At 34.7% G+C, this 57671-nt stretch carries 47 protein-coding genes (1 of these 47 running past the window's edge); 30 read left to right on the top strand and 17 right to left on the bottom strand.

Features of this window, described 5'->3' with window-relative positions:
- Positions 1-804: the 5' portion of a hypothetical protein gene (locus HNQ00_RS07420; protein ID WP_173837696.1), read on the bottom strand. The gene continues 261 nt to the left of window position 1, outside the view; the window shows 804 of its 1065 coding nt (coding positions 1-804); it begins with the start codon at positions 802-804; the stop codon falls past the left edge of the window.
- Positions 805-1101: 297 nt separating this feature from the next.
- Here HNQ00_RS07420 and HNQ00_RS07415 point away from each other — a divergent pair, with 297 nt between their 5' ends.
- Positions 1102-2928 carry a PAS domain-containing sensor histidine kinase gene (locus HNQ00_RS07415; protein WP_173837695.1) on the top strand — a complete coding sequence of 609 codons (1827 nt, stop codon included), beginning with the start codon at positions 1102-1104 and terminating at the stop codon, positions 2926-2928.
- 62 nt (positions 2929-2990) lie between these two features.
- On the opposite strand, the gene HNQ00_RS07410 is transcribed toward HNQ00_RS07415, so the two are convergent.
- The 6 genes from HNQ00_RS07410 to ychF form a co-directional block, all read right to left on the bottom strand.
- Positions 2991-5696 carry a DNA gyrase/topoisomerase IV subunit A gene (locus tag HNQ00_RS07410; protein WP_173837694.1) on the bottom strand — a complete coding sequence of 902 codons (2706 nt, stop codon included), beginning with the start codon at positions 5694-5696 and terminating at the stop codon, positions 2991-2993.
- An 85-nt stretch (positions 5697-5781) separates the two neighbouring features.
- A complete protein-coding gene (locus tag HNQ00_RS07405) occupies positions 5782-6156 on the bottom strand; it encodes a DUF1016 N-terminal domain-containing protein (RefSeq protein WP_173837693.1) in 375 nt (124 codons plus the stop codon).
- 28 nt (positions 6157-6184) lie between these two features.
- The gene (locus tag HNQ00_RS07400; protein WP_173837692.1) at positions 6185-8047 is read right to left on the bottom strand and encodes a DNA topoisomerase IV subunit B; all 1863 of its coding nucleotides are present in this window, start codon (positions 8045-8047) and stop codon (positions 6185-6187) included.
- 387 nt (positions 8048-8434) lie between these two features.
- Positions 8435-8962 (bottom strand): NADPH-dependent FMN reductase, encoded by a 528-nt coding sequence (locus HNQ00_RS07395; RefSeq protein WP_173837691.1) that lies wholly within the window; start codon positions 8960-8962, stop codon positions 8435-8437.
- 1009 nt (positions 8963-9971) lie between these two features.
- Positions 9972-11015: an MBL fold metallo-hydrolase gene (locus HNQ00_RS07390; RefSeq protein WP_173837690.1), complete on the bottom strand. Its 1044-nt coding sequence runs from the start codon at positions 11013-11015 to the stop codon at positions 9972-9974.
- 127 nt (positions 11016-11142) lie between these two features.
- Complete coding sequence (gene ychF, locus HNQ00_RS07385) at positions 11143-12237, bottom strand: redox-regulated ATPase YchF (RefSeq protein WP_173837689.1); 1095 nt, start codon at positions 12235-12237, stop codon at positions 11143-11145.
- 307 nt (positions 12238-12544) lie between these two features.
- On the opposite strand from ychF, the gene HNQ00_RS07380 reads away from it, so the two are divergent.
- Together HNQ00_RS07380 and HNQ00_RS07375 are read left to right on the top strand one after the other, a co-directional pair.
- On the top strand, positions 12545-15205 hold the full coding sequence (locus HNQ00_RS07380; protein WP_173837688.1) for a TonB-dependent receptor: 2661 nt from the start codon (positions 12545-12547) through the stop codon (positions 15203-15205).
- A gap of 179 nt (positions 15206-15384) precedes the next feature.
- A complete protein-coding gene (locus tag HNQ00_RS07375) occupies positions 15385-15918 on the top strand; it encodes a hypothetical protein (protein WP_173837687.1) in 534 nt (177 codons plus the stop codon).
- A 179-nt stretch (positions 15919-16097) separates the two neighbouring features.
- On the opposite strand, the gene HNQ00_RS07370 is transcribed toward HNQ00_RS07375, so the two are convergent.
- Positions 16098-16448, bottom strand: coding sequence for a 4Fe-4S dicluster domain-containing protein (locus HNQ00_RS07370; protein WP_173837686.1), 351 nt, complete (start codon positions 16446-16448; stop codon positions 16098-16100).
- A gap of 151 nt (positions 16449-16599) precedes the next feature.
- Here HNQ00_RS07370 and HNQ00_RS07365 point away from each other — a divergent pair, with 151 nt between their 5' ends.
- The 6 genes from HNQ00_RS07365 (at position 16600) to HNQ00_RS07340 (ending at position 21381) form a co-directional block, all read left to right on the top strand.
- Positions 16600-17658, top strand: coding sequence for an acyl-CoA reductase (locus HNQ00_RS07365; RefSeq protein ID WP_173837685.1), 1059 nt, complete (start codon positions 16600-16602; stop codon positions 17656-17658).
- Positions 17659-17751: 93 nt separating this feature from the next.
- Positions 17752-18822, top strand: a complete 1071-nt coding sequence (gene serC, locus HNQ00_RS07360; RefSeq protein ID WP_173837684.1) for a 3-phosphoserine/phosphohydroxythreonine transaminase — start codon at positions 17752-17754, stop codon at positions 18820-18822.
- 73 nt (positions 18823-18895) lie between these two features.
- Positions 18896-19846, top strand: a complete 951-nt coding sequence (locus tag HNQ00_RS07355) for a D-2-hydroxyacid dehydrogenase (RefSeq protein ID WP_173837683.1) — start codon at positions 18896-18898, stop codon at positions 19844-19846.
- Positions 19847-19951: 105 nt separating this feature from the next.
- Complete coding sequence (locus HNQ00_RS07350) at positions 19952-20500, top strand: DUF937 domain-containing protein (RefSeq protein ID WP_173837682.1); 549 nt, start codon at positions 19952-19954, stop codon at positions 20498-20500.
- A gap of 114 nt (positions 20501-20614) precedes the next feature.
- The gene (locus HNQ00_RS07345) at positions 20615-21046 is read left to right on the top strand and encodes a DUF6146 family protein (protein ID WP_173837681.1); all 432 of its coding nucleotides are present in this window, start codon (positions 20615-20617) and stop codon (positions 21044-21046) included.
- 32 nt (positions 21047-21078) lie between these two features.
- Positions 21079-21381, top strand: a complete 303-nt coding sequence (locus tag HNQ00_RS07340) for a DUF6787 family protein (RefSeq protein ID WP_173837680.1) — start codon at positions 21079-21081, stop codon at positions 21379-21381.
- Here the strand turns inward: HNQ00_RS07340 and HNQ00_RS07335 are convergent.
- Positions 21378-21671, bottom strand: a complete 294-nt coding sequence (locus HNQ00_RS07335; RefSeq protein ID WP_173837679.1) for a hypothetical protein — start codon at positions 21669-21671, stop codon at positions 21378-21380. The genes HNQ00_RS07340 and HNQ00_RS07335 overlap by 4 nt on opposite strands.
- 49 nt (positions 21672-21720) lie before the next feature.
- On the bottom strand, positions 21721-22263 hold the full coding sequence (msrA, locus tag HNQ00_RS07330) for a peptide-methionine (S)-S-oxide reductase MsrA (protein WP_173837678.1): 543 nt from the start codon (positions 22261-22263) through the stop codon (positions 21721-21723).
- Positions 22264-22436: 173 nt separating this feature from the next.
- Between msrA and HNQ00_RS07325 the strand changes: the two genes are divergently transcribed.
- From HNQ00_RS07325 to HNQ00_RS07315, 3 genes are all read left to right on the top strand, one after another.
- Positions 22437-23099 carry an ABC transporter ATP-binding protein gene (locus HNQ00_RS07325; RefSeq protein WP_173837677.1) on the top strand — a complete coding sequence of 221 codons (663 nt, stop codon included), beginning with the start codon at positions 22437-22439 and terminating at the stop codon, positions 23097-23099.
- A 147-nt stretch (positions 23100-23246) separates the two neighbouring features.
- Positions 23247-24011 carry a TIGR02757 family protein gene (locus HNQ00_RS07320; RefSeq protein WP_173837676.1) on the top strand — a complete coding sequence of 255 codons (765 nt, stop codon included), beginning with the start codon at positions 23247-23249 and terminating at the stop codon, positions 24009-24011.
- A gap of 68 nt (positions 24012-24079) precedes the next feature.
- A complete protein-coding gene (locus HNQ00_RS07315; protein WP_173837675.1) occupies positions 24080-25432 on the top strand; it encodes a DEAD/DEAH box helicase in 1353 nt (450 codons plus the stop codon).
- 58 nt (positions 25433-25490) lie between these two features.
- Here the strand turns inward: HNQ00_RS07315 and HNQ00_RS07310 are convergent, their stop codons facing one another.
- On the bottom strand, positions 25491-26603 hold the full coding sequence (locus HNQ00_RS07310; RefSeq protein WP_173837674.1) for a lactonase family protein: 1113 nt from the start codon (positions 26601-26603) through the stop codon (positions 25491-25493).
- 180 nt (positions 26604-26783) lie between these two features.
- Here HNQ00_RS07310 and HNQ00_RS07305 point away from each other — a divergent pair, with 180 nt between their 5' ends.
- The 4 genes from HNQ00_RS07305 to HNQ00_RS07290 are packed head-to-tail and all read left to right on the top strand — an operon-like array spanning position 26784 to position 30981.
- Entirely contained in the window at positions 26784-28709 is a 1926-nt protein-coding gene (locus HNQ00_RS07305; protein ID WP_173837673.1) for a vWA domain-containing protein, read from the top strand.
- 36 nt (positions 28710-28745) lie between these two features.
- Positions 28746-29999, top strand: a complete 1254-nt coding sequence (locus HNQ00_RS07300) for a dihydroorotase (RefSeq protein ID WP_173837672.1) — start codon at positions 28746-28748, stop codon at positions 29997-29999.
- Between the two features lie 37 nt (positions 30000-30036).
- Positions 30037-30327 (top strand): hypothetical protein, encoded by a 291-nt coding sequence (locus HNQ00_RS07295; RefSeq protein ID WP_371739013.1) that lies wholly within the window; start codon positions 30037-30039, stop codon positions 30325-30327.
- A 9-nt stretch (positions 30328-30336) separates the two neighbouring features.
- Positions 30337-30981: an alpha/beta hydrolase gene (locus HNQ00_RS07290; protein WP_173837670.1), complete on the top strand. Its 645-nt coding sequence runs from the start codon at positions 30337-30339 to the stop codon at positions 30979-30981.
- A gap of 33 nt (positions 30982-31014) precedes the next feature.
- Here the strand turns inward: HNQ00_RS07290 and HNQ00_RS07285 are convergent, their stop codons facing one another.
- Positions 31015-31515, bottom strand: a complete 501-nt coding sequence (locus tag HNQ00_RS07285) for a hypothetical protein (RefSeq protein WP_173837669.1) — start codon at positions 31513-31515, stop codon at positions 31015-31017.
- Positions 31516-31521: 6 nt separating this feature from the next.
- On the bottom strand, positions 31522-32289 hold the full coding sequence (locus tag HNQ00_RS07280) for an MBL fold metallo-hydrolase (RefSeq protein WP_173837668.1): 768 nt from the start codon (positions 32287-32289) through the stop codon (positions 31522-31524).
- 95 nt (positions 32290-32384) lie between these two features.
- Between HNQ00_RS07280 and HNQ00_RS07275 the strand changes: the two genes are divergently transcribed.
- The gene (locus HNQ00_RS07275) at positions 32385-33845 is read left to right on the top strand and encodes a TonB-dependent receptor (RefSeq protein WP_173837667.1); all 1461 of its coding nucleotides are present in this window, start codon (positions 32385-32387) and stop codon (positions 33843-33845) included.
- A gap of 70 nt (positions 33846-33915) precedes the next feature.
- Here HNQ00_RS07275 and bcp read toward each other — a convergent pair whose 3' ends face one another.
- A complete protein-coding gene (gene bcp, locus HNQ00_RS07270; protein WP_173837666.1) occupies positions 33916-34368 on the bottom strand; it encodes a thioredoxin-dependent thiol peroxidase in 453 nt (150 codons plus the stop codon).
- Between the two features lie 243 nt (positions 34369-34611).
- Between bcp and HNQ00_RS07265 the strand changes: the two genes are divergently transcribed.
- The gene (locus HNQ00_RS07265; protein ID WP_173837665.1) at positions 34612-35262 is read left to right on the top strand and encodes an endonuclease III domain-containing protein; all 651 of its coding nucleotides are present in this window, start codon (positions 34612-34614) and stop codon (positions 35260-35262) included.
- A 23-nt stretch (positions 35263-35285) separates the two neighbouring features.
- Here HNQ00_RS07265 and HNQ00_RS07260 read toward each other — a convergent pair whose 3' ends face one another.
- Complete coding sequence (locus HNQ00_RS07260; protein ID WP_173837664.1) at positions 35286-36341, bottom strand: sialidase family protein; 1056 nt, start codon at positions 36339-36341, stop codon at positions 35286-35288.
- Between the two features lie 115 nt (positions 36342-36456).
- Between HNQ00_RS07260 and HNQ00_RS07255 the strand changes: the two genes are divergently transcribed.
- The 3 genes from HNQ00_RS07255 (at position 36457) to HNQ00_RS07245 (ending at position 41284) form a co-directional block, all read left to right on the top strand.
- Complete coding sequence (locus HNQ00_RS07255; RefSeq protein ID WP_173837663.1) at positions 36457-37788, top strand: hypothetical protein; 1332 nt, start codon at positions 36457-36459, stop codon at positions 37786-37788.
- Between the two features lie 113 nt (positions 37789-37901).
- Entirely contained in the window at positions 37902-39863 is a 1962-nt protein-coding gene (locus HNQ00_RS07250; RefSeq protein ID WP_173837662.1) for a KUP/HAK/KT family potassium transporter, read from the top strand.
- A 152-nt stretch (positions 39864-40015) separates the two neighbouring features.
- On the top strand, positions 40016-41284 hold the full coding sequence (locus HNQ00_RS07245; protein ID WP_173837661.1) for an RsmB/NOP family class I SAM-dependent RNA methyltransferase: 1269 nt from the start codon (positions 40016-40018) through the stop codon (positions 41282-41284).
- A gap of 128 nt (positions 41285-41412) precedes the next feature.
- Here HNQ00_RS07245 and rho read toward each other — a convergent pair whose 3' ends face one another.
- A complete protein-coding gene (gene rho, locus HNQ00_RS07240; protein WP_173837660.1) occupies positions 41413-43170 on the bottom strand; it encodes a transcription termination factor Rho in 1758 nt (585 codons plus the stop codon).
- Between the two features lie 185 nt (positions 43171-43355).
- Here rho and HNQ00_RS07235 point away from each other — a divergent pair, with 185 nt between their 5' ends.
- From HNQ00_RS07235 to HNQ00_RS07225, 3 genes are all read left to right on the top strand, one after another.
- Positions 43356-43769, top strand: coding sequence for a DUF4293 domain-containing protein (locus HNQ00_RS07235; RefSeq protein WP_173837659.1), 414 nt, complete (start codon positions 43356-43358; stop codon positions 43767-43769).
- Positions 43770-43920: 151 nt separating this feature from the next.
- The gene (locus HNQ00_RS07230; RefSeq protein WP_173837658.1) at positions 43921-44583 is read left to right on the top strand and encodes a response regulator; all 663 of its coding nucleotides are present in this window, start codon (positions 43921-43923) and stop codon (positions 44581-44583) included.
- Positions 44584-44616: 33 nt separating this feature from the next.
- On the top strand, positions 44617-46314 hold the full coding sequence (locus HNQ00_RS07225) for a tetratricopeptide repeat-containing sensor histidine kinase (protein ID WP_173837657.1): 1698 nt from the start codon (positions 44617-44619) through the stop codon (positions 46312-46314).
- A gap of 4 nt (positions 46315-46318) precedes the next feature.
- Here HNQ00_RS07225 and HNQ00_RS07220 read toward each other — a convergent pair whose 3' ends face one another.
- Positions 46319-46813, bottom strand: a complete 495-nt coding sequence (locus HNQ00_RS07220; RefSeq protein WP_173837656.1) for a metallophosphoesterase family protein — start codon at positions 46811-46813, stop codon at positions 46319-46321.
- A gap of 157 nt (positions 46814-46970) precedes the next feature.
- Here HNQ00_RS07220 and truA point away from each other — a divergent pair, with 157 nt between their 5' ends.
- From truA to HNQ00_RS07190, 6 genes are all read left to right on the top strand, one after another.
- On the top strand, positions 46971-47711 hold the full coding sequence (gene truA / locus HNQ00_RS07215; RefSeq protein ID WP_173837655.1) for a tRNA pseudouridine(38-40) synthase TruA: 741 nt from the start codon (positions 46971-46973) through the stop codon (positions 47709-47711).
- Between the two features lie 108 nt (positions 47712-47819).
- Entirely contained in the window at positions 47820-49574 is a 1755-nt protein-coding gene (locus tag HNQ00_RS07210; protein ID WP_173837654.1) for an ABC transporter ATP-binding protein, read from the top strand.
- Positions 49575-49783: 209 nt separating this feature from the next.
- Positions 49784-51172, top strand: a complete 1389-nt coding sequence (gene lpdA, locus HNQ00_RS07205) for a dihydrolipoyl dehydrogenase (RefSeq protein WP_173837653.1) — start codon at positions 49784-49786, stop codon at positions 51170-51172.
- 442 nt (positions 51173-51614) lie between these two features.
- Positions 51615-54785 (top strand): PAS domain-containing sensor histidine kinase, encoded by a 3171-nt coding sequence (locus HNQ00_RS07200; protein ID WP_173837652.1) that lies wholly within the window; start codon positions 51615-51617, stop codon positions 54783-54785.
- Between the two features lie 67 nt (positions 54786-54852).
- The gene (locus HNQ00_RS07195; RefSeq protein WP_173837651.1) at positions 54853-56166 is read left to right on the top strand and encodes a M16 family metallopeptidase; all 1314 of its coding nucleotides are present in this window, start codon (positions 54853-54855) and stop codon (positions 56164-56166) included.
- A gap of 2 nt (positions 56167-56168) precedes the next feature.
- Positions 56169-57563 (top strand): M16 family metallopeptidase, encoded by a 1395-nt coding sequence (locus HNQ00_RS07190; protein WP_173837650.1) that lies wholly within the window; start codon positions 56169-56171, stop codon positions 57561-57563.
- Positions 57564-57671: the final 108 nt, after the last annotated feature.

Here is a 57671-nt window from a genome sequence, read left to right as displayed (position 1 = left end):
TTCTATCGAACTTTCTTGTAATTTCTCCTTGACTAAACGTACCATAGGATAGTTTTCCTTGAAAAACTGCGGACGGTAAACCTTGAAATTCCCCTCATAGCACTGCTGGTCAAAATCAATAGGTCTAATTTTGTACACTACCTGATCAAAATCGTGAATAGGTACGATAACATAATTATAGGCACGCATATCCCCTAGCAGTCTAATCATGCAGCGCTCATTAAACTTAACAAACTCTTTAGCTATTTGGGATTTCTCTGTTTCTGTACATTTTTTCAGTAAGGTATCCATGAAAACGTCACCAGGAATACCTATAATATGCTCCTCAATTAATGTATCTTCATATACTAAAAAGTTAATTTTATCTGGAGATAAAATATGCTCTAACTCTAAGCCGTAAATACGAGAAGCATCAGCTTTTTTAATATAAAAATGAACGTAATTATCATTTAAAATATTTCTTACTTTTATTCGAAAGGGCTTCGAATTCCCAAAAGTGCAATAATCTATTGCATCCACATTTAGGAATTTTAAAATATCTGAATTTCCATCAGAATGAAGTAATGAATAGATTTTTTTCAAATTTAAATCTATCTCATTGCGCTCAAATTCATTATAAAAAACACGTGCCCACAGCGTATCATTATCCTCTTTATCATAAACATTTATCGCACCAGAAAAGCGCAAGAGATCATCATAGCATATTGAAACCTTAGAGATTCGGTCAAAACGCTCTAGGTATTCAAACAAAGCTTTATTTATAGGGTACGACGGTTTCTTGAATTGAATAAAAGTATCTTCCATATATGAATTCTTTTTACAAATTTACATTAAATAATAACAAGCAGAAATCAAAAAAAACGCTAATATTGTATAACTAATTCCAACTTCTATAAACTAATAGTTACCAGTTTTTTAGCTGCTGTTAATTTCAACTTTACTTAAGATAAGATTTTAATAGCAAAATAAAAAATTTGCAGCCGTAATTAAGAATAAATTAGTACAAATAAATCTCGTAATAACTCCTAACCACCTACGGTTGAAAGAGATAAGAAATTATGTGGTTTATACTATTTTATAGCACCCCAAAACGACCTATCAATGAATGACACACAAGATATTTATTTAAAAGCAGCAAAATCTGCTAAGATTGGAATATGGCAAATAGATTTAAAAGATAATAAAATCTATTGGGACACAGTAGTGAGGCAAATACTCGAAGTAAAAGATGATTACATTCCTGTTTTAGGAGATGGACTGCGCTTTTATACTGAAGGGCAAAGTCGCGATCGCATACAAAACTATCTTGCAGCTGCATTAAATGACGGAATTTCATTCAACGATAAATTTGAAATATTCACCGAAAGAAATAATTTAAAACATATAGAATGTGTTTGCGAAATCGAATTTGTAAACGGTCTCGCAAGCAAGCTAGTGGGAACTTTTCAAGATATAACAAAGGAGCAGAATCTAATTTTGGAACTTAAAAACAGTGTGGAGAAATTCTCATCTGTTTTTTCAAGTGCAAATGACGCTATCGTAATTATCGATTCAGAAACGGGATTGATTGGAGACTGTAACAATCGTTTCCACGAACTCACACACTACAACAAAGCAGAATTGCTAGACATGCACTACGCCGATCTTTTCCCTTTCGATAAAAAGAAAGAAGTACGCGTGTTCTATAAAAATCAATTGCGAAAAGACAGCTATTCAGTCACAGAAACCTGTATTGTAAATAAATTGAATGAGCGAATCCCTATAGAAATAGCTTCAGGAAAAAAATTCAATGTGCTTTCTAAAACGTATTTAGTCTGTTTTTTTAGAGACATTAGCGAAAGAAAAAAAGCAAACGAAAATATCACAATGCTATCTCTTGTAGCAGAGGAAACAACAGACGCTATTGTGATTACAAATCCTAATGGAGAAATTTTGTGGATCAATAAAGCCTTTTCAAAATTGACTGGTTATTCTTTGATCGAACTTGAAGGTAAAAAACCGGGGCATATGCTTTCAGGTCCTAAGACTAATCCTGATAAAACAAACCTCATCAGAGCTGCCATTAAAAACAGAAAAAATGTAAAGGTTAGTTTGCTAAACTACGATAAACATCTCAAGGAATATTGGTTTGAGTTGAACATTACGCCCCTATTTGACAGCACCGGAGAATGCATTAAATTTGTGGGTGTTGGCCGCGATATTACCGAAAGAAAAGAGCGCGAACTCGAGATGAAAAGTTTATTAGAATTTACTAATCAACAGAACAATAAGCTTTACAATTTTACTCATATCGTCTCGCACAATATTAGATCGCACACCAGCAATCTCTCGATGATATTAGATGTTATGGAACATACAGATGACATTACTGAGAAGTTATCTTATGCCGATTACCTCAAAGATAGCACACTAAAACTAGCAGAAACGATCGAATATCTCAATGACATTATTACAATTCAACGCAATGTAAATATCGAGCGCACGGGTGTCAATATCAAAACTGAGATTGAGAAAATCATTAAATCATTGAGCCAAACAATAGTGGCAAGCCGTATTGAGATAACAAACTTGATCCCTGATAACCTGATTATTGATGTAATTCCTGCTTATTTAGACAGCATATTACTCAACTTGATCACTAATGCCATTAAATATCAATCAACTGATAGACCACCTAAACTAGAAATAGGTTATGAGCTTAGAAAGAACAACACCATATTAACCTTTAAAGACAATGGCTTAGGGATCAACATGGAAAAATATGGTCACAAAATATTTGGTATGTACAAAACTTTTCACGGTAATGATGACGCTAGAGGAATAGGTTTATTTATGTCTAAAAACCAACTCGAGGCGATGAACGGAAAAATCAGTGTCGATAGTCAAGAAGGTGTTGGATCTACATTTAAAATATATTTCGCAGAATAAAAGGAACAAAAAAATCCGAATTACGTTTAATGGTAATTCGGATTTTATATTTATAATAGTAATTAAAACAATATCACTTGTCCATCATCATCTAGCTGCACATCACTATCGTCGTCGCCATCAATTTTTGTACGCTCTGGTTTTACTTCTACAGGAACCTCATAAGGTAATGGCTCTAGCATATTCACCTGCTTCAGTTTATCAGTAGTTAATTGATTCCCTAATGCTTTAAAACCTTTTACTGCAATAAAATCTTCAACATCAATGGTGATACTTTCTTTCTGAACGCCTTTAATTTTTGGGAAAATCAATTCGGCCACAGGTCTGTAATCTGTTGATACGATCTCTAATTGTGAGTTAGCATGCTCAGTAATAAAAATCTCTTCCTTGTTTTCGGTTTCCACCAAAAAGCGTTTTAGGTAATACCGTTCTTTCTCTCCATCAAAGTATATAGCTGAAATAGGTTTTTTAGGCACCCATTTTTCTAATACAATCATGTCTGTTTCAAAATGCGTCGTTAACTCTGGAATGACAACCTTTAATTTTCCAGACTGCTGAATAATTAAAATCTTGTCACTTGGTCTAAACTCACCTAATAAATCCCCTCTACCGTCAACGTTCAATCTACGCACGGTATCATCATACCATACCTTTCTTGGCAATAATGTAGAGATTCCTTTTTCTTTTATTTCAATTTTCTTAATTGGATATTTACTCGCTAGATTTCCTTTTGACCCTCTACCTTTAATAGCTAGTTTAGCAAAATCAATATCAAATTTCAACTTTTTAATACTGCTCACTTGTCTCAAAATCACGGTAATTACCTCCGCTTCTCCGTTAGGATTACAGGTAAAGTACAGTATTTGTGATCCTTTTGTACCATTAGTTAAATCATACAATTTATCTCTAGTAACACCAGATACATTAAAGCGCTTAATGTACGATGGACCTGACTTACCGTCTCTATAAATCACGTTATATATGGTACGTTTATCACTTTTGTCAAAAATAGCAATGTGTATAATGTCTTTACCCACGAAGGTTTTAGCATCTACTTTAGTAATCATCATGCTACCATCACGCAAGAATACTATCACATCATCAATATCAGAACAATCGGTAACATACTCGTCTTTCTTCAAGCTCGTTCCTACAAAACCTTCTTCTCTATTTACATACAGTTTGGTGTTTCTCAGTATCACTTTAGTAGCTTCGATATCGTCAAAAATGCGAAGCTCTGTTTGACGCTCACGACCCTTACCGTATTTTTCTTTTAGCCTAACAAAATAAGCAATAGCAAAATCAATTAAGTGCTCTAAGTCATGCTTAACTTGCTCGATGCTACCTTCAAGCGCCTCGATTTTATCTTGTGCTTTATTGCTATCAAATTTAGAAATACGCATGATTCGGATATCCAATAATCTCAAGATATCTTCTTCGTTTACCGCGCGTTTCAAATGTTTGATATGGGGTTTCAATCCGTCATCAACTGCCTTAATTACATCTTCTCTCGTAGTTTTTTCTTCAATATCACGATAGATTTTGTTTTCGATAAAAATTCTTTCTAAAGACAAGAAATGCCACTGCTCTTCAAGCTCTGCTAATTGAATTTCGAGTTCGCTTTTTAACAATTGCACCGTTCTATTTGTCGAAATTTTCAACATATGAGATACCCCTACAAATAATGGTTTGTTATCTTCAATCACACAACCTAATGGCGCCACCGAAGTTTCGCAAGCAGTAAACGCAAACAAGGCATCAATGGTCTTATCAGGAGAAACACCAGGATATAAGTGAATTAATATCTCGACATTTGCCGCTGTGTTATCCTCAATTTTCTTGATTTTGATTTTCCCCTTATCGTTTGCTTTCAAAATACTATCAATAAGTGTCGTAGTATTTGTCGAAAAAGGAATTTGAGTAATCACCAATGTGTTTTTATCGAGCTGCGCAATCTTAGCACGCACACGCACACGACCGCCACGCATTCCATCATTATAATTAGACACATCAGCAATACCTTGTGTCATAAAATCAGGATAGATTGTAAAAGGTTTTCCTTTTAATATTTTAACCGAAGCATCGATCAATTCATTAAAATTGTGTGGCAATACTTTGGTCGAAAGACCTACAGCAATTCCCTCCGCCCCTTGCGCTAACAATAGCGGAAATTTTACCGGTAAGTTATTCGGTTCTGCACGACGACCATCGTACGACATTCCCCAATCTGTAATTTTAGGTGAATACAAGACCTCCAAGGCAAACTTAGACAAACGTGCTTCAATGTAACGCGATGCTGCTGCAGAATCACCCGTAAGGATATTCCCCCAGTTCCCTTGACAGTCAATCAATAACTCTTTTTGACCTATTTGCACCATAGCGTCACCAATACTCGCATCCCCGTGAGGGTGATACTGCATGGTGTGCCCAACAACATTGGCTACTTTATTGTAACGACCGTCATCCAACTCTTTTAGCGAGTGCATGATTCGGCGTTGAACGGGTTTAAAACCGTCTTCAATAGCAGGAACGGCACGTTCCAAAATAACATACGAGGCATAGTCTAGGAACCAATCCTTATACATACCTGTTACCTTAGTAATCGTCTCTGCTCCGTCTTCGTTATTATCGTAAAAATGTCCTCCTTCATTCGAAGATGGTATTTCTTCAACTGATTCCTCTTCTTGATTTTCGTCCGCAGATTGCTCTTCGGCGTTGTTTGCGTCGTCTGAGTTAGGGATGCTATTTTCTTCTTCTTCGTCTTTCATATAGTGATTACGAAATTAATTTTATTAAATCTTCTTCATGTAGTAAATCGGTTTTGTATTTACTAGTGAAGGTGTGTTGCTATTCCTAAAACCTAAATATCTTAAAATAGACTCTATCAAATTCCGCAGACACTGTCTGCGGAATTTGATTATACAAAATCGTCGACAGTGATGACGAATTTGAATATGTTTTATAGAACTTTCTTATTTGTTCTAAATTTCTCATTGAAAAACCCTTCCCAAATTCTTTTGTCAAATCTTCCGAGAGTCCTTTCAATAATTGCTTACCATACTCAGCTCTTTCTTTTCCATTTTGCTCTTCTTCAACAATCATTCTACCTATTTCAAAATAAGTATAGGTCATCGTTGCGTTTACCGTACGTAAAACCTGCTGGCGTGCATTTTGCAAAAGCGCGACTACCTGAGAAAATAAAACTTTATTTTGAAGACTTTTTGACACTTGTATTTATTCGCAAAAGGTTATTACTCTACTCCTTATCTACCACGTCCAGTTCTACCTTCAAGTTCTTAATAATAAATTCTTGACGGTCTGGCGTATTTTTACCCATATAAAAAGAAAGTAACTGCTCTACTGAGGTGTTTTTATCCATCATCACAGGATCTAATCGTATATCTTCCCCAATAAAAAACTGAAATTCATCTGGCGAAATCTCTCCTAATCCCTTAAATCGAGTGATCTCTGGTTTTGGTTTCAATTTCTCTATCGCCTCTTTACGCTCCTCATCTGAGTAGCAGTAAATCGTTTCTTTTTTATTTCGAACCCTAAACAGTGGTGTTTGCAAAATGTACAAATGTCCTTCCTTGATCAATTCTGGAAAAAACTGCAAGAAGAAGGTTATTAATAATAATCGAATGTGCATTCCATCGACATCGGCATCTGTTGCAATTACAATGTTGTTGTAACGCAGGTTTTCCATATCGTCCTCGATATCTAGCGCCGCTTGCAACAAGTTGAATTCCTCGTTTTCATACACAATTTTCTTACTCATACCGTACGAGTTCAAAGGCTTACCACGCAAACTAAATACCGCTTGTGTATTCACATCACGCGATTTAGTAATCGATCCCGAAGCCGAGTCTCCCTCAGTAATAAACAAGGTGCTTTCTAGATAACGGGCATTCTTGATATCAGGTAAATGCACGCGGCAATCGCGCAGTTTTTTATTGTGTAAGTTGGATTTCTTAGCACGATCTTTTGCTAGTTTTCTAATACCTGAAAGCTCTTTACGCTCTCTTTCTGCCTGCAAAATTTTTCGCAAAAGCAAGTCGGCCGTTTCAGGATTTTTATGTAAGTAATTGTCTAATTTATTTTTAACAAAGTCATTTACAAATGTTCGTACCGAAGGCATTCCCTCTTCAGAACCCATATCAGTAGATCCTAATTTGGTTTTTGTTTGTGACTCAAACACAGGCTCCATTACCTTCACACTCACTGCACTCACAATAGATTTCCTAATGTCAGATGGATCAAAGTTTTTATTATAAAACTCTCTGATTGTTTTTACAACCGCTTCTCTAAATGCTACTAAGTGTGTTCCCCCTTGAGTGGTGTTTTGTCCGTTTACAAACGAGTGGTATTCCTCACTATATTGTGATTTACTGTGTGTAATAGCTACCTCGATATCATCCCCTTTTAAGTGAATAATTGGGTAGACCATATCCTCTTCGGCAATGTTTTCATCTAATAAATCTCTCAATCCATTATCCGAAAAGTATTTCTCACCGTTGTAAATTATCGTTAATCCAGCATTTAAGTAACAGTAATTTTTAAGCATTTTTACCACATACTCATTTCTGAACTTGTAATTCTTAAAAATCGCTTCATCTGGAATAAAAGTAACCTTTGTCCCTTTACGCTTTGTGGTATCAATAACATCCTCTTCTAGAACAAGGTTACCTGCTGAGAACTCTGCCGCTTTCTGTTTTTCGTCCCTAACAGATTCTACTCTAAAATAGTTAGACAGCGCATTCACTGCCTTTGTTCCTACACCGTTCAAACCAACTGATTTCTTAAATGCCAGCGAGTCATATTTACCCCCTGTATTCATTTTAGAAACCACATCAATCACCTTCCCTAGTGGAATCCCACGACCATAATCGCGCACCGCAACAGTTTTATCCTTAATGGAAACCTCAATCGTCTTACCGGCACCCATAACAAACTCATCGATACAGTTATCGAGCACCTCTTTTAATAAAATATAGATACCATCATCAGCAGAAGAACCATCACCCAGTTTCCCAATATACATACCAGGACGCATACGGATGTGTTCTTTCCAGTCGAGTGACCGAATATTATCTTCGGTATATTGATTTTGATCAGACATTGCGGGGATTTAACGATTTTGTGCTAATATAAGCTATCTCAATATAATTTAAAAGACCAACGTCCAAAATTATTAAGAATTAAATTTACATCAAAATTCCATCCTATATTCTACGCCCATTTTATTAAAAAAGCACGACTAATTTGATCTTAAGGACCAGAAAGTACGCTACCTTAAAGAACCAGCAGTCCCGCCATTCGCTGTATCTTCTGTTGCCATATCCCGATTTTTCGGGATTTGCCACCAGAAGGATGCCGCTGCTGTCGGGGGTAATTATAACGTTTAGATTTTCAAGGAATATTTCCCAAAAACAATCAAGAAAATTCCATTTTAAACATAAAAAATAACGCTTTACTTAGTCCATTTTTTTTATTCAAAACCAACTTTTTATCGCTGTAATTCACGCACTATTGCTTTCAATTCAAGATCGATTTGCGGGTTAGAAATGTGTCCTTTTTCAGTATCGAAGTTCGCATCAAAATTAGGCAATGAAAATGTTGCTTTCACCTCCGTACCAAAACGAGGAAAGGCTGCTTCTGCAATTGCTAAAACAGTTGCTCCTCCTCTTCCACCCGGTGAAGTAGCCATTAAAAGCATTGGTTTTCCCTGAAAAACCTCTTTTTGAATGCGCGTACACCAATCAAATATATTCTTAAAGGCTGATGAGAAGTTTCCGTTATTTTCAGCAAGAGAGACCACCAAGAAATCAGCTGAAGCCATTTTATCTAAGAAGCTTTGCGCCAAAGCATGTTGGCCAATTCCCTCTTCAGCATCAACGCTAAAAATAGGCATTAAAAAATCATTTAAATCTAATACCTCAACTTCGCAATTTTCAAAAAGTGAAGCTGTGTAAGTTGCTAATTTCTTGTTGATTGATTTTTTACTAGGACTGGCACCAAAAGCTACTATTTTCATCGTTTTTTTTATAAAGTTAGTAAATCTAGAATAGCAATCTAGGCTAGGCAATTAAAACTTATGTCTGCTTTGTCATCTTTAGAAGAATCTTTAGCCGAATCTAGACGATTAGAAGTAAAGTAAACAACAACACTACACTCGATTGTTGTACTATTTTTACGATAAGACTGAATTGGGTTTTTCTTGCTTTGTAAGTCGTGCTTAGGTTGCGTGAGATGCTTTCAGCACAACAAGATTGAGGAAAACTTTTGTGACCTAGTAAAGCATTATTGGTTTGTGTGAGATCCTTTCAGCATAAAAAGATTGAGAAATGCTTTTGCAACTAATTAAAACTTGCTTGATGTAAATAGAATGCTTTAAGTATGACAAGATTGAGGAATGCATTTGTGATTTAATAAAGCGTAATGGGATTGTATGCGATGCTTTCAGCGTGACAAGATGGAGGAATGCATTAGTGATTTAGTAAAGCGTAATTATATTGCGTGAGATGCTTTCAGCGTGATAATATTGAGGAAAGTTTTTGTGATTTAATAAAGCGTAATTGGATTGTGCGAGATGCTTTCAGCGTAACAATATTGAGGAATGCATTTGTGATTTAGTAATGCGTAATTATATTGCGTGAGATGCTTTCTGCAAGACGAAACTGTAAAACACCAATATCATGGTTAGGAGAGAATATCTAGTCTTATTTCAAAAATTCTAATAACAACCACGCCCTACCCCCGATTGTAATGAAAAGCATTTTGACAGGATTCCCTATTTTTTATTGTCAAAAAAGAGCGACTGAAAGAAGCTCCTTTTATGGCTTTTAAATAAAGGGAAGACAACAAAATCTTGTAATGAAAAGTGGGATTTTGGTTCAAACAAGATTATTTGTACGGCTGGCTGTAGATTTTAATAATTAATCGCTTGAATATTATAGAATGTAAATGGTTTACGCATGTACTTTCAACTTGACAATACTATAGAATTGTAATGGATAAATAATTGAATGTCTAAAATTAAAAAACTACACCTCTCTCCACCACATTTCACTATCGTTAGTTTTCGCAGTGAACAACTCCCCTATTTTTGGAACAATATATTTTAAGTTTTCGGTGGTTGCCTTAGCTGTGAAGCGCTCTACGGGATCAGTCCAAGAATGCTGCGCTAGTACGAAACCTGCCCAATGCACCGGCATACAATTGACAACTTTAGCATCGATGGCTGCTTGAATACTTTCTTCGGGATACATGTGGATTTGGTGCCAATTTTTATTGTACTGTCCACATTCCATGAAAGCAAAATCAAATGGTCCTAATTGGTCGCCTATTTCTTTAAAATGTTTGCCATAACCGCTGTCACCACTAAACCATATATTTTCTTTGGCGGTTTTTAAAACCCAACCACCCCATAACGATTGTGCGCGATCTCCCACTCCACGTCCAGAAAAATGACGTGTAGGCGTGAATGTAATCGTGATGTCTTTGAAGGTTTTGTTTTCCCACCAGTCAAATTCAGTTATAATATCCGGATTTATTCCCCAAGAAACCAGGTGTCGCTTGACACCTAGAGCCACATAAAAGCAACCTACCTTATCTTTTAATCGCAAAATACTATCGTAGTCTAGATGGTCGTAATGATCGTGTGACAGTAGCACCAGATCTATGTGTGGCAAATCATTAATTACATCCAGTGCATGCTCGCTAAAACGCGCAACAGCAAAAGGTGCTATGGGAGCCGCATCAGGACCTAACATGGGGTCAATTAGAATATTCACTTGATTTAATCGCATGTAAATAGCCGAATGTCCATACCAGATACTCTGCATTAAATCGTTTGAATTAGCAAAATTCTGATTATTGAATGGCTTAATTTCAAGAGAATTTACTGGTGTCTTACCTTTCTTTTCGAAAAATTGTTTCTTTAAAAACGATGGTAATTCTGACCACGAGAAATCCATAGTAGTTTCCTCCATGTTTTCGAATATCTTGCCTGTCCAGTTCTTCGATACAGAATACCGTTCTAAATCTGTTGCTGAAGGTTTGGCTCCAAATTGCTTTAAAAATTTCATCGATTGCGTGTTTATGTCAATTTAACAAAAAGATAAAAACCTGCAAAATTACTTTTGCAGGTTTTCCCTAATTACTATCTATATTACTAGGATAGAATCTATCATTCTTATTCTATTCTCTCAAGAATTACACGTTAAAACGGAAGTGCATTACATCACCATCTTTCACAATGTATTCTTTTCCTTCTACTTTGAATTTACCTGCTTCTTTACATTTAGCTTCTGAACCGTAGTGAACGAAATCTTCATAGGCGATAACTTCAGCACGGATGAATCCTTTTTCGAAATCAGTATGGATTACTCCTGCTGCTTGTGGCGCAGTTGACCCGATGTTGATTGTCCAAGCACGAACTTCTTTTACACCTGCTGTAAAGTAGGTTTGTTGCTTTAATAATTTGTAAGCGGCACGAATTAAAACTGATGCTCCTGGCTCAGTTAATCCCATGTCTTCAAGAAAAACTTGACGCTCTTCAAAACTTTCTAGCTCAGTAATATCAGCCTCTGCTCCTACTGAAAGAATAATAACCTCAGCATCTTCGTCTTTTACTAATTCTTTTACTTGGTCAACATATTTATTTCCGTTTACTGCTGAGTTTTCATCTACATTACATACATATAAAACTGGTTTTGCAGTAATTAATTGAAAACCTTCCATTAAAACTTCTTCGTCATTACTTTCTAAAGTAATTGTACGCGCTGATTTTGCTTGTAAAAGATTTTCTCTGATACGATCTAAAAGCGCTTTCTCAGTGATTGCTTCTTTATTCCCAGTTTTTGCTGCACGGTTTACTTTTTCTAAACGTTTCTCTACAGTATCAAGATCTTTTAATTGCAACTCGATATCAATTGTCTCTTTATCACGAATAGGGTTTACATTTCCATCTACGTGAACGATATTATCGTTATCAAAACAACGCAAAACGTGGATGATAGCATTACACTCTCTAATGTTTCCAAGAAATTGGTTCCCTAATCCTTCTCCTTTACTAGCTCCCTTAACTAAACCAGCAATATCTACGATATCAACAGTCGCCATCTGTACGCGCTCTGGTTTAACTAACTCTTCTAGTTTGTTAATACGAGGATCTGGTACGTTTACCACTCCAATATTAGGTTCTATGGTACAAAAAGGAAAGTTTGCACTTTGCGCTTTTGCGTTAGACAAACAATTAAACAAAGTTGATTTTCCAACATTAGGTAATCCTACAATTCCTGCTTTCATGATATTTATATTTACTTATAGCGATGACAGCTACACGTTTCTGTAATTACTTTAAAATTTGCAAATATACCATTTAATATATGTAAGTGACTAAAATCGTTTAATTAAAGTTTTGACCTATTTATGAGTTGTAAAAATTTAGGAATCAACAATAACACGCCTTGTTTATAGCAACAAAATAAATTAACACCTCTTTAACTACTTATTATTAATTAAGCACACAAAAGCGTTAAAGTATTAAAGTTTTGTTAAAAAATTAGTATATTGCGACAGTAATAAAACCAAAAAAAACCAAAACTATTAAATTATGAAAAAAATCACATTATTATTTTTGTTATTGAACGTCAGTTTCCTTTTTGCCCAAAAGGAAGTCACTGGAGTTGTTAAAGACAATACTGGAGGCGGACTTCCAGGAGTAAATATTATAGAAAAAGGAACAAACAATGGAGTCTCTACTAATATAGATGGAGCTTACAAAATAAAAGTTAAAGAAGGAGCTACCCTTGTGTTTACTTATATAGGTTTCAATAAAGTAGAGAAAGCAGCCACAGGCAGCACTATTAATGTTATATTATCTGAAGAAGGAGGACAAGCATTAGACGAGATTGTCGTTACAGGAACACGTACTGCTCCTCGAAGCAATACTACTACTGCGCTACCTATTGATGTTATTTCTTCAAAAGATTTAGCTTCTACCGGACAAGCCACATTTGACAAAGCATTACAGTACAAAATTCCGTCTTTTAATACGGTACAAACGCCTGTAAATGATGCAACGTCTTTATTAGATCCATACGAAATTAGAAATATGGGACCATCTAGAACGTTAATCTTAATTAATGGAAAACGTAAAAATTTAAGTTCGTTACTTTATGTACAAACTTCGCCAGGACGTGGAGAGACAGGTGCTGACATCTCTGCTATTCCTACAGATGCAATTGAAAGAGTTGAGATTTTACGTGATGGAGCTTCTGCTCAGTACGGATCTGATGCTATTGCAGGTGTTATGAATATCATTTTGAAAAAAAGCACAAAAGGTGGTTCAGCAACATTGCGTACTGGTATAACTACTGAAGGCGATGGAGAAATGATAGGAGTAAGTTTAAATAATGGCTCAACAATTGGTGATAAAGGGTATATTAATTATACTGTTGATTTCTCAAAAGTGAATCAGGCTAATCGTCCAGGTAAAGTAGACGCTCAAGGAGAAGCTAATGACTTCCTAAGTGGTTCTGCTGCCGATGTTGCTACAGTGAATTCATTTCTATCTAAATATTCAGATGCACGTAATATAAACGGATCCCCAGAGACTGCTGCTGCTAAATTCTTAGTAAATGGTGGTAAAGAAATGAGCGAAACTTCTTCACTTTATTATAATGCTGCTTACGTTTACAAGAAGGTAAATTCATTTGCAAACTATAGAACACCGTACTGGAAACAATTATCAGATTTACCATATTTGAAAGACTTTTTTGGTAATGGTACTGACGCTTCTTATGAAGGATATGTTCCTACATTTGAAGGAGAGCTTAACGATTACAACGGTACTTTAGGATACAAATCAACCGTAAATGACTGGAATACAGACGCAAGTATTACTGTGGGTGGAAATTCACAAACATATGCTGTTAATAACTCTCAAAATCCATCAGATATTAAGGATGCAAATGGAGAAAATATTTACAGAGAAAATAGCCCTATTTCATTTAGACCAGGAGGAACATCTTTCAATCACATTGTTGGGAATTTAGACATTTCAAAAGTTTTATCAGATAAAATCAGTATCGGTTTTGGTACTGAGATGAGAACAGAAACTTTTGAAGTAATCGCAGGTGAACAAGCTTCTTGGGATGGTTCAGGTTCAGATTCATTTGCTGGAAACTTACCTGAGAATTCAGGAAAATACAATCGTTACAATTTAGGTGGTTATTTTGATGTTGCCTTTGATGTTACAGAAGATTTCTTAATTAACGGTACTGTTCGTTACGAAGATTATAGTGATTTTGGTGGTGCTACAGTTTGGAAAGTAAGCTCTAGATACAAATTTGCTGAAGATAAAGTGACACTACGTGGATCTGTATCTACAGGATTCAGAGCACCAACATTACACCAAATATATACTCAAAAATCACAATATTCATTTACACCAGGAGAAGGAATTCAAATAAGTGGTATTATAAATAATGTTTCGCCACAAGCGCGACTATTAAACATTGACCCATTGGATGCAGAAAAATCTACTAATATCACTGTTGGTGTTGGACTAAAGCCTTCAAGAAACTTTAATTTTACTGCTGATTACTACAATATTAAAGTAAAAGATAGAATCATATTAGGAGATAGAGTAGCAACACAATTTGGTGATGTAGCTTGGTTTGAGAACTCATTTGACTCTAGAACATCAGGATTAGATGTAGTTGCAAATTACAGTAATATCGAATTAGGAGCAGGGAAACTTGGTTTTAACTTATCTGGAAATATAACTTTTGAAAATAAGAGAATATCGCCACTTAAAAACGATAACTTCAGCCCTACTTTAGACGCTTTGATGTTCACTTCAAGACCGGAGACAAAATGGATTTTAGGCGCTAACTACGACCTAGGTAAGTTTAATTTCTCTTTAAACAACACTTACTTTGGAACAACTACATTTAAACAAGCTGGTCTTAGCGATGATTTAAGAACAGAGTTTATTCCTAAAATTATCACTGATCTTGGAATTACATTTTCTGCAACAGAAAAGTTAACGTTTTCATTCAATGCAAACAATATTTTAAACATTCTTCCAGAATGGCAATTTAAAGCTGAGAATGCTGCTGGAACAGCTCTTTTAAGCGATGCTGCAGCAGTTAAAAACCAGTACAATCTTATAACGTTCAATGGTAGATATGATATTACTACCTATGATGGTTCACAATTTAGCCAACTAGGTACTATGTTGAATTTATCAATGAACTACAGATTTTAATTGAGTTTATTTTTGTTTGAAAGAGGAGCGTCTATTGGCGCTCCTTTTTTTATGAACAGTTTTTGAGTAACCATCTTGTCGTCGAAGTGAATAATTCTATAATCTTTAAAGATCACACTATAACAACCTAGCGCGTATTATACTGTAAATTTGCTTTATAAATATTTAAACAAACTATTATGAAAAAGATACTTATAGGAATGGCAGCAGTTGTATGCTCTCTTTCAATGCAGGCACAAATTAAAAATGTAAAATCTGAAATTACTACACGAGTTACAACCATTAAAGATTCTGATGGAGAGAAGCAAATGGTAAAATCTAGAGAGACTAATGAAACGCAAGCAATCGAGTTAAAAGACGCCGATTCGAATTCATTAAATAAGGACGCAATTGTTTCTCCAGTAGACGTAACATCTACTACTAAAATCACCGCTAATGGTGTAACGAGAATGATAGACGTTGATCGATCTGCTTACTACGACCTAGATGGAAAAAAATATAAAATTAGCACAGATAATGTAGGCTATAAAGTAACATTCCCTGATGGACAAAATAGCGGCGTGTTAAGAAAAACATCTAACAACAACTACATTTATAAAACAAATGACAAAACATCATACGGTTACTTTGATAAAAGTGGAAATCTAATTTTAGAGAATTATGATGCAGCTAGCGATAGTGTAATAGTAACTACTTTTACTGTAGATAAATAATCTATTTCCAGATAATAAAAATTCTCAAGTCCTAAGCAAACAAATTGTTTAGGACTTTTTTAAGCTATAATTCAAAATTCTTCGGCATCTCAAGAATTTATGAAAGCATTTATTTTAAGCATAAAAAAACCTGAATACAATGTACTCAGGTTTTATTTATTACTTCACTTGAAGTGAATTTATTCGTTGTGTAAAAAAGCTTGTCTATTCAACAAAGTTTCTTCAGATTCTACGTGATTATCATCAGGAATACAACAGTCAACAGGACAAACGGCAGCACATTGTGGCTCATCATGAAAACCTTTACACTCTGTACATTTTCCTGGAACAATGTAGTAAACTTCGTCAGATATAGGCGTTTGCGCATCATCAGAATCTACCTCTGTTCCATCAGGAAGAATTACTTTCCCTGTTAATTTAGTTCCGTCTTTATATCTCCAGTCGTCAGCACCTTCATAAATTGCAGTGTTTGGACATTCTGGTTCACATGCACCACAGTTAATGCATTCGTCAGTTATTATTATCGCCATGATTCTAGTCTTAAATTGATCGTTATACCATCTTTAAGCAATCCGTTTCTATAAAGTAAATATTGTTTTAAGATATTGCTTTTTGACTTTCGGTTTAATTATGCTTATTTTTGTGCAAAATTACAATCAAAACAATTCATAAACAAACATTATGACATTAGAAGTTAAAAAAAACATTTTCATTGAATTAGGTCACTTTTTAAAGCAATTCAATAATAATGAAACCGTTAAGAACGAAAATGTCCTTAAAAATGATTTGTTTTTTAATGAATTTAACAAATTAATAGAATTATCGCAATCTCATAACGGCTGGTATACCCCAGAGCAAGTCTACTTTGCTATACAATCATGGGCAGAAGCGTTATCAAAGGAAAGCCTAGAGCAATGGGTTTCAAATTATGATTTTGATACTGTAACCCCTAAAAATGTTGCATTAATTCTAGCTGGAAATATTCCATTAGTTGGTTTCCATGATTTTCTTTCAGTGTTGATTACAGGTCATAGCGTACTTGTAAAAACCTCATCAAACGACCAACATTTATTGCCTTTTCTTGCTAAATACATCATTGCATTAGAACCGCAATTTGCTAACAAAATTACTTTTGTCGAAGGAAAATTAGAAAACTTTGATGCTGTTATCGCAACAGGAAGCAACAACACAGCACGCTATTTTGAATATTATTTTAAAGACAAGCCTTCGATTATTAGAAAAAACAGAAATTCGGTTGCCGTTATTAATGGGACAGAATCTAAGGAACAATTAATTGCACTAGGTGAAGATATTTTTAGATATTTTGGTTTAGGTTGTCGCAATGTTTCTAAGTTATTTGTACCTAAAGACTACTCTTTTGACGCTTTTTTTGAAGCTATTTTCGAATATCAAGATGTGATTCATTATGAAAAATATGCTAATAATTACGATTATAATAAGGCTGTATTTTTAATGAGTAATTTTAAACTGCTAGATAATGGATTTTTGACATTAAAAGAAGACGTAAGCCATGCCTCGCCTATTTCCAGCGTTTTCTATGAACGTTATGAAAACTTGGAACTTTTGCAACAGCGATTACATGACGAAAAAGACCAAATTCAGTGTATCGTTAGCAATGATTTGATCGAAGGTAGTATTTCATTTGGAGAGACTCAAAAACCGCATTTATGGGATTATGCAGATAATATTGATACTATATCGTTTTTGTTAATAACATAATCTAAAATTGGTTAATTATTGCGAATAATTTAACAGATATTCAAGTTGTATTGCCGAAATTTGCTTCTTAAATTTTCGGACATAAACTACACCATGAAAAAACACAACTACAGCGCCGGACCTTGCATTTTACCACAAGAGGTCTTTGACAAATCAGCTCAAGCTATTTTAAATTTTAACGAATCAGGGCTTTCTATTTTAGAGATTTCACACCGAAGTAAAGATTTTGTATCCATCATGGATGAGGCTAGATCACTAGCTTTAGAATTATTAGGTTTAGAAGGAAAAGGATATCAAGCATTATTTCTTGCTGGCGGTGCTAGTTTAGAATTTTTGATGGTTCCTTACAATTTAATGAAAGAAGGCGGAAAAGCTGCTTATTTAGACACAGGAACATGGGCAAGCGGAGCAATTAAAGAAGCAAAATTCTTTGGAGAAACAGTTACTGTAGCATCTTCAAAAGATCAAAATTATAATAACATTCCTAAAGGATATACTGTTCCTGCAGATGCAGATTATTTTCACTGCACGAGTAACAACACCATCTTCGGGACACAAATGAAAGACTTTCCATCTGTTGATATGCCAGTGGTATGCGACATGAGTTCAGATATTTTTTCAAGAGTTTTAGATTTTACTAAATTTGATATTATCTATGCTGGAGCACAAAAAAATATGGGACCTGCTGGAACTACTTTAGTAATTGTAAAAGAAGAAATTCTTGGTAAATCAGGCAGAACGATTCCAAGTATTTTAGATTATGAAAAACATATTAAAGCAGAGAGTATGTACAACACTCCTCCTGTTTTCCCTGTGTATGCTTCATTGTTAACATTACAATGGTTGAAAAAACTAGGTGGTGTTGCAGCGGTTGAAAAATTAAATAATGCTAAAGCCGCTTTATTGTACGCAGAAATCGATAGAAATCCTTTATTTAAAGGAGCTGCTGCAATTGAAGACCGTTCTAATATGAATGCCACTTTTTTATTGAACGATGCTGCACATACAGACACTTTTGACACGATGTGGAAAGCAGCTGGAATTTCAGGAATTCCTGGACACCGTTCAGTAGGAGGTTACAGAGCGTCTATGTACAATGCAATGCCCATTGAAAGCGTACAAGTTTTAGTAGATGTTATGAAAGCTTTAGAAAACAAAGTTTAAAGTTTAAAAGTTTAAAGTTAATTAAACAACGTTAAACAGAATGAACATTAAACAAATTAAACAAAAAAATATAATGAAAGTATTAGCGAATGACGGAATTTCTAAAAGCGGTATTGAAGCTTTAGAAAAAGGTGGATTTGAAGTAATAACTACAAAAGTAGCTCAAGAACAAATTGCAAATTATGTAAATGAAAATAACGTAAGCGTTGTTCTTGTGCGTAGTGCAACAAAAGTTCGTAAAGATATTATTGATGCTTGCCCCGGATTAAAAATCATTGGTCGTGGTGGTGTAGGTATGGACAACATTGATGTTGATTATGCTAAGAGCAAAGGAATTCATGTAATTAATACTCCTGCTTCTTCATCAGAATCTGTGGCTGAACTAGTTTTTGCTCACCTTTTCTCTGGAGTACGTTTCTTGCATGATGCAAACAGAAACATGCCACTTGAAGGAGACAGTAATTTTGACGGTTTGAAAAAAGCGTATGCAAATGGTGTTGAATTAAGAGGTAAAACTTTAGGTATTGTAGGTATTGGCCGTATAGGTCAAGCTACTGCAAAAATGGCATTGGGACTTGGAATGAAAGTTATCGCTGCTGATAGCTTTATACCAACAGTAGATATAAAAGTATCGTTCTTTGACGGTCAATCAATCACAACAACAATTACATCACAATCGCTAGAATCTGTTTTTAAAGAAGCTGACTTTATCACTCTACATGTACCTGCACAAAAGGGGTATATCATTGGGGAAAAAGAAATCGCTACAATGAAAGACGGTGTAGGAATTGTAAATTGTGCTCGTGGTGGTGTCATTGACGAAGTTGCTCTAGTTAAAGCATTAGACAGCGGAAAAGTTTTATTTGCTGGATTAGATGTTTTTGAAAACGAACCAACTCCTGAAATGACTATTCTAATGAATTCAAAAATCTCTCTAACTCCGCATATTGGAGCTGCAACTGGAGAAGCACAAGATAGAATAGGAACTGAATTAGCGTCTCAAATCATTAGTTTAATTGGATAAACAATCCTGACTAACAGATAGTTACAATAGCGATTATTCAATTTATTTGGATAATCGCTATTTTTTTGGTATATTGTACCTGAAACCAAAAATAATTTAAAATATATGTTCGAACAATTAGCACAACAATTTGGAGTAGATTCTGTAATTAATAATCCTGCTGTACCAAACGAAAAAAACGAAGCTGTAATAGGTGAAGCAAGTAACTCAGTAATGAGCGGATTGCAAAAATTAGTTTCAGAGGGTGGTATGGATCAATTAGCTGGACTATTTCAAGGAAACAATGCTGCTGATAGCAACAACCCGGTAGTGCAAAAGCTAACACAAGAGCTAACTGGTAACCTAGGTCAAAAATTTGGATTTAGCGCATCTGATGCTACTGGAGTGGCTTCTAAATTAATTCCACAAATCTTAGGATCATTAGTAGGAAAAGCAAAAGACCCTAACGACTCAAGTTTTGAAATCTCAGATATTATTGGCGCTATCTCTGGTGGAGGTGACAATGCAGGTATCATGGATGCAATATCTAAATATGGTGGCCAATTTGGTTTAGATCAAAATGGTGACGGAAAAGTAGACATGAGTGACGCAATGGATGCAGTGACTAAAAAAGGCGGTATTGGCGGAATGTTAGGTGGTCTTTTTGGAAAATAAGATTCTCATTCACATAAAAATATTCAAAGCACTTACAATCGTAAGTGCTTTTTTTTGTTAAAATAGAAACCCCCGCAGTCAAAATTTCGTAATTTTAAGAACAAACCACTAATTATGAAAACATTTATAACCACAATACTACTTGCCGTTATCTTTTGTAGTTGCAATGCCGCAAAAGAACTTCCCCGGCAACAACAAATTACTACTTCAAGCGTAAGTGATACTACTAGAATTGCAAACGACGAACTAGAATATGAGGTAATTATTATTGATCCCGGTTATAGTACCTGGTTAGCTTCGAGAGCTTTTCCTAGAAATTATCACTCCCAATCTTTTTTAGAGAATAAAAACCGACTATGGGTAGACGAATGGAATCGCAGAGTATTACAACCCTATCGCTATAACCCAAACTTGTATGAAATGACCATAAGCTACGACCACATTACTGATTATGGATATGAAGTAAATTATCTGATTTATAATTATTTTATCTATTTTCAAAATACCTACAAACAAAAACTATTTGGTTACGTTCCCACGAGATAATCTTAGTATATTTGTAATCATTATAAATAAAAATGAAGAAATTAAAAGAGCGTTGGGGCATAACATCTAATTTTCAATTAGCAGTCATATTTGTAGTATTTGCAATTACAGGATCAGCATCGGCATGGTTATCTAAACCTTTATGTGCATTAATTGGCTTTACAAAAGTAGATTTGGGTCTACTTTACACCCCTATACGTTTAATTATGATTTTCCCAATATATCAAGTACTATTGGTAATGATAGGCTTTATCTTCGGACAGTTTACATTCTTTTGGGCTTTCGAAAAAAAAATGTTACGCAGTATGGGACTAGGCTTCTTGTTTAAGAATTAGCGTTTCCCTTTAATTAAATAAGTGTAAATCCAAGTTAATGTAAAGGTTGGAATCACATCTGTAAAGGGTAGAGCTTCTTCGATAAAAGCAATTATACCTCCTACTTTTCCCACAGTACCTTTGTACATGCGCGTCATTAAGTATCCCGCAAGAGGTGCCCACACAACATCTGAAAATTCGCCTACAAAGGGTATTGCAAATGATAACATTCCTATAGCATCAAATGCAATACCAAGTATTAGATTTCTATACATGACTTCTTTTGCGACAGCAAGATCATTAACTTCCATAAGTAAATATTAAATTATTCAATGGATCTATTGCAAATTGAGTGCCATTTTACTTGAGCTTTTGTTGAAAATACATTTTTAATTTATCGATCTTAGGCGTTATTACATAAGAGCAATATCCTTGCGCTTTATTTTGATTATAATAATTGTTATGATATTTCTCAGCCGGATAAAAATGCGGTGCCTGTGAGAGTTGGGTAACTACAGGACTACCATAAACATTTTCATCATTCAATAACTTAATATATCCCTCAGACATTTCTTTTTGGAAATCATTTAAATAAAATATTTCGCTTCTATATTGCGTTCCTATATCATTTCCTTGGCGGTTTAAGGTTGTGGGATCGTGAGTTGCAAAAAACACCTCTAATAATTCGCCAAAACTCATCTCTCTATTGTCAAAGGTTATTTTTATGGCTTCGGCATGACCAGTTTGTCCAGTACAAATTGCCTCATACGTAGGGTTTTCTATCTCCCCTCCTATGTATCCAGGAATGACTTCACTTACTCCTTTAAGTTCTAAAAAAACTGCCTCTGTACACCAAAAACATCCTCCAGCTAAAATCGCAACTTCTGTATTATTTATATCCATTATCTACTTTATTTTCTCTTTTTAAACATTATAAGACTCGTTATAAGCCATTCTTCCAAATTTAAGCTATTTCTAAATCATAGATAAATAGTTAACTAAAATTTATAAGTTGTTGCGCACCAAATATTCTTATAATTATTAAAATCTTTGTTTCTTTGTCAAAACAGCACAAAATGATTCAAGCTAAAAATATTAACAAATATTACGACCAACTTCAAGTTTTAAAAGGCGTTGATTTGCATATCAAGAAGGGAGAAATTGTTTCCATCGTTGGAGCTTCGGGTGCGGGTAAAACCACGCTTTTACAAATACTAGGAACATTAGACCTTCCTAAAAAACATGCTAACAGCTCGCTAATAATCAACGGTGAAGACATCTTAAAGATGAACGATAAGAATATTTCTAAGTTTCGCAATCTAAACTTGGGTTTTATCTTTCAGTTTCATCAATTACTACCTGAATTTACTGCCTTAGAAAATGTTTGTATACCGGCTTTTATCGCAAATAAAAACAAGAAAGAAACCGAAATTGAAGCAACAAGATTACTAGACTATTTAGGGTTATCACATCGCTTACACCATAAACCAAATGAATTATCAGGAGGAGAACAACAGCGTGTAGCAGTGGCTAGAGCATTAATCAACAAGCCTGCAGTAATCTTTGCCGATGAACCATCTGGAAATTTAGATACTGCATCTGCCGAAAATTTACATCAGCTGTTCTTTAAATTACGTGATGAATTTGGACAAACATTTGTAATTGTGACGCACAACGAAGACCTAGCAAACATGGCCGACAGAAAACTAGTTATGGTCGATGGATTAATTAGCAATTAGGAGCTATTTCCAGCTATTCGCTACAATCTTTTATGCCCTTAAAAAGCAGGCCATAAAAGGATTTCCACTGCTATCTGGGCTATGGATTCCTTGCACATAATTACAATTGCTTATACCCACAAATCAAATTAATAAAGAAATAGTGCTATGGACTCATCTGAATTGAAATCCTTCCTTGATGAAAAAGTGATTCAATACAACACGCCTAATTTTATTGAAAGTGATCCTGTACAAATTCCGCATCTCTTTACTCAAAAGGAAGATATCGAAATCGCCGGTTTTTTAAGTGCAACCATCGCATGGGGAAACCGAACGATGATTATTAAAAATAGCCATCGCATGATGGATTTAATGGGAAACGCTCCTTATGATTTTGTCATGTCCCACTCTGATGCTAATCTCGAGGAACTAGAGCAATTTGTGCACCGTACCTTTAATGGTGTCGACTTCACACACTTTATAAAGAGTTTAAAAAACATCTATACGCATCACGGTGGCTTAGAAGCAGTTTTCAGCAAGCATGCTCCTACTATAGGAATGCAAGAAAGCATCTCTGAATTCAAGAAAGTATTTTTTGAGATTGATCATGATCAGCGCACACAAAAACACGTTTCTGACCCTAGAAGAGGCTCTGCTGCAAAAAGGATTAATATGTATTTGCGCTGGATGGTGCGCCAGGACAATAATGGAGTCGATTTTGGAATCTGGAAAACCATCTCTCCTTCTTTGCTATCTTGTCCACTAGACGTACATTCTGGTAATGTGGCTCGCAAGCTAGAGTTGCTTTCGCGAAAGCAAAACGATGCCAAAGCACTACTTGAATTAGACACACAATTGCGATTATTAGATCCAAATGATCCTTCAAAATATGATTTTGCTCTTTTTGGTTTAGGCATATTCGAAGGCTTTTAGCGCTAAACATCCCGTAGGAAAGACAACTATCCTTATAAAAACGTATCTTTGCAAAAAATATACGTTTTATGAGCACTTTTGAGCAATTTAATCTTCCTAAATCAGTACAAAAAGCAATTGATGATTTAGGCTTTACATCACCCACTCCCATTCAAGAGAAAACATTCTCAGTGATTATGTCTGGTAGAGACATGATGGGAATTGCCCAAACTGGTACTGGTAAAACATTTGCCTACTTATTACCACTTTTAAAATTATACAAATTTACTCCAGGTCATACTCCTAAAATTGTAATTCTAGTTCCTACACGTGAACTAGTAGTGCAAGTTGTAGACGAAATCGAAAAATTGACAAAATACATGTCAGTTAGAACGATTGGAATTTTTGGTGGGGTAAACATCAACACTCAAAAAACCGCAGTATATACCGGTTGTGATATCCTTGTAGGTACTCCTGGTAGAATAATGGACTTAACGCTTGATAACGTAATCCGTTTTGAAGACATGCAAAAGTTAGTCATTGATGAGTTTGACGAAATGCTAAACTTGGGTTTCCGCGTGCAACTGACTTCTATTTTAGCAATGATGCCAAAAAAACGTCAGAACATTCTTTTCTCAGCTACAATGACTGAAGAAGTTGATGCTATCTTGAATGATTACTTTGACTACCCGCAAGAAGTTACACTTTCTGCTTCAGGAACACCACTTGAAAACATCAAGCAAATTACTTATAATGTTCCCAACTTTAATACAAAAATAAATTTACTAAAGCATTTATTAGCGACTAACGAAGACATGAGTCGTGTTTTAGTATTTGTAAACAATAAAAAAATCTCTGACATGGTTCATGAAAGAATCGAAGAAGATTTTGATGGTCAATTTGGAGTTATTCACTCTAACAAATCACAAAACTATCGTTTAACAACGATGGCAGAATTTCAAGAAGGAAATCTACGTGGTTTGATTACTACAGATATTATGGCTAGGGGATTAGACATCTCAAATATTACACATGTTGTTAACTTTGAAATGCCTGAAATGCCTGAGCTTTACATGCACCGTATAGGTAGAACGGGTCGTGCAGATAAAACGGGTACTGCATTAAGCTTTGTTACTCCTCGTGAGGAAGAGTTTAAAGTAGAGGTAGAAGTTTTAATGAATATGGAATTAAGTATCGATACTTTTCCTGAAGAAGTTGAAGTTTCATTAAAATTAATCGAACCTGAAAAAGACAGACAACCGATGAAGTTCATGATGAAAAAAGTGAAACTTGAAGGTGATGGAGCGTTCCAAGAGAAGAGTAAGAAAAACAAAAAGGTCAACTTAGGTGGACCTGGAGTTACAAAGAAAAAAACACACGGTTCTGTAAACAGAAATATGTTAAAAATTCAAGCTCAAAAGAAGAAAAAGAAGAAAAAATAGTTTCTCTAAAATATAAAAAGTCCCGAAATCACATTTTGATTTCGGGACTTTTTATTTATTACTGCTCCGTGAATACTAAACAAACTGGCGCACACAACTCAATTCGTTTTCCAGTGTCAGTTAAGGCTCCAGTAATCATATCTCGCTTAAAGACCACAACATTATTAGTATACTGATGCGCGACTAATAAATAATTTCCAGTGGGATCAATGGCAAAACTTCTAGGACCGTCTCCTAATGTACTTGTTTCTCCCTTAGACTTAAGTTTTCCATTTTTTAAGATTTCAAAGGTTGAAATTGTGTTTGCTTCTCCCCTATTTGTAACATATAAAAATCTTCCATCAGGAGAACTAGCAATGGCTGCGGCTGTAAATGCACCCTTAAAACCTTTGCTAATAATAGATGTTGTTTGCTTAATTTTTAAATGTCCGTTACTATAATCGTAAACATTAACAGTCCCTTTTAACTCATTCACTAGGTATAAAGTTGTCGCATCAGTACTAAAAGTAAAATGACGAGGTCCACTTCCTGCAGCAACTACAGCACTATCAACCACCTTCAATGGGCTGTCGTAACTAGTGGCGTCATACGCATAACTATACAGTTTATCATTTCCTAAATTTGCAGCAAGAACAAACTTTTTATCAGGAGAGAAGGAAACCATGTGTATGTGCGAAGCCTCTTGGCGTTTAGCATTCACTCCCTTTTCAGTATGTTTGATTGACTGTTTTAAATCCCCTAGACTACCATCGCTATTCTTTGAAAATACCGAAATACTTCCACCAGAATAATTAGCGGTAATCACATGTTCAGCGTCATTAATTAAGTAGCAAGGATCAGCAGCTTGCGTAGCGCGATTGTTTAAGAGTGTAATCGTACCATCTGCAGCTTGATAACTAAAAGCACTTGCTTGACTATCATTTCCTGCTTCATTTACACTGTAAATATATTTATTATCAGCACTAATCGACAAGTAACTTGGATTATCTACTGGCGTACTGCTATTTTTAAAGTTAAAATCTCCAGTACTTGAATCGAAATTATACACGTAAATTCCGTTGCTATCACAAGTATTAGTATAGGTTCCTACTAATAAATTATATGTTTTTTCTTGTGCTTGAAGTGCAATACTCAGCAGCAAGAGTAATAAACTAAAACAAAGCTTTCTCATTTTTATACCTTTTTTTTATGAAGCTAATTTACGGAAAATTTCAACTCCTGAAATGGATTCGTTTACAACATCAAAAAAACTTCTTTTGAACCAACAAACTGTTAACAAATTTGTATTTTTGAAAGGTCAGTTTTAAGACTACTAAAAAAAAATAACTCAAAGCGTTAAAGAATCACTTGCATGCAACTAAAACATCCTGAAATTTTATACTTTCTCTTTTTGCTGCTAGTACCTATTATTGTACACCTTTTTAGATTGCGACGATTTAAAACTCAAGTTTTTACAAATGTTCGCTTACTTAAAACAATTAAAGCGCAAACGCAAAAGAACTCTCAAATAAAAAAATGGTTGTTGCTATCTTGTCGCTTGCTGCTCCTTACAGCTGCTATTTTTGCATTTGCACAACCCTACTTTCCAGCAAAAGATACTGATAATTCAAAGAATCAATTGTTTATTGTACTAGACAACTCTTACAGTATGCAAGCTAAAGGTAAAAAAGGAGAATTACTCAAGCGTGCAGTACAGGAACTTCTTGAGGACATGCCCGAGACAGAACAATTCTCGCTACTTACAAATACAGAAAGTTTTTGGAATACCGATATCAAATCTATTAAGAGTGAGTTACAAAACTTAAAATACAGCGCAATACCGTTTTCACTAGAAAGCCAAATCAATAAAATTAACAGTCAAAAAACAGCTTACAACAAGGATATTGTTGTTATAAGTGATGCACCACAACTGGAGCCCAATTCGAGTTTAATTGATTCAAAGAATATGCTTTATTTTTTTATTCCGCAAAATGAACAAAAGAGCAATACTGCTATCGATAGTGTATTCATAAGTGAATCAACTGGTAATTTTCATGAGCTCAATGTAAAAGTCTCTCAGCATGGAACCACACAAAGTAACATCCCTATTGCTGTTTATGACGGCAATAAACTTTTGGTTAAGAGTCAGCTAAACTTTAAGAAAGGATCAGAAACGGTCACTTTTAACATCCCTAAAGAAGCCTTCAATGGGTATGTTTCTATAGAAGATGGCGCTATGGCTTATGATAACAAACTATTTTTCTCTTTGAGTGAACTCAAGAAAAGCAAGGTCATGAGTATTACTGACACCAATAAAAACAGCTTTTTAAGTCGTATTTATACGCCTTCAGAATTTGATTTCCAAACTGTAGCATTAAATGGGCTAAGCTACAACCAAATTGAAAAGCAGGACGCTATTCTATTAGATGAGTTAACTACAATTCCACAGGCACTGCAAACTAATTTAAAAACCTTTGTTCAAAATGGAGGTAACCTTATAGTGATTCCTAATCGTGATTTTGATGAAAAAGCATATAATTCCTTACTAACAAGTTTTGCTACCATGCAATTAAAAACAGCTGAACTTACGGAAAGAAAAATTACCAAAATTAATTTTGACCATCCTTTGTACAGTAATGTATTCGAAAATAAAGTAACCAACTTTCAATATCCTACCACTAAAAGCTCTTTAAAAATAGTTGGCTCAGGATCACAGATTTTAGGATATAGCGATCAATCGTCATTTTTAAGTAGCACAAAATTTGGAGTAGGAACTGTATATTTATTTGCTGCAGCTATTAACAGTGTTAATTCTAATTTACAGCAATCTCCTTTAATTGTACCCACTTTTTATAAAATGGGCATTACAAAGCAGTTAGGAAATATCAAAGCATTAACTATCGGTAATAACGAGACGCTACTAGTTGCAGCAAAAATCAATAAAGAAGCGGTTTTAAAAGTCGAAAATAAAACAGAACAATTTATTCCCATGCAACAAGTAATTACCAATAATGTGCAGCTGTATTTTTCAGATTTACCACTTCAGGCAGGGAATTTTGTCATTAAGAATAAGGATAGCATAGTAGAGACTATCAGCTTTAATTATTCTCGAACAGAAAGTGATTTGGCTCCAGCCAAAATAAAAAAGATAGAAAATGCAGAAATAATCCCTTCAATTGAAAGTTATTATGAAAACGTGCAAAGCAGCAGAACAGACAATCAAATATGGAAATGGTTTGTTATCTTTGCACTGTTTTTTTTATTGAGTGAAATGGCCATCATCAAATTCATAAAATAAAAAATCTCTATCACTTAGCACCTAAACAACACAACTATGAATGTAATCATTAGAGCGGCAAAGATTATTGATCCACAGAGTACACACCACAACCAAATAGTAGATATTTTAATTGTTGATGGGATAATCAATAAAATTGGTACTGAGATCGCAGCCCCTGATAATTTTGAAGAAATAAAAAAAGACAATCTGCACGTTTCAAAAGGTTGGTTTGACAGCAGTGTCTCTCTAGGTGAGCCAGGATTTGAGGATCGAGAAACGATCTCACACGGACTCACAGTTGCAGCTAAGAGCGGTTTTACAGCCATTGCTTTACAGCCAAATTCTTATCCAGTAATAGACAATCAATCACAAGTTTTATTTGTTAAAAATAAGGCCTTACAAAGCGCCACTGCGCTATACCCTATAGGTGCATTGACTAAAGGAAGTGACGGAAAGGATATGGCCGAATTGTATGATATGAAAAATGCAGGAGCAGTAGCTTTTGGCGATTATAATAAGAGCCAAGCCAATGCCAATATGTTGAAAATCGCATTGCAGTACGTTCAAGATTTTGATGGCTTAGCAATTGCTTTTTCTCAAGATGAGATGATAAAAGGGCATGGAGTTGTAAATGAAGGTGTCGTTTCTACACAACTAGGTTTAAAGGGAATTCCCAATTTAGCCGAAGAACTTCAAATTGCTCGTAATTTATTTTTACTAGAATACACTGGTGGAAAATTACATATACCTACAATTTCTACAGCAAAATCAGCTGCTTTAATTAAGGAAGCTAAAGCAAAAGGCATGGCGGTTAGCTGTAGTGTAAGTGTGCATCACTTAGTACTTACAGATGCTAAATTAGAGAATTTTGATACCCGTTATAAAGTTAGTCCTCCTTTGCGAACAGAAGCAGATAGAACTGCATTATTAGCAGCTGTACTAGATGGAACCATTGATATGATCACATCAGACCATAACCCAATGGATATTGAACATAAAAAAATGGAATTTGACACAGCAAAAGATGGTACTATAGGTTTAGAAAGTGCTTTTGGGGCCTTGCTAACCGTGCTTCCGTTAGAAATTGTTATCGAGAAATTAACCGCAGGAACGAAGACCTTTAAAATTGATTCCCCAGCAATTACAGAAGCTAATAACGCCAATATTAGCCTATTCAATCCAGAAGGAAGTAAATCTTTTTCTAAAGTAGCTATTTTATCTAAATCAAAAAATTCTGCGTTTTTAGGCACTACAGTTCAAGGAACAGTATATGGTGTCATTAATCAAAATAAAATAATTTTATCATAAGTATATGAATACAATTGAAAGCGGAAAAACTGCTGCAATAACAAGTTACATTCTAGGAATTGGTGTTTTTATTGCCATGTCAATGAATGCAGATGATAAAAATGCCTTTGCCTCTTTTCACATACGTCAAGCTTTAGGATTGTTTCTTACATTTATATCGTTAGGATTAATTGTAAATAATTTTGATAGCTTAATGATTTCAATACCCATGTGGATTTTTGTATTTGTGTTGTGGTCTTATGGCATGCTTACAGCCGTTAAAGGAGAAACAAAACCAGTTCCTTTATTAGGTGAATTATATCAAAAATGGTTTAAAAGTATCTCTTAAAATTATAAAATGAAATTATCACTAGAATATCTCATCAGAGAACCAAAAGTTAAATTAGACAAAAATCCAGTAATATTATTACTTCACGGATACGGTAGCAATGAAGCCGATCTATTTTCATTTGAAACAGAATTACCTGACAACTATTACATCATTTCAGCGAGAGCACCTTATGACTTGCAATACAATAGTTACGCATGGTATGCTATTAATTTTGATGCTGATCAAAATAAATTTTCAGACAACGAGCAAGCAAAAACATCTCGTGATGCCATATTGAACTTTGTTGATGAATTAATTGAGAATTACCCTATCGACAAAAATAACATTGTTCTTGCCGGCTTTAGCCAAGGAGCAATATTAAGTTACGCCATTGCACTATCACATCCTGATAGAATTAGTAAAGTCATCGCATTGAGCGGCTATGCAAACGATGAGATTTTTACTGACAATTATCAAACTAATGATTTTTCGAAAATAAAAATTTTCCACTCACACGGAACTGTTGATCAAGTAATTCCTATTGATTGGGCACGTAAAACATCTCCATTTTTATCAAAGCTGAATATTGACGCGACATACAAAGAGTACCCTGTAGGTCATGGCGTATCGCCCCAAAATTTTTACGATTTTAAAAATTGGTTGCTAACATAAAAAAAAGAGGTTCTCAATGAGAACCTCTTTTTTTTATTTAGAATATAATAAGGACTGATTGACCTCAAAAGAGATTGTTTGGTCTTCGTTGATAAAGTATTTCAACAATACCTCTCCCCAAGTAACGCCATCACTGTAATCAGCAATTATCCATCGGTGATTAAGTAAGCGCACTTTATTAATGATAAATTTATTCTCCCCTATTTTATCTTGTCCTGTATACGGATTTCCGTTAGGATTTGAGTTATAATCTAATAATCGTTCTGTTACAAATGGAATCAGCTTTTGGTGCGGTATCACTGTTGAACCATCTGCGGATTCAAAATAGTTTTGAGCGTTTTCATTTTTTTCTAGCGAAAAATACTTGGCATCAACTAGCTTAGTATTCATTGATTTCAAACTATCTTTTAGCTTTGTCGTCACCTTAGTGTACCTATTTTGCTCGAAATTAACCTCTTGACTGTAAAAAGCATAGGTAAAAATGTTCATTAAAATTAAAAGTATGAAGGCATACAGCAAAAATGATCTTTTCATGGTATTTTATTCTATTGTGATTTCTAAATTATCGTAGGCCAAAAATACGTTTTTTGGCAGTCTTTTTTGGATTTCTTCATGAAAACCTAACAGATGACTTACATGAGTTAAATAGGCTTTTTTAGGTTTGACTAATGCAATAAATTGCAAAGCCTCGTCTAAATTAAAATGAGAATGGTGTGGCTCTTCCCGCAAAGCATTTACGACCAACACATCTAAACCTCTTAATTTGTCTATTTCTTCTTGAACAATTGTTTTAACATCTGTTAAATAGGCAAATTTATCAAACCGATATCCATAAACTTGCAAATCTCCATGCATGACACTTATGGGTTGTACGGCAATATTTCCTAATTGTATGGGCGTCTCATCAATCACTTGATTAATCAGTACAGATGGGGCACCTGGATACCTGTTTTCAGTCTCAAAAATGTAGTTGAAGCGGTATTTAAGGTTTTCGATTACCCTTTCATGAGCATAGATAGGCATCGCTCCCATTCTAAAATTGAATGGCCGTATGTCGTCTAAACCTGCTGTATGGTCTGCATGTTCATGAGTAAATAGAATGGCATCCACCTTTTGACAATTTGAAGTCAGCATTTGTTGCCTAAAATCAGGTCCGCAATCGATAACGTAAGAATGGTCATCCCAACTTATCCATATAGAAACCCGTAGTCTTTTATCCTTTAAATCAGTACTTTGGCATACTGGATGGGTGCTCCCAATTACAGGAATTCCTTGTGATGTGCCCGTACCTAGAAAATATACTTTCAATGCGCTATTATTTTTTTACAAAAATAGGATTAATTCTCTTTCATTAGAAACCTATTTAGTTAACTTTGTATCATATTAGCCATATTTAAAACAAAATGGATACTCGAATAAAATTAAAAGGTGACAAAGTCATCGCACAAATTCCTTCAATAAAAGACAAAGCCCTACGTATAAATTTGAACGAAAATATATATGGAACTTTTGCTGAGATAGGTGCTGGACAAGAAACTGTGAGACATTTTTTTAGATCAGGTGGATCTTCTGGAACCATTGCAAAAGCGATGTCTGCTTACGACAAAGACTTTAGTGATGCCATTTATGGTATTGAAGAAGACGGTCGTTACGTAACAGAAAGCCGTTTGAAAAAGATGATCAACATGGAAGGTGAGTTGGTTGAGAAGCGTTTAAGTAGAGAAAAACACCCTAATAAAATGTTTTTTAGTTACGCTAACACAGTCGCTACCATTGACTTTGCTAAACAATTCAAGGGTCACGGTTGGGTAGGAATACGTTACCAGATTGAGCCTGACGAAGATTATAACGAGATTATCTTACACATTCGTTTTAAAGAAACTGATGCAAGATTGCAACAAGAAACACTAGGTATATTAGGAGTAAACCTTATTTACGGGGCTTTTTACAAATACAATGACCCAAAACGTTTGTTGCGTTATTTATACGACCACTTAGATAAAGATCAATTAGAAATTGATACTATAAACTTCTCTGGACCTCGTTTTGCCGATGTAGACAATCGTTTAATGAGTTTGCAACTAGTCAAAAACGGAATGACAGATGCTGTAATGTTTGATCCTAACGGTAAAAACATCTTACCTGCAGCTATATTATATAAGAAAAACATCTTAGCTCTTCGTGGTAGTTTCCGTCCGGTAACTAAGGTAAATATGGACATGTATGAGAAATCATTGCAAATGTTCATTGAAGAAAATAAGGTTGAAAAAGAAAATACGCTGGTAGTTTTTGAAATTACCTTATCTAACTTAAGGTCAGATGGTGAAATTGACGAGCGAGATTTTATGGATCGTGCTGAACTATTGTGCTCGTTAGGACAAACAGTAATGATCTCTAATTTCCAAGAATATTACAAAGTAGTAGAATATTTTGCTAATTATACTAAAGCTCGAATGGGATTAGCAATGGGTGTAAACAACCTCGTAGACATCTTTGACGAGAAATATTACCGCCATTTAAGTGGAGGAATTCTAGAAGCCTTTGGTAAGTTATTTTACCGAGACATGAAAGTTTTCTTATATCCAATGCTTGATGAGAATGGAGAAATCATCAACTCTGACAATCTAAAAGTACATCCAAGAATGAAAGAACTGTACAAGTTCTTCAAATTCAATGGAAAAGTAATTGATATTGATGATTACGATCCCGAAACATTAGAAGTATTCTCTCGTGAAGTTTTAAAAATGATCAGTGACGGCAAACCAGGATGGGAAGCTATGTTACCATCTGGAATTGCAGAAATTATTAAGGAGCATTACCTCTTTGGTTACGACCCGAACAAAGCAATAAAAGAAATCAACTAAAATTGAGTGATTCGAAATAAAATAAAAACGCCAAGAAAATTATCTTTCTTGGCGTTTTCTTTTTGTTAGCTTATTTTAAAATTTGTGCTGCATGCTCTTTTGTTTTTACTTTTTCGATTACTTCGTCAATGACTCCGTTTTCATCGATTACAAAAGTGGTTCTATGAATACCATCGTACTCTTTTCCCATAAATTTTTTAGGACCCCAAACACCAAAAGCTTCAATTACTGATTTGTCTTCATCTGCTATAAGTGGGAAGGGGAAATTATATTTCTCTTTGAATTTAGCTTGTCTCGCAGCGGGATCAGCACTTATTCCTAGCAAGGCATAATTATTTGCTTCAAATCGCTCAAAGTTATCTCTTAAATCACATGCTTCTGCCGTGCATCCTGGAGTACTTGCTTTAGGATAGAAAAAAACGACTAATTTTTTTCCAGCATAATCGCTTAATTTATGTGCAACTCCGTCTTGATCCATTCCTGAAAATGCAGGTGCTTTATCTCCTTTTTTTAATGTTATCATAGTATTATGGTTTATATTTTAATAAAAATTAGTACTGGCTAAATTACAATTTTACTGCCCCAGATGGTAGTGAAAAGCGCCGAATTTAAGAAAACTATTTTTTTCTTGATTGTAAAGAGCGACTGCAAGAAGCTCCTTTACCATCGTAGAAAAAAAGTTTTATAAATGAGGACTTGTAGCGTACAGCTGGATTAGGCACATCATAAAAAATATAGTAATTTTACAAGATATAAATTTACAAAAATGAATAAGCAAGAACGGGTAACATTCGTTATAAATACGTTAAAAGACTTATACCCTACCATACCTGTGCCTCTTGATCACAAGGATCCCTATACTTTATTGATTGCAGTTCTATTATCGGCACAATGTACAGATGTGCGTGTTAACCAAATTACACCATTACTTTTTGCAAAGGCTGATAACCCGTATGACATGATAAAAATGTCTGTGGAGGAAATAAAAGAGATTATTAGACCCTGTGGATTATCGCCTATGAAATCAAAGGGAATTCATGGTTTGTCTCACATTTTGATAGACAAACATAACGGCATTGTTCCCCAGAGTTTTGAGTACCTCGAAGAATTACCTGCCGTAGGACACAAAACAGCATCAGTGGTGATGTCACAGGCTTTTGGAGTACCAGCTTTTCCTGTAGATACGCACATTCACCGTTTAATGTACCGATGGAATTTGACTAATGGTAAAAACGTAGTCCAAACCGAAAAAGATGCTAAACGTATTTTTCCTGAGGAGATATGGAACGACCTACACCTACAAATTATTTGGTATGGAAGACAATATTCCCCGGCTCGAGGGTGGGATTTAGATAAAGACATTATTACTAAAACGATAGGTCGCAAAAGTGTTATAAACGAGTATTTTAAAAAATAATTTAGCTACTTTATTGGCTTTAATTATAAGAACCGTAGTTTTAGTAGGCAATTTTTACCTGCAGCAACGGCAGTATTTTCATTTATAAAACGAATGGTGTACAAATTAGGATTTGTAGCTAGTTGTTTCCAGTTTGCCCCAGCATCACTAGAATAATAGATTCCTGAAGCGCCTACTGTTACTAGTCCGTTACCATTTGAATTAGGAACATACTGCACACAAGAAGCATACCCAAAACCATTATTTTCGGCGATGAGTTCCCAGCTTTCCCCTCCGTTTAAGGTGCGTGCTTTATTGCCATAATTTTGTTTTAGTTTCTCATAATTTCCTCCAGTAATAAAACCGTGGTTTGCATCATAAAAATCTGCAGTAAAAATCCCGGTCATTGCCTCCCCTTGCACAATAGGAGTTTTATATTTTACCCATGTTTTCCCTTTATCGCTAGAGAAAATAACATTTGCCTCTTTCCCTCCAGTTACAATCCAAGTATTGTTTCCTTTTATAACAATATTTGTATTGCTTGCCGCAAAAGCAGCTTCACCAGCAACAATCGCTGGTAAATTTTTACAGTCCAGCTTTTGCCAAGAATTTCCTCCATCTCTAGTTATTACCACCGAAAGACAGTCATCTATAGGATCTCCCATTGCAATTCCTTCTTTGTCATTCCAGAACTGCATGCTATCATAAAAAACTTTCTCATGACTTTCTTGATAAACTATTTTACTACTCAAATTTTGTTTATCTATTTTAAAAAGCAGTGCTGGACTTGCCACATTGAGTATAAAAATACTCGAGCCATTTTGAGCTAAACTCCTAAATTCTAAATTCTCTCTATCAACGCTATGGGAATTATTTACACCTTTTTTTAAATCATAATAACCATATTTTGATTTACTACCAGCGTACCATATTTTATTTCCGTTGACTGCAATAGCTCTAATGCTAATATCGTTAGTAAATAGAGTGTCGATCGCAAGTTTGCTAAATAAGGGTGCTTTTATTAAAGCAATAGTAGCCACTTGTGATTTGCAACTTGCTAAGATTAGCAGAAAGGTTATAGAGAGTAGAAATTTCTTCATAGCGGTATTAATTTAGAGCTAATCTACAACTATTTATGTAAGCAGTAAAATGGCTGTTTTATTTATTGGCACAGTAATTGGATATTCTAAGATAACAATCTCTAATTCTATTGTTATGAAAAATAAAATACTCTTTTTAAGCCTTGTTACAACAGTTTTAGGACTGAGTGCTCAAGCACAATATAACACACAGGTAAAGCCTACAAATTACGAAGTAAGTGATAATCTTGACTTACGTGCAGTAGCTTCGATTTTTGGAGAATCTCAAAATATTCAAGATTTTGAAAGAAAACTAAACGATCCTGAGATTGCTATTTCGAACTTAGATTTAAATGATGATAACGAGGTAGATTATCTTAGAGTTATTGAAACAGTAGAACGCAACACACACGTTATTGTAATACAAGCTGTTCTTGACCGCGATGTATATCAAGATGTAGCAACGATTGATCTAGAAAAAGACAGGAACAATACGGTGCAAGTACAATTCATAGGAAACGAATTTATGTATGGTCAAAATTACATTTACGAACCTACCTATTATAGTACTCCTTTGATATACGCTTCATTCTGGAGTTCAAACTACCATCCTTATGTATCAACTTACAGATGGAACTATTATCCCAATTATTACAGAGCTTGGAATCCTTTTCCAGTATATCGCTACAGAAATAACATTAGCGTCAATATTAATATCAATAATAGATACAATTACGTAAATGCAAGAAGGAGCAGCCATGCGGCAGTTATATACAATTCTAGACGTTCTAATGGATACGAAAGATTGCATCCTAACTACGCTTTTTCGAAAAGAAATACCACTGTTATTAACCGTTATGAATTAGATCAGAATAGAAGATCTAACAGAGTAAGCTCAAGATCTAGCAGAACTTATGCAGATAATAGAACTAGTAATAGAACTGCCCGAACGAGCACTTATGGAGACAATCGCGATACTAGTAGGAATAACAATTACAGAAGCGGAAATTACAGAACACGTTCAACACCTATAAGAGAAAGCAGCAACTCAAAGCAAAGAGCTACTGCGTCAAGAACGGCTACTCCAACTAGTGAGCAACGCAGTAACAGAGTCGAAAGTAAAAGAACATCAAGTGCTACACAAAGAACAGTAAATGCTACTCAAAATCCTAACTACAGTAGAGAGCGTAGTGAAGCTCAAAGAGCAACTCCACAAGCAAGCAACAGCAGGAGCGCTAGAACAGCATCAACTCCACAAAGAAGTAACCCTGCACAAAGCAGAAGCAGAGAAACTCCTAGAGCAACTCGTCAAGACACAACGACTAGAAACAATAGCGCTAGAGTAAATACAGCAAGGACAGGGAGATCAAGCGCAAATGTATCAAGATCAGCATCACAACGATCAGAGAACAGTAATAATAGCAGTTCAAGAAGATCAAGTTCAAGCTTAGAGAACAGACGGTCATAATAACATTTTTAATTAGAAAACACGGCTAGTACAAGCCGTGTTTTTTTTTGTTAATAAACCATTCTAATATATTTAAAAAGAGTAAATTTGACGCGTTATATTAAAAATAATACATGAGCACTCAGCACAAAAATTTGCACTCCAAACTTACTCTAGGTGGTTTACTGATTACATTAGGAATAATTTACGGAGACATTGGTACCTCACCATTGTATGTAATGAAAGCAATACTTGGAGAATCAGTCATCAATGCTGATATCGTATTAGGTGGAATCTCTTGCGTTTTCTGGACGCTGACATTACAAACTACTATTAAGTACGTAATGATTACTTTAAGCGCAGATAACCACGGGGAAGGTGGGATTTTTGCATTATATGCTTTAGTGAAAAAGACAAAAATAAAATGGCTGATTGTCCCCGCAATTATTGGCGGAAGCGCACTCTTAGCAGATGGAATCATTACCCCTCCCATCTCTGTATCCTCTGCAATTGAAGGTATAAAAACATACAACCCTAGTCTTAATACCGTTCCTATCGTCATAGGGATACTCTTTGTTCTATTTTCTATACAACAATTTGGAACTAAACTTGTGGGTAAATTCTTTGCTCCTATGATGCTTGTATGGTTTAGTATGTTAGGAACATTGGGATTAATTCAAATCATAAAGTTTCCTGAAGTTTTCAAAGCATTCAACCCGTACTACGCCTATCATTTATTAACGATACACCCAGAAGGTTTTTTCGTTTTAGGTTTTGTTTTCTTATGTACGACAGGAGCTGAGGCGCTATATTCAGACATGGGGCATTGCGGACGTAAAAACATTCGTGTGAGTTGGATTTTTGTAAAATCAGCCTTGGTATTAAACTATTTTGGACAAGCAGCATACTTAATTCAGCATGAAGGACAGACATTACAAACATTAGGTGGGTCGAATGGAAACCCCTTTTATTTAATCATGGCCGATTGGTTTCAACCCATAGGGATTGTCATTGCTACGCTAGCTGCCGTCATTGCATCACAAGCATTAATAACAGGTTCATTTACCTTAATTAATGAAGCAATGCGATTGAACTTCTGGCCTAAAGTAAAAATAAAATACCCTACTGAGTTAAAAGGACAACTATATATCCCTTCTATTAACTGGTTACTATTTTTAGGCTGTGTGGGTATTGTACTCCACTTTGAACAATCGAGTAATATGGAGCACGCTTATGGATTAGCGATTATACTTTGTATGATTATGACAACCATCTTGCTGAACTTTTATTTGATAATGAAAAGAGTCAAATTGTACTTAATTATACCTCTAATTACAGTCTATCTTTTAATCGAATTTAGTTTTCTCGCAGCCAACATTACTAAATTTGGCGATGGTGGATACGTTACTTTGATCATTGCTTTGATTTTAATTTCGATAATGACGACATGGTACCTTGCTAAAAAAATCAGCAAAAACTACACTAAAATCGTTAAAATAGCAGATTACAGAAAAGTACTAAGTGAACTGAGCGTTGATTTAACCATCCCTAAGTATGCTACACATTTAGTTTATATGACTAATGCAAATCGTGTTGATGAAATAGAGGAAAAAGTAATGTACTCTATTTTACAAAAAAGACCTAAAAGAGCAGATATATACTGGTTTGTCCATGTAAATATTTTAAGTGAACCTTATAAAACAGAATATAAAGTAACCGAAATACTTAAGGACGATATTTATCGCGTTGATTTTAATCTAGGTTTTAGAGAGCCTACAAAAATCAACCTGATGTTTAAAGAAGTAATTAAGGATATGGTTAAAAAAGGAGAAATGGATATCACTAGCCGTTACGAGTCTCTAAATAAGAATAATATTATAGGAGACTTCAAGTTTGTCTTATCAGAAAAATTCTTATCAAACGATAGCGATATGAGATGGCATGAAAAAATCATCATGAATTCTTATTTCTTGATCAAAAAATTAAGTTTGTCAGAGGAGAGCGCTTTTGGATTAGACAGTAGCTCTGTTAAAATTGAAAAATTCCCAATGGTGCTTCACGCTCCTAAAAACATAGGCTTAACAAGAGTAAAATAATCGTCTTTAGAGCACAAAAATAGACCACTGTAATCTTGCAGTGGTTTTTTTATGCTATAAAGTGACAGTAAATGAAATATAAATACAACAATCATTATTAAAAATTTATCTTTCAATCAATTAATACTACCTTTGCACCTCAATTATTAAAAATGAGATTACATAGAAATTTAGTTTACACTACAATAGATTCCCTAAATGCAATATTTAACGAGGGAGAATACGCTGACAAGGTAGTTGCAAGAGCGTTAAAAAAAGACAAGCGTTGGGGAAGTTCTGATAGAAAGTTTGTAGCAGAGACAATCTACGAAATCGTCCGTTGGAAACGTTTATACGCTGAAGTTGCTGAAGTTAAAGCACCGTTTGATAGAGACAATATTTGGAGAATGTTTTCAGTATGGGCTGTATTAAGAGGATATCCTATTCCAGATTGGAGACAACTAGAAGGAACACCTGAAAGAAAGATAAAAGGACGTTTTGACGAATTATCAAAAACGCGAGCAATAAAAGAATCTATACCAGACTGGATGGATGCTGTAGGTGTTCAAGAACTTGGTGAGAAAGTTTGGTCTAAAGAGATTACAGCTCAAAATCAACCAGCAAAGGTTATCTTGAGAGTAAACACTTTAAAAACTACTAAAACGGCATTAAGAGCTATCTTAATGGATTTAGACATTGATACAGATGTTTTAGAAAATCAACCAGATGCATTAGTGCTTAAAGAAAGAGCAAATGTATTTATGACTGATGCTTTTAAACAAGGATTCTTTGAAGTACAAGATGCAAATTCACAACTTGTTGCTGCTTTTCTGGATGTTAAACCAGGAATGAGAGTAGTTGATACTTGTGCAGGTGCGGGAGGAAAAACATTGCATATCGCAGCCTTAATGGAAAATAAAGGGCAATTGATTGCAATGGATTTATATGAAAGTAAATTAAAGCAATTAAAAATACGCGCAAAACGTGATGGCGCATTCAATATCGAATACCGCATCATTGACACCACTAAGGTGATCAAGAAATTGCACCAAAAAGCAGATCGTGTATTAATCGATGCACCATGTAGCGGACTTGGAGTTCTTAAAAGAAATCCTGATGCTAAGTGGAAATTGCAACCAGAATTTATAGACAATATTCGCAAGATTCAAGCAGAAGTTTTAGAAAGCTATTCTAAAATTGTAAAACCAGGAGGTAAGCTAGTATATGCTACATGCTCTATTTTACCATCTGAGAATCAAGAACAAGTGGAAAAATTCTTAAAAACCGATATAGGTCAAGAATTTACTTTTATAAAAGACCAAAAAATCCTAGCTCATGAGTCTGGTTTTGACGGTTTTTACATGGCTCTTTTAGAAAGAAAAGAAGCAGTGGAAAAACCAAAAGTGATTAAAGCTGTAGAAATAGAAACCACTGTAGCGTAATTAAAACGATATCTAAAAGCACTTTCAAATTGAAAGTGCTTTTTTTTTAGACTCTTCAAATAAAAAAAAACCTCACTATAGCATTTGCCGTAGTGAGTTTTTTTTTATAGAGTAGAAGCCGTTTATTATTATCCGTTATTCATAGATATTAAAAACTCTTCATTGTTTTTTGTTTGTCTAAATCGATCATTTATAAAACTCATTGCTTCGACAGGGTTCATATCAGCAAGATATTTTCTCATGATCCACATTCTCTGTAATGTGTTTTCATCAAGCAATAAATCATCACGTCTTGTACTAGAAGATGTTAAATCAATAGCTGGGAAAATTCGTTTATTAGCAATTTTTCTATCTAATTGAAGCTCCATATTACCGGTACCTTTAAACTCTTCAAAGATTACTTCATCCATTTTAGAACCAGTTTCAGTAAGTGCTGTTGCAATGATACTCAATGAACCACCATTTTCTACGTTACGAGCTGCTCCAAAGAAACGCTTCGGCTTTTGTAATGCATTGGCATCAACACCACCACTTAAAACTTTTCCTGATGCTGGTTGAACCGTATTGTATGCTCTTGCCAAACGAGTAATAGAATCCAATAAGATTACTACATCATGCCCACATTCTACTAACCTCTTTGCTTTTTCAAGAACGATATTAGCAATTTTAACGTGTTCTTGTGGCTCTCTATCAAATGTTGAAGCAATTACTTCCCCACGCACACTGCGTTGCATATCAGTAACTTCCTCAGGACGCTCATCAATAAGCAGTACTAATAAATATACTTCTGGATGATTGGCTGCAATAGCGTTAGCTATTTCTTTTAGTAACATTGTTTTACCTGTCTTAGGTTGTGCAACGATCATTCCACGTTGTCCTTTTCCTATTGGTGAAAACAAGTCAATAATACGTGTAGAAATACTACTTTGACGCTCTGCAAGATTAAACTTTTCTGATGGAAAAACGGGTGTAAGATGTTCAAACGATACACGATCACGCACTACCTGTGGATCATGTCCATTAATTTTTAATACACGAACAAGCGGAAAAAACTTTTCTCCCTCTTTTGGAGGACGCACTACACCTTTTACCGTGTCACCTGTTTTTAAACCAAATAATCGTATTTGTGATGTTGATAAATAAATATCATCTGGAGAGGCCAAGTAATTATAATCAGATGATCTTAAAAAACCATAACCATCAGCCATCATTTCAAGTACACCTTCGCTCTCTATTATCCCGTCAAATTCAAAATCAGAATCTCTAAAATTGTTTTTCTTAGTCTTGAAATTAGGGTTGGTATTTTGTTTGTTTAATTGATTTGGATTTACCTTTTTTACTGGAGCGCTAGGTTCTGCTACAGCTGCGGGTTGTACCACTTCATCTACTGCTCCTTCCGCTGGCTTCGCTCCATCAATAGAGGGTACCTCTTTGCTTTTTTTCAAAGCCATTTTTTTCTCGTAAGCCGATTTACTAAATTTCACAATTTTAGCAGGCTTTTTTCCTTCATTTTCAGCACTCTCGTCAGCTTTAGCCTCCTCAGTATTTACTATTTTAGCTTCCTCCTTACTATTCTCTACAGCAGCATCTTCAACTACTTTAGTTTTTTTAGAAATAATAATCTTGGCTTTGGGTTTAGGAGCCTCAGCAATACTTTCATCTACATTTTCAGTAGCAGTAATACGAGATCGCTTAGGTTTACTTTCGGCAGTCGGTTTCACAACTTTCTCCTCTGGTACAGCAGCTGCACCTGGATTTTGTTGTTCTAGTATCAATCCTATTAAGGTATCTTTCTTTACACCATTAAATTTAATTGTTTTAGCTGCTTTAGCTATTTGTTGAAGCTCAGAAAGCTTCATTTCTTTTAATGCAGAAATATCAAACATGAATGTTCTATGGATTTAATTAATGTGGAAATACTACTTTGGAGATGAGATAGTAATTATTTTATTTTGAATCGACCGCAGTATGAAGTGCTTACGGCATTATGGTGCAATAATACGAATAAAATTTAATGATACAATAGTATTTTTAAAAAAGATAATATATTTTTGTAAAACAAATACACAAAATGATACAAAGAATACAGACGATTTATTTGCTTTTAGCTTTCATTGCAACAGCAGTATTGCCATTTGTTTTTCCTCTTTGGAAATCAGACAACGGTCAAGACTTTTATTTCATGCTAGATCAAGTTTACATTGTACTTTTTGGACTAAGCACTGCTATGACTGCAATTGCTATCATTTCATATAAAAAGAGACAAAATCAATTTGTATTAGGCAGATTGAATATGATATTAAATTTAATTTTATTAGGATTATTTGTATATCGTTCACTAAACTTATCTGGAGAAGCAGCCACTGTTTCAGAGAAAGGTATTGGGATGTTTCTTCCTATTTTGACTATCGTATTATTAGTTTTAGCTAATAAAGCCATCAAAAAGGACGAAGATCTTGTAAAATCTGTGGATAGACTGAGATAAACCTATAAACTTAGTTTATTAGTGCGAAGGAAACCCGAATGTTAAAGTTCGGGTTTTTTTGTGGCCAAAATCTAAAAAAGGCAGATTAATCATTACTTTAACAAAGGTATTAACATAATTTTATATAAATTTGGCTTCACCTTTTTTAGAAATGAAAGATAAAATACGCATACACCTTGCTGACGACCATCAAGTACTCATCGATGGAATGAAAACACTATTAAATACTGTCGCTGATTTTGAAGTTGTAGGTTTTTCCTTAAATGGTAGTGATTTGTACAACGAAGTCACAGTTAACAACACTGAGGTACTAGTATTAGATATTAGCATGCCTCAAAAAGACGGTATCGAGGTTTTAAAAGAGTTTAAAGAAAAAGGATTCCCGTGCAAAGTGATTATTCTATCTAGTTATGACGAACTTAAATTAATTAAAGAAGTCATGAAACTAGGCGCTAGCGGTTACCTCACTAAACAATGCGCAGCAGAACATATTCTAGAAGCAATTCATTTTGTAAACTTAGGTGAGGAATACTTTTGCAATATCGTAAGAGAGAAAATTTTTAATACTGCTACTAGAGACAATATTAAGGTCAATAAATACAATCCTACCGTATCTGAAATATTAACAGAGCGCGAGATAGAGGTCATCACCTTAATCGCATTAGAATATAGTGGTAAAGAGATTAGTGAGTTTCTTTTTATTAGTAGCAATACAGTCGAAACGCACCGAAAAAATATTATGAAAAAACTCAAGGCTAAAAACACCATTAGCCTAGTAAAATATGCGATGAAAAACAAGTTGATTAAAGCTTAATTACTTGAACCTTATCCCTATAAAAAAATCCATATGCGTATTTTAAAAGCGAAATTCTGCTTTACTATTTTTATTCTGTTTACTTACAGTACGCTTTTTGCGCAGGACATTGAATTGGCAAAAAAAGAAGCCTTAAAACTGAGCAATGAAGCTACTATTTTAATGCACGATGAAAAATACGAAAAATCACTTGTTAAGTCTAGAATTGCATTAGACAAAGCCATAAAGACTAATGATGACCAGCTAATTGCCAGATGTTACAATATCATCGCTGCAAATTTTGATGGTATTGCCGAAGTTGATAAAGCTTACTTTTATTATAAAAAAGGGCTATTATATGCTGATAGAACAAACGACGATGAACTTAAAAATTGGCTCTATAATAATCTAGGTAACATTTACTGTTTTGATAAAAAGGAATACAGTACAGGTATTGATTATTATAAAAAATCGCTAGCCTATAGCAATAAAATAGCCGACAATGAACAGCTTGTATTTACCAATTTAAATATTGCATGGGCTTATTTTGACATAGGAAATTTCAGCAAAGGCCTCCCCTACTTACAATATATTAATAAGTATCATCAAAAATATGGTGATCAAACCACTGTTGTAGCATTGAACATGCTTAATGGAATGTACTGTAGCTACAATAATGAAAATGCAAAGGCACAAAAATTCTTTGAACGTGCTATACTAATCGGAAAATCTGAGGAGGACAAATCAGACCTTTCCTTTTCTTATCAAGAATACTCGCGCTTTTTACTTAAAACAGGAGAATACAAAAAGGCTTACGAAAATTTAGCAAAATACAATATGTTGGTTGTCGAAATCAACAATGAAGAGAAGGCAAAAAAAGTAAATATTGAGGGCATTAATTTAGAGCTTGATGAATATAAGAGAGAAATTGACAATATTGAGTCTAAATACAAGACAAGTGAAGAACTCCATATGGAGAAACAGTCAAGAAACAAACAAATTAGTATTGTTATCATATCAGTCTTACTGTTTATCATAATCATGCTATATTTCTTTTACCAAAATATGCGCTTGAAAGAGAAAAACAAATTCAAAGACATCCAAACAAAGATTCAAGAAAACATTTATAACGCATCGATAAATGGTCAGGAGATTGAAAGAAAGAAAATTGCCTCTTTTTTACATGATGACATCAGTGCTTTACTGTCATCTGCAGGACTGCATTTGAGCGTCTTTCAAGCAAAAAATAAAAGCACTTCAGAGGAGATTATAAAAACAAAGCAAATACTAAAAGAAGCACATGATAAGGTAAGAGATTTATCTCATCAATTGATCCCGTCACTATTGGCCAGGTTTGGATTGTATTTTACCTTAAAGGATTTATGTGAGAAAAATTCTAATTCAACGATTCATTTTCAATATTCAAGTTCAGTAGAGGACAAGACACGTTATGACGAGGATTTTGAAATGAAGATATACTTTGTCATTACAGAGCTATTTAACAACATCACAAAACACAGTAAAGCGACCTTAGCCCAAATTAATATAGAAGAAAAAGAAGACCAACTTATTATTCATATCCAAGATAATGGTACTGGTTTTAACACAGATATTTACAACTCTAACGACGGTTTTGGTTTGAACCAAATTAGAGCCCGAATCAACAACATCAAAGGAAAAATTAAAATTAATTCAAACGAAAAAGAAGGCACAAAAATCAAACTTAAAATCCCCATTCTTTCTAAAACGTAACGACTTATTTTTTACCAATTTCGATAATCTCTAAATCTTTTATTTTGTCACCGTCTATTACAAAACGAAGCATAGTGCGTACTTGATGAAAACCACTTTTACCACATGCTCCCGGATTCATGTGGAGTAAATTGTTTTTTTTATCAAACATCACTTTTAGAATGTGGGAATGGCCGCAAATAAACAACTTAGGTGGATTGGCTGCTAGCTCCTCTCTTACATTAGCATTATACTTGCCAGGATATCCACCTATATGTGTGATCCATACCGCTACTCCTTCACACATAAATCGATTATTTAAAGGAAACTCCATACGGGCTTTATCGTCGTCAATGTTGCCATACACTGCACGTAACGGTTTTAGCTTTTTTAATGTATCTGTTACGACTAAATTTCCTATATCGCCAGCATGCCAAACTTCGTCAGCTTGATTCACATATTTTAAGATCGTATCATCGATATGACTGTGCGTGTCTGAAAGGAGTAAGATATTCTTCATTATATTGGCCCTAGTATTACTATTTGAGAATCCAAAGGTACAGTCTTTAATTAAAAACAAGAATTTAATGAGAACCTATTATAACTTGTAGATTTAACCTTTTCTCAACATAAAAACTTTGTACCTTTGCTTTTTAAAACTTTGCGATTACTTTACCTTGAGATATTTTATAAAACTAGCATATAACGGCACGCTTTATCACGGCTGGCAACTACAACCTAATGCCAGTTCAGTGCAAGAAACATTAAATACGGCACTGTCTGTACTGTTGAACTGTCCTATCTCAATTATGGGTGCAGGTCGTACAGATACTGGTGTACATGCACAATTGATGTATGCACATTTTGACTTTGATAAACCAATAGACAGCAAACAACTAGCTCATAAGTTAAATTCTTATTTACCTAAGGATATCGCCGTTTATGATATTATCCTAGTTCATGATGATGCCCATTGCCGCTTTGATGCTACAAAGCGAACTTATGAATACCATATCAATCAAGTTAAAAACCCATTTTTACAAGATAGGAGTTGGTATTTTTATCAAAAACTAGACGTGGCATTGATGAATGAAGCAGCAAATATTTTATTAAAGCATACTGATTTTCAGTGTTTTTCAAAAGTTAATACTGACGTGAATACATTTGATTGTAGCATTTATCACGCACAATGGCAAGAAGAAGATGGCCATTTAGTATTCACTATTTCAGCCAATCGCTTTTTAAGGAACATGGTAAGATCCATTGTGGGAACATTGATAAATGTAGGATTGCATAAAATAAACTTAGATGACTTTAATACAATCATCATTAATAAAAGTAGAGACAAAGCAGGGTTTTCGGTGCCCGCTCATGGCTTATATTTAACCGAAATTGATTACGATTATATCACTAACTAGCCCTGATTGTCGTGGAAATCATTTTTATTTTTTTTCTTTAGAAAAATAAAAATATTGAAACAAAAGCAGGAAATAGCTCCAAATACTGAACTAAATTCAGCAATAAAAATGAAAGCAAAAGCATTTGACGTTCGATTATTTAAAAGAATATTACAATATACTAAACCATATCAATGGCGTTTTAATGGCGTGATCATTTTTGCCATTTCACTGTCGATATTTGCCGCCTTAAGACCTTATTTACTTAAGCAAACCGTAGATGGTTACATACAAACAGAAGATGCAAATGGCCTATTAATGTATATCACATTGATGGGTGTAGTGTTGCTATTTGAGGTGTTCTCCCAGTTTTACTTTGTTTACTGGGCAAACTGGCTAGGACAAGACATTGTAAAAGATATTAGAATCAAACTCTTTAGTCATATATTGAGTTTTAGAATGAAATATTTTGATTTAGTACCTGTAGGTCAATTAGTGACTAGATCAGTATCTGATATTGAATCGATAGCTAGGATTTTTAGCCAAGGTTTATTCATGATCATAAGTGACTTAATGAAAATGTTTGTGGTGCTTATTTTTATGTTTTACATGAACTGGAAACTAACGTGGATTGTTATTATTGCCATGCCTATTCTAGTAGTGATTACGAGAGTATTTCAGCGTAAAATGCAGGTTGCTTTTGAAGAGGTTCGAAATCAAATCGCAAATATGAACTCCTTTGTTCAAGAGCGTGTTACTGGAATGAAAATCGTACAGTTATTTAACAGAGAGGATATTGAAGCCGAAAAATTCAAGGAAATCAATGATAAGCATAAAAAAGCATGGATAAAAACGATTCTATACAACTCAATCTTTTTCCCTATCGCTGATATTATTTCGTCATTAACGTTAGGCTTCATTGTACTTTACGGAGGTATTAGAATTTTGAATGGAGATAATTTCACCACTTTTGGAGATTTATTTTCTTACACTATGTTTATAGGGATGTTATTCAATCCACTGCGTCAAATTGCTGATAAGTTTAACGAAATGCAATTGGGAATGATTGCTGCCAATCGCGTTTTTGAAATTATTGATACTCAGGATCAAATTCAGGATACTGGAATACTTGAGGCACCTATTTTTAATGGAGATATTTCGTTTAAAGACGTGCATTTTAGCTATATCGAAGATGAGGAAGTAATCAAAGGAATTACACTCAATGTTAAAGCAGGACAAACGGTTGCAATTGTGGGCTCAACAGGAGCAGGAAAATCAACTATTATTAATTTGCTTAATCGTTTTTATGAGATTAATAGCGGTACCATTTTAATTGACGGTCAAAATATTGATGCTTATACTTTAGGATCACTACGCAAGCAAATTGCAGTAGTCTTACAAGACGTATTCTTGTTTGCAGATACTATTTACAGCAACATTACATTAAATAATCCTAATATTAGTAGAGAGCAAGTTTTAGCTGCAGCTAAAGATATTGGGGTACATGATTTTATCATGAGCTTGCCCGATAATTACGACTTTGATGTTAAGGAACGTGGCGTAATGTTGTCATCTGGACAGCGACAGTTGATTGCTTTTTTAAGAGCTTACGTAAGTAATCCAAGTATCTTAATTCTGGATGAAGCAACATCTTCTATCGACACCTACTCTGAGGAATTAATACAACGTGCTACCGAGACCGTTACACAAGGACGTACATCAATTGTAATTGCACACAGACTAGCAACCATCGTAAATGCAGATAAAATTGTCGTTATGGATCAAGGTTTGATTGTGGAGCAAGGAACACATCAGGAATTAGTAAACTTAGAGAATGGCTATTACAAGAACTTGTATGATTCCCAATTTAGTGTTGCTAACTAGCATCAAATTTGTCAAAAAAAATAAAAGAAGCACTCAAATTACACGTTACATTGCAGCAAAATTGCAGTCATAAAAATCATGATTTTTGTTTACGATGAAGGTTAAAAAAGGAATTCTCTCAATGTTTTGATAAATGAATCTCTTATTTTTTTAAAAAAGAGAATAAATCCTTAAATTCGCAAAATCAATTAATTTAGAAACTTATAAAAATGAAATACGATATCATTGTTTTAGGAAGTGGTCCAGGTGGATACGTTACTGCCATTAGAGCATCGCAATTAGGGTTTAAAGTTGCCGTAATTGAAAAAGAAAACTTAGGTGGTGTATGTTTAAACTGGGGTTGTATACCTACAAAGGCATTATTAAAGTCGGCTCAGGTTTTTGACTATTTAAAGCACGCTTCTGATTATGGGTTGACTGTTTCATCATTTGACAAAGATTTCCCTGCTGTTGTACAACGTAGCCGTGGTGTTGCAGATGCAATGAGCAAAGGAGTTCAATTCTTGATGAAAAAGAATAAAATTGACGTTATTGATGGTTTTGGTAAATTAAAACCAGGTAAAAAAATTGACGTTACTGATAAAGATAACAAAGTTACTGAATATAGTGCTGATCATATCATTATTGCTACAGGAGCTCGCTCTCGCGAATTGCCTAATTTACCACAAGATGGTGTAAAAGTAATAGGATATAGACAAGCAATGACATTGCCTACACAACCAAAATCAATGATTATTGTTGGTTCTGGTGCGATTGGGGTGGAGTTTGCTCATTTCTACAACTCAATGGGAACAGAAGTTACTATTGTAGAATTCATGCCAAATGTTGTTCCTGTTGAAGACGAAGATATCTCAAAACAATTTGAGCGTTCATTGAAAAAAGCTGGTATTAAAATCATGACTAATTCATCTGTTGAAAGAATTGATACTTCTGGAGATGGTGTAAAAGCATTTGTAAAAACAGCTAAAGGTGAAGTAGAATTGCATGCAGATATGTTATTATCAGCAGTAGGAATCAAAACAAACATCGAGAACATAGGTCTTGAAGAAGTAGGTATTGCTACAGATAGAGATAAGATCATGGTAAATGCTTACAACGCAACTAATATTCCAGGATATTACGCGATTGGAGACATTACTCCAGGTCAAGCGCTAGCACACGTTGCTTCGGCAGAAGGTATTAACTGTGTTGAAAAAATTGCTGGATTACATGTAGAACCTATCGACTACGGAAACGTACCAGGTTGTACTTATGCGACTCCAGAAATTGCTTCAGTAGGTTTAACTGAAAAACAAGCCAAAGAAAAAGGATACGAATTAAAAATTGGTAAATTCCCGTTCTCTGCTTCAGGAAAAGCTAAAGCTGCAGGTACTCCTGATGGTTTTGTAAAAGTAATCTTTGATGCAAAATATGGCGAATGGTTAGGTTGCCACATGATTGGTGCTGGTGTTACTGATATGATTGCTGAGGCAGTTGTAGCGCGTAAACTAGAAACTACTGGTCACGAAATATTAAAATCTATTCACCCTCACCCTACAATGAGTGAAGCGGTAATGGAAGCGGTTGCTGATGCTTATGGCGAGGTAATTCACTTGTAAGACTAAGAGCTATCATAATTCAAAGCTTCATTTACAGTACTGCTGTAGATGGAGCTTTTTTTTGTTTTTGTTTTCGAATAAAATAATACTAAATGACAGCTTACTATAGCTACTCATTCTTTCTTTGCCATTGCGTTGTATTTTACAGGTATTATTAAATCAGTAATTTAAAATTTACTAGCAATCCATTTTTCTAGAAATTGTCTCTTTTATGACTTTCTTGCTTCCGCTACTTCCTTTTACCATTAAAGACTTTGAGTTTACTATAAAAAAATCAATTTTATTTGATATTTTTGAACTAGATTTTTTCCTTGTAAATTGTGACTATTTACATTTATTAGGTTTACAATTTCAATTTTCGAAAATTAAAAAGCGGTTCCTAATTAATCGTCTGCAACAATGATCGTCTACTTACTAATTATTGCTTAACGTTATATATAAAATGACTACTAAATCAAAACACAGCTTTCTTAATTATGGTGGCGAAATGGGTGAATTATTTCGTACAAAAGATTGGGAGAATACCGCTTTAGGTAGTCCAGAAACTTGGCCTAAAAACCTGCAAATTTTAGTGGGCGCAATGTTAGAAAATCCTTTTGGGACTTACATTGTCTGGGGTAAGGAATATATCCAACTTTACAATGATGCGTATCGCCCTATCCTAGGAACGTTAAAGCATCCTAGCGCTTTAGGGAGAGGTACTGCAGAAAGTTTTGCAGAGATCTGGCATACCTTAGAACCTATGTTTGAAAATGTGATGCGTGGCGAAAGTGTCAACTTTTTCAATATGATGTTTCCTATAAATCGTAATGGCTTTCTAGAAGATTGCTATTTTGATTTTTCGCACAGTCCCATTAGGTTAGAAGATGGCACTGTAGGTGGAATTTTAATTAACGTAGTAGAGACGACCGAAAAGATTTTGGCTCAAGCCAAATTAAGAGAAAGTAATGACCAACTTAACTTTGCTATTGAAGCGACAGAATTAGGTACTTTTGACTTAAATCCAATCACTAACAAGTTTACGGCAAACAACAGAATGAAAGATTGGTTTGGGCTACCCTACGATTCAGAAATTGATATTGATGATGCCATTGCTGCCATTATCGATACGGATAAATCTAGAGTAATCGAAGCAATTGAAAATGCCTTAAACTATGATCTAGGGGGAAAATTTAACATTGATTATACTGTTCAAAATAAAATCACAAAGCAGCAACGCATTGTACGAGTTAAGGGGCGTGTATGGTTTAATGAAGATAAAGCTGCGACACGTTTTAATGGAACTTTACAAGACATTACAAAAAAGTATTTAGCCGAAAAAGAAAAGCAAAAATTAATTGCTATAATCGAAGCCAGTAATGAATATATAGGCTTAACTGCTCTTGACTCCTCTATCCAATTTATCAATCCAGCAGGACTTAAAATGCTAGGATGGAAAAATTACGAGGGTAGAACAATTATGGATTGCATCTTACCTTCAGAGAGAGAAAACGCAGCTAATAATTTTCCAGACTCGCTAAATACTACTAATGAATATGATGAGATACAGTTTTGGAATGAGGCTACGGGAACTCCTTTTTGGGTGCAATGGAATGGGATAAAAATTAAAGACCAAGTCACACAAGAGACAATTGGTATTGCCACAGTAAGCCCTAATATAACAGAACGCAAAGAAAAAGATGAAAAACTGCGCACGAGCGAGCGTAATTTAAGACAAATGATTGTGCAAGCGCCTATAGCAATTGCAGTATTGAGAGGGCCTAATTATATCGTAGAAATTTTAAATAGTAAAACTTTAGAACTTTGGGGTAGAACAGAGCTCGAAGTGATGAACAAACCGTTACTCTCGTCAATGCCTGAACTTATTTCACAAGGAATAAAGGAAATGCTTGATGGTGTATACAACGATCGAATTCCTTTCTCGGCCAAAGAATTGCCCCTGCAATTAATGCGTCATGATAAGCTGGAAACTATATACATTGATTTTTCATACGAACCCTTATATGACGACGATGACAACCCAAATGGTATCATGGCCATAGGTGTTGATGTGACTGAGCAAGTTGTGGCTAGACATAAAATCGAAGAGAACGAACAAAAGTTGAGCATTGTAATTGAGGCTAGTGAATTAGGTATTTGGGAATACAATGTAACAACTAATATTGCAATTTGCTCTGATCGCTGTATTGCTATTTTAGGTTTTAAAAATAACCCTAATTTAGATCACGCGGCGTTACTACAAAACTTTCATCCAGATGACTTAGTCACTAGGCAACAAGCGATTGAAGAAGCGTATAAAACTGGAGTCCTATTTTACGCAGCTCGTATTATACTTGAGGATGGCTCGATTAAATGGGCAGAGGTAAAAGGTAAAGTATTTTTTGATACCGAAGGAAATCCTGTAGAAATGGTAGGTACAATCAGAGATATTTCTGGAGACCGTCACATACGCCAACAATTACAAGAAAGAGAACAAAAGTTCAAATTATTAGCTGATTCTATGCCTCAGATGGTTTGGACCGCTGATCCACAGGGAAATATTTATTATTACAGTAAGTCGGTTTTTGATTTCACTGGATTGAGTTTAACAGAAATAGTCGATGGCGAAGGATGGATAAATATTGTACATCCAGAAGATCGTGACAAAAATATGTTGTTGTGGAAACAATCTATTGAAAAAGGGGTAGATTTTTTAATCGAACATCGTTTTAGAAAACATGATGGTAGCTATCGCTGGCAATTAAGTAGAGCCGTTCCTCAAAAGGACGAAGATGGAAATGTGCAAATGTGGGTAGGTACAAGCACAGATATTGAAGACCAGAAGATATTTACTAATAAGTTAGAGAACCTAGTACTGGAGCGCACTAATGAATTAGAACAGAAAAATATAGATCTTGAAAAAATGAACAAGGAGTTACAATCCTTTGCTTATATATCAAGTCATGATTTGCAAGAACCGCTTCGCAAAATTCAAACTTTTGCTTCTAGAATTATCGAAAAAGAGAATAAAAACCTTTCTGATTTTGGAAAAGACTATTTTTATAAAATTCAGACTTCTGCTAATAGAATGCAAACCTTAATTCAAGATTTGCTAGCTTATTCTAGAACGAATAATAACGACCAGAAATTTGAAGTTGTAGAACTTCGAACTATTATAACTGAAATAATCGATGACTTATATGAAGAATTAGATGAAAGCGGCGGCGTAATCACGCTGGCAAATTCATGCGAACTTAGTATCATTCCGTTTCAGTTTAGACAGCTATTACATAATTTAATCAGCAACTCCATAAAATTTGCCCGCACTGAAGCAGCAGCGGTAATAGCTATTCATTGTAATATTATCGAGAGTAATGCTATTAATCAACCTACCCTTTTACCAGACCGCAAATACTGTCACATTAGATATGAGGACAACGGAATTGGTTTTGAACAGCAATACAGCAATAAAATTTTTGAATTATTTCAACGACTAGGCAGCAAAGACAAATACAACGGGACAGGAATAGGACTAGCAATCGTTAAAAAAATCATTGATAACCACAACGGATTTATAGCAGTAACATCTGAGGTAAATAAAGGAACTATTTTCAACATTTACCTACCGTTATAATTACTTAAGCTATTAAAAAAAGAGCTCTTTTGAATATCTAATATTAAAACCATTATAACTTGCAACTATGAAGAAAATAATGCTACCGCTTATCATTCTTTTTGGCTTATCTGCCACAGCCCAAATCAAAGCAGATGACGTAAAGACATTCACTTTAAAAAACGGAATAAAATTTTTAATCGTTGAGGATTTCTCTATCCCCAATGCAAACATGTACTTATTCTACAAAGTAGGAAGCCGAAATGAGCATCAAGGTATTACGGGACTTTCTCATTTTTTTGAACACATGATGTTCAATGGCGCAAAAAAGTTTGGTCCTAAATTATTTGATCAAACAATGGAATTCAATGGTGGATCAAACAATGCATACACTACAGAAAATGTTACTGTTTACACTGATTGGTTTCCTGCATCGGCTACCGAAGTTATTTTTGATCTAGAAAGTGACCGTATAGCTAATTTAAGTATCGATCCTAAGGTGGTTGAGAGCGAGAGAGGTGTGGTATTGAGTGAAAGAAGTACAGGTCTAGAAAATTCACCTTGGCGCAACTTATCACAGTCACTACAAGCAACTGCCTTTCAAGAACACCCATATCACTGGCCAGTGATAGGTTATGAAGATGATATGAAAAATTGGACACAGCAAGATCTAGAAAAGTACTTCAAGACCTATTATGCTCCTAATAATTGTGTTGTAGTAATTTCTGGAGCAGTGAAATTTGATGTAATTAAAAAATTAGCAGTAAAATATCTAGAGCCTATAGCCGCACAACCTACTCCACCAGTCGTTCACATTGTAGAACCTCAACAAAATGGAGAACGAAGAATAACCGTGCAAAAAGATGTGGCTAACCCTTATATGATGATAGGCTATCACGTTCCTGAGTCTAAACATGAGGATTATTACGCTTTGAACATATTAAGCGCTGTTCTCTCAAGCGGTAACTCATCTCGTTTATATGATGCCTTAGTTGACAAACAGCAGTTAGCTACGCAGGTGTTTACAGATTACGGTGAAAGTTTTGACCCTACGTTATTCAACATCTATGCTGTTGCGAATAAAGATGTCAACGAGATCCTACTGGAAGAAGCTATTTACAAAGAGATTGAAAAAATTAAAAAAGAGGGAATAACTGAAAGAGAACTACAGAAAATTAAAAATCAAAAGTTAATGGAATTTTACGAACAAGTAGAAACCATTAATGGTAAGTCAAATAACATAGGAACCTATGAAGTATTTTTTGGTGATTATAAAAAAATGTTTGATGCTCCTGCAGCTTACAATAAAATAACGGCAAAGGAAATTCAAGATGTTGCAAAGAAATATTTTACAAAAAGCAATCGAACAGTAGGTATCTTAAAAACGAATGTAGAAAATTAGTCATGAAAAATAAAACCCACAATATAACAGTCCTTTTAGTCTTTATACTCACGGTAACTAATGCTATTGCACAAGGATATAGTTTACCTAAGTACACGACTTTTAAATTATCAAACGGTCTTACAGTTAATCTTATGGAGCAACATGATGTTCCATTAATTTCTATAGTTGCGGTAGTACCTGCAGGAGCTATTTATGATGGAGAACAGGCTGGATTAGCTTCCCTAACAGCAACAGCTCTTAAACACGGAACGACAAATTATACCCGAAGCGCAATTGATGAAGAACTCGACTTTATAGGTGCAAATATCTACACAGCGGCCTATAAAGAATTTTCAAGGGTTACAGCAGATTTCGCAGCCAAAGATCAAAAAAAGGTTCTTGCAATTTTTAAAGAAATTTTACTAAACCCAACCTTTAACGAGGAGGAATTTGCTAAAGAAAAAAGCCGAATGCTGGTTGGTTTAGAGCAACAAAAAGAAAGTCCGAAAAATGTGATTGGTTCTTATTTTGATAAACAATTATACGGAAACCATGTGTACGGTACTATCAACAGTGGAATAACAACTACCGTTGAAAAATTGAGCGTAGCCGATGTAAAAAAGTTTTACAGTGCCAATTATACGGCTACTAATTCTGCTATAACGATTGTAGGTGATTTTGCTACAGCCGACATGAAGAAAAGCATCACAGCACTATTTTCTAGTTGGAAAAAAGAAACGAAGGAAAAGGAGGATTTGGCTAATGCCAAAATAGAAAAGCCCACATCAGCCCATGTATTGCTGATTAATAAAGACGACGCTAACGAAACTACATTTTACATTGGTAGTACCGGAATAAGCCGAAATAACCCAGATTTTGTTGCTATCGATGTTGTAAATACTTTATTTGGAGGCCGCTTTACCTCTATGCTTAATGACGAATTAAGGGTAAATACCGGACTTACTTATGGCGCGAGTAGCAGTTTTAATAGTTATAAGAACGGAGGTAGTTTTGTGATAAGCACTTTTACAAACGTGAAAACTACAGAAGCTGCACTTGATAAAGCAGTAGAAGTATTAAGAACGTTGCACGAAAAAGGGATTAGCGAGCAAAATCTAAATTCGGCAAAAAATTATGTAAAAGGGCAATTTCCTCCAGAATATGAAACTTCTGGTCAACTAGCTAGCTTGCTATCGCAAATGTTTTGGTACAAACTAGATCGCAGTTTTATTGATGATTTCGAAAAAAATGTTGACAGTATCGATTTGGCTAAAGCCAATAAAATAATTGCTACTTATTTCCCAAAAGACAACTTACAATTCACTATCGTAGGTAAAGCATCTGAAATAAGAAAAATTGTTTCAAAATACGGAACTGTAACTGAAGTGAACATCAGTGACGATCCAAAAATGTAAATGGCTCAAATAATGTCTAGTCCTAAATAAACGATACAGATTATTGGGATAAAAATAATTAATCAAACACTTGCAAGAACGTTTTTGCAAGTGTTTTTTGTTTTATAT

This window comes from Flavobacterium aeripolare, from assembly GCF_013294025.1.
Classification (GTDB): domain Bacteria; phylum Bacteroidota; class Bacteroidia; order Flavobacteriales; family Flavobacteriaceae; genus Flavobacterium.
The sequence above is the reverse complement of the archived record's forward strand: the minus strand, read 5'-3'. Positions and strand labels throughout refer to the sequence as shown.

Bases quoted from the DNA above. Each gene is read 5' to 3' on its own strand.
- ychF (WP_173837689.1), bottom strand. From the start codon at position 12,237: ATGAAAGCAGGAATTGTAGGATTACCTAATGTTGGAAAATCAACTTTG.
- HNQ00_RS07220 (WP_173837656.1), bottom strand. From the start codon at position 46,813: ATGAAGAATATCTTACTCCTTTCAGACACGCACAGTCATATCGATGAT.
- HNQ00_RS07335 (WP_173837679.1), bottom strand. From the start codon at position 21,671: ATGGAAGTTAATGATCTTGCTGTCGCAAAAGAAGTCATGTATAGAAAT.
- HNQ00_RS07415 (WP_173837695.1), top strand. From the start codon at position 1,102: ATGAATGACACACAAGATATTTATTTAAAAGCAGCAAAATCTGCTAAG.
- HNQ00_RS07305 (WP_173837673.1), top strand. From the start codon at position 26,784: ATGCAACTAAAACATCCTGAAATTTTATACTTTCTCTTTTTGCTGCTA.
- HNQ00_RS07310 (WP_173837674.1), bottom strand. From the start codon at position 26,603: ATGAGAAAGCTTTGTTTTAGTTTATTACTCTTGCTGCTGAGTATTGCA.
- HNQ00_RS07365 (WP_173837685.1), top strand. From the start codon at position 16,600: ATGACATTAGAAGTTAAAAAAAACATTTTCATTGAATTAGGTCACTTT.
- HNQ00_RS07380 (WP_173837688.1), top strand. From the start codon at position 12,545: ATGAAAAAAATCACATTATTATTTTTGTTATTGAACGTCAGTTTCCTT.
- msrA (WP_173837678.1), bottom strand. From the start codon at position 22,263: ATGGATATAAATAATACAGAAGTTGCGATTTTAGCTGGAGGATGTTTT.
- HNQ00_RS07255 (WP_173837663.1), top strand. From the start codon at position 36,457: ATGAAAAATAAAATACTCTTTTTAAGCCTTGTTACAACAGTTTTAGGA.
- HNQ00_RS07395 (WP_173837691.1), bottom strand. From the start codon at position 8,962: ATGAAAATAGTAGCTTTTGGTGCCAGTCCTAGTAAAAAATCAATCAAC.
- HNQ00_RS07390 (WP_173837690.1), bottom strand. From the start codon at position 11,015: ATGAAATTTTTAAAGCAATTTGGAGCCAAACCTTCAGCAACAGATTTA.
- HNQ00_RS07290 (WP_173837670.1), top strand. From the start codon at position 30,337: ATGAAATTATCACTAGAATATCTCATCAGAGAACCAAAAGTTAAATTA.
- HNQ00_RS07235 (WP_173837659.1), top strand. From the start codon at position 43,356: ATGATACAAAGAATACAGACGATTTATTTGCTTTTAGCTTTCATTGCA.
- HNQ00_RS07200 (WP_173837652.1), top strand. From the start codon at position 51,615: ATGACTACTAAATCAAAACACAGCTTTCTTAATTATGGTGGCGAAATG.
- HNQ00_RS07315 (WP_173837675.1), top strand. From the start codon at position 24,080: ATGAGCACTTTTGAGCAATTTAATCTTCCTAAATCAGTACAAAAAGCA.
- lpdA (WP_173837653.1), top strand. From the start codon at position 49,784: ATGAAATACGATATCATTGTTTTAGGAAGTGGTCCAGGTGGATACGTT.
- HNQ00_RS07275 (WP_173837667.1), top strand. From the start codon at position 32,385: ATGGATACTCGAATAAAATTAAAAGGTGACAAAGTCATCGCACAAATT.
- HNQ00_RS07325 (WP_173837677.1), top strand. From the start codon at position 22,437: ATGATTCAAGCTAAAAATATTAACAAATATTACGACCAACTTCAAGTT.
- HNQ00_RS07230 (WP_173837658.1), top strand. From the start codon at position 43,921: ATGAAAGATAAAATACGCATACACCTTGCTGACGACCATCAAGTACTC.
- HNQ00_RS07400 (WP_173837692.1), bottom strand. From the start codon at position 8,047: ATGTCTGATCAAAATCAATATACCGAAGATAATATTCGGTCACTCGAC.
- HNQ00_RS07345 (WP_173837681.1), top strand. From the start codon at position 20,615: ATGAAAACATTTATAACCACAATACTACTTGCCGTTATCTTTTGTAGT.
- HNQ00_RS07265 (WP_173837665.1), top strand. From the start codon at position 34,612: ATGAATAAGCAAGAACGGGTAACATTCGTTATAAATACGTTAAAAGAC.
- rho (WP_173837660.1), bottom strand. From the start codon at position 43,170: ATGTTTGATATTTCTGCATTAAAAGAAATGAAGCTTTCTGAGCTTCAA.
- HNQ00_RS07320 (WP_173837676.1), top strand. From the start codon at position 23,247: ATGGACTCATCTGAATTGAAATCCTTCCTTGATGAAAAAGTGATTCAA.
- bcp (WP_173837666.1), bottom strand. From the start codon at position 34,368: ATGATAACATTAAAAAAAGGAGATAAAGCACCTGCATTTTCAGGAATG.
- HNQ00_RS07260 (WP_173837664.1), bottom strand. From the start codon at position 36,341: ATGAAGAAATTTCTACTCTCTATAACCTTTCTGCTAATCTTAGCAAGT.
- HNQ00_RS07350 (WP_173837682.1), top strand. From the start codon at position 19,952: ATGTTCGAACAATTAGCACAACAATTTGGAGTAGATTCTGTAATTAAT.
- serC (WP_173837684.1), top strand. From the start codon at position 17,752: ATGAAAAAACACAACTACAGCGCCGGACCTTGCATTTTACCACAAGAG.
- HNQ00_RS07340 (WP_173837680.1), top strand. From the start codon at position 21,079: ATGAAGAAATTAAAAGAGCGTTGGGGCATAACATCTAATTTTCAATTA.
- HNQ00_RS07250 (WP_173837662.1), top strand. From the start codon at position 37,902: ATGAGCACTCAGCACAAAAATTTGCACTCCAAACTTACTCTAGGTGGT.
- HNQ00_RS07285 (WP_173837669.1), bottom strand. From the start codon at position 31,515: ATGAAAAGATCATTTTTGCTGTATGCCTTCATACTTTTAATTTTAATG.
- HNQ00_RS07370 (WP_173837686.1), bottom strand. From the start codon at position 16,448: ATGGCGATAATAATAACTGACGAATGCATTAACTGTGGTGCATGTGAA.
- HNQ00_RS07375 (WP_173837687.1), top strand. From the start codon at position 15,385: ATGAAAAAGATACTTATAGGAATGGCAGCAGTTGTATGCTCTCTTTCA.
- HNQ00_RS07410 (WP_173837694.1), bottom strand. From the start codon at position 5,696: ATGAAAGACGAAGAAGAAGAAAATAGCATCCCTAACTCAGACGACGCA.
- HNQ00_RS07225 (WP_173837657.1), top strand. From the start codon at position 44,617: ATGCGTATTTTAAAAGCGAAATTCTGCTTTACTATTTTTATTCTGTTT.
- HNQ00_RS07210 (WP_173837654.1), top strand. From the start codon at position 47,820: ATGAAAGCAAAAGCATTTGACGTTCGATTATTTAAAAGAATATTACAA.
- HNQ00_RS07245 (WP_173837661.1), top strand. From the start codon at position 40,016: ATGAGATTACATAGAAATTTAGTTTACACTACAATAGATTCCCTAAAT.
- HNQ00_RS07195 (WP_173837651.1), top strand. From the start codon at position 54,853: ATGAAGAAAATAATGCTACCGCTTATCATTCTTTTTGGCTTATCTGCC.
- HNQ00_RS07300 (WP_173837672.1), top strand. From the start codon at position 28,746: ATGAATGTAATCATTAGAGCGGCAAAGATTATTGATCCACAGAGTACA.
- HNQ00_RS07190 (WP_173837650.1), top strand. From the start codon at position 56,169: ATGAAAAATAAAACCCACAATATAACAGTCCTTTTAGTCTTTATACTC.
- HNQ00_RS07355 (WP_173837683.1), top strand. From the start codon at position 18,896: ATGAAAGTATTAGCGAATGACGGAATTTCTAAAAGCGGTATTGAAGCT.